General features: G+C 60.6%; 45 protein-coding genes and 2 riboswitches (1 of these 47 running past the window's edge). Of the genes, 5 read left to right on the forward strand and 40 right to left on the reverse strand.

What is annotated here, in order from left to right; genetic code table 11:
* Positions 1-176: 176 nt before the first annotated feature.
* The 12 genes from purD to purE all read right to left on the reverse strand — a co-directional run bounded on the left by purD (position 177) and on the right by purE (position 14,160).
* The gene (purD, locus tag VE009_RS25800) at positions 177-1,445 is read right to left on the reverse strand and encodes a phosphoribosylamine--glycine ligase (RefSeq protein ID WP_325012771.1); all 1,269 of its coding nucleotides are present in this window, start codon (positions 1,443-1,445) and stop codon (positions 177-179) included.
* Positions 1,446-1,474: 29 nt separating this feature from the next.
* Complete coding sequence (gene purH, locus VE009_RS25805) at positions 1,475-3,013, reverse strand: bifunctional phosphoribosylaminoimidazolecarboxamide formyltransferase/IMP cyclohydrolase (protein ID WP_325012772.1); 1,539 nt, start codon at positions 3,011-3,013, stop codon at positions 1,475-1,477.
* A gap of 608 nt (positions 3,014-3,621) precedes the next feature.
* A complete protein-coding gene (purN, locus tag VE009_RS25810; protein WP_325012773.1) occupies positions 3,622-4,248 on the reverse strand; it encodes a phosphoribosylglycinamide formyltransferase in 627 nt (208 codons plus the stop codon).
* Complete coding sequence (gene purM / locus VE009_RS25815; RefSeq protein ID WP_325012774.1) at positions 4,249-5,292, reverse strand: phosphoribosylformylglycinamidine cyclo-ligase; 1,044 nt, start codon at positions 5,290-5,292, stop codon at positions 4,249-4,251.
* Positions 5,293-5,475: 183 nt separating this feature from the next.
* Positions 5,476-6,957 (reverse strand): amidophosphoribosyltransferase, encoded by a 1,482-nt coding sequence (gene purF, locus VE009_RS25820; protein ID WP_325012916.1) that lies wholly within the window; start codon positions 6,955-6,957, stop codon positions 5,476-5,478.
* The gene (gene purL / locus VE009_RS25825; protein ID WP_325012775.1) at positions 6,954-9,206 is read right to left on the reverse strand and encodes a phosphoribosylformylglycinamidine synthase subunit PurL; all 2,253 of its coding nucleotides are present in this window, start codon (positions 9,204-9,206) and stop codon (positions 6,954-6,956) included. The genes purF and purL overlap by 4 nt, the downstream gene beginning before the upstream one ends.
* Complete coding sequence (purQ, locus tag VE009_RS25830) at positions 9,184-9,879, reverse strand: phosphoribosylformylglycinamidine synthase subunit PurQ (RefSeq protein ID WP_325012918.1); 696 nt, start codon at positions 9,877-9,879, stop codon at positions 9,184-9,186. The genes purL and purQ overlap by 23 nt, the downstream gene beginning before the upstream one ends.
* Before the next feature lie 21 nt (positions 9,880-9,900).
* Positions 9,901-10,146 (reverse strand): phosphoribosylformylglycinamidine synthase subunit PurS, encoded by a 246-nt coding sequence (purS, locus tag VE009_RS25835; RefSeq protein ID WP_325012776.1) that lies wholly within the window; start codon positions 10,144-10,146, stop codon positions 9,901-9,903.
* 31 nt (positions 10,147-10,177) lie between these two features.
* Positions 10,178-11,077, reverse strand: coding sequence for a phosphoribosylaminoimidazolesuccinocarboxamide synthase (locus VE009_RS25840; RefSeq protein WP_325012778.1), 900 nt, complete (start codon positions 11,075-11,077; stop codon positions 10,178-10,180).
* 13 nt (positions 11,078-11,090) lie between these two features.
* On the reverse strand, positions 11,091-12,386 hold the full coding sequence (gene purB / locus VE009_RS25845; RefSeq protein ID WP_325012780.1) for an adenylosuccinate lyase: 1,296 nt from the start codon (positions 12,384-12,386) through the stop codon (positions 11,091-11,093).
* Positions 12,387-12,510: 124 nt separating this feature from the next.
* On the reverse strand, positions 12,511-13,662 hold the full coding sequence (gene purK, locus VE009_RS25850; protein ID WP_325012782.1) for a 5-(carboxyamino)imidazole ribonucleotide synthase: 1,152 nt from the start codon (positions 13,660-13,662) through the stop codon (positions 12,511-12,513).
* 33 nt (positions 13,663-13,695) lie between these two features.
* Positions 13,696-14,160 carry a 5-(carboxyamino)imidazole ribonucleotide mutase gene (gene purE / locus VE009_RS25855; protein WP_325012920.1) on the reverse strand — a complete coding sequence of 155 codons (465 nt, stop codon included), beginning with the start codon at positions 14,158-14,160 and terminating at the stop codon, positions 13,696-13,698.
* Positions 14,161-14,507: 347 nt separating this feature from the next.
* Positions 14,508-14,597, forward strand: a riboswitch (cyclic di-GMP riboswitch).
* A gap of 75 nt (positions 14,598-14,672) precedes the next feature.
* Here purE and VE009_RS25860 point away from each other — a divergent pair.
* From VE009_RS25860 to VE009_RS25875, 4 genes are all read left to right on the forward strand, one after another.
* A complete protein-coding gene (locus VE009_RS25860; RefSeq protein WP_325012784.1) occupies positions 14,673-14,951 on the forward strand; it encodes a hypothetical protein in 279 nt (92 codons plus the stop codon).
* Positions 14,952-15,068: 117 nt separating this feature from the next.
* Positions 15,069-15,779 carry an ABC transporter ATP-binding protein gene (locus VE009_RS25865; RefSeq protein ID WP_325012786.1) on the forward strand — a complete coding sequence of 237 codons (711 nt, stop codon included), beginning with the start codon at positions 15,069-15,071 and terminating at the stop codon, positions 15,777-15,779.
* Positions 15,776-16,969, forward strand: coding sequence for an ABC transporter permease (locus VE009_RS25870; RefSeq protein WP_325012787.1), 1,194 nt, complete (start codon positions 15,776-15,778; stop codon positions 16,967-16,969). Before VE009_RS25865 ends, VE009_RS25870 begins: the two co-directional genes overlap by 4 nt.
* A 33-nt stretch (positions 16,970-17,002) precedes the next feature.
* Positions 17,003-17,530: a hypothetical protein gene (locus VE009_RS25875; protein ID WP_325012788.1), complete on the forward strand. Its 528-nt coding sequence runs from the start codon at positions 17,003-17,005 to the stop codon at positions 17,528-17,530.
* Positions 17,531-17,548: 18 nt separating this feature from the next.
* Here the strand turns inward: VE009_RS25875 and VE009_RS25880 are convergent, their stop codons facing one another.
* The 13 genes from VE009_RS25880 to VE009_RS25940 form a co-directional block, all read right to left on the reverse strand.
* Positions 17,549-18,652 carry a HupE/UreJ family protein gene (locus VE009_RS25880; protein WP_325012790.1) on the reverse strand — a complete coding sequence of 368 codons (1,104 nt, stop codon included), beginning with the start codon at positions 18,650-18,652 and terminating at the stop codon, positions 17,549-17,551.
* A gap of 83 nt (positions 18,653-18,735) precedes the next feature.
* Entirely contained in the window at positions 18,736-26,682 is a 7,947-nt protein-coding gene (locus VE009_RS25885; RefSeq protein ID WP_325012792.1) for a CehA/McbA family metallohydrolase, read from the reverse strand.
* A 406-nt stretch (positions 26,683-27,088) separates the two neighbouring features.
* Complete coding sequence (locus VE009_RS25890) at positions 27,089-28,477, reverse strand: NCS2 family permease (RefSeq protein ID WP_325012793.1); 1,389 nt, start codon at positions 28,475-28,477, stop codon at positions 27,089-27,091.
* Between the two features lie 233 nt (positions 28,478-28,710).
* Positions 28,711-30,249, reverse strand: coding sequence for a glutamine-hydrolyzing GMP synthase (gene guaA / locus VE009_RS25895; RefSeq protein ID WP_325012795.1), 1,539 nt, complete (start codon positions 30,247-30,249; stop codon positions 28,711-28,713).
* 67 nt (positions 30,250-30,316) lie between these two features.
* On the reverse strand, positions 30,317-31,051 hold the full coding sequence (locus tag VE009_RS25900) for an alpha/beta fold hydrolase (RefSeq protein WP_325012797.1): 735 nt from the start codon (positions 31,049-31,051) through the stop codon (positions 30,317-30,319).
* A 65-nt stretch (positions 31,052-31,116) separates the two neighbouring features.
* Positions 31,117-33,417: a transglutaminase TgpA family protein gene (locus VE009_RS25905; RefSeq protein WP_325012799.1), complete on the reverse strand. Its 2,301-nt coding sequence runs from the start codon at positions 33,415-33,417 to the stop codon at positions 31,117-31,119.
* Positions 33,389-34,567, reverse strand: coding sequence for a DUF58 domain-containing protein (locus VE009_RS25910; RefSeq protein WP_325012801.1), 1,179 nt, complete (start codon positions 34,565-34,567; stop codon positions 33,389-33,391). The genes VE009_RS25905 and VE009_RS25910 overlap by 29 nt, the downstream gene beginning before the upstream one ends.
* Positions 34,564-35,556, reverse strand: coding sequence for a MoxR family ATPase (locus VE009_RS25915; protein ID WP_325012803.1), 993 nt, complete (start codon positions 35,554-35,556; stop codon positions 34,564-34,566). Before VE009_RS25915 ends, VE009_RS25910 begins: the two co-directional genes overlap by 4 nt.
* A 38-nt stretch (positions 35,557-35,594) precedes the next feature.
* Entirely contained in the window at positions 35,595-36,308 is a 714-nt protein-coding gene (locus VE009_RS25920) for a hypothetical protein (RefSeq protein ID WP_325012804.1), read from the reverse strand.
* Between the two features lie 139 nt (positions 36,309-36,447).
* Positions 36,448-36,774, reverse strand: coding sequence for a helix-turn-helix domain-containing protein (locus VE009_RS25925; protein WP_325012806.1), 327 nt, complete (start codon positions 36,772-36,774; stop codon positions 36,448-36,450).
* On the reverse strand, positions 36,725-37,372 hold the full coding sequence (locus tag VE009_RS25930; protein WP_325012808.1) for a TetR/AcrR family transcriptional regulator: 648 nt from the start codon (positions 37,370-37,372) through the stop codon (positions 36,725-36,727). Before VE009_RS25930 ends, VE009_RS25925 begins: the two co-directional genes overlap by 50 nt.
* Positions 37,373-37,446: 74 nt before the next feature.
* On the reverse strand, positions 37,447-38,103 hold the full coding sequence (locus tag VE009_RS25935) for a YigZ family protein (RefSeq protein ID WP_325012810.1): 657 nt from the start codon (positions 38,101-38,103) through the stop codon (positions 37,447-37,449).
* A 101-nt stretch (positions 38,104-38,204) separates the two neighbouring features.
* Positions 38,205-39,563 (reverse strand): glucose-6-phosphate isomerase, encoded by a 1,359-nt coding sequence (locus VE009_RS25940; RefSeq protein WP_325012812.1) that lies wholly within the window; start codon positions 39,561-39,563, stop codon positions 38,205-38,207.
* Between the two features lie 133 nt (positions 39,564-39,696).
* Here VE009_RS25940 and VE009_RS25945 point away from each other — a divergent pair, with 133 nt between their 5' ends.
* Positions 39,697-41,040: an NAD(P)-binding domain-containing protein gene (locus VE009_RS25945; RefSeq protein ID WP_325012814.1), complete on the forward strand. Its 1,344-nt coding sequence runs from the start codon at positions 39,697-39,699 to the stop codon at positions 41,038-41,040.
* A gap of 73 nt (positions 41,041-41,113) precedes the next feature.
* On the opposite strand, the gene VE009_RS25950 is transcribed toward VE009_RS25945, so the two are convergent.
* The 15 genes from VE009_RS25950 to tkt form a co-directional block, all read right to left on the reverse strand.
* Positions 41,114-43,141: a sensor domain-containing protein gene (locus VE009_RS25950; protein ID WP_325012816.1), complete on the reverse strand. Its 2,028-nt coding sequence runs from the start codon at positions 43,139-43,141 to the stop codon at positions 41,114-41,116.
* A 75-nt stretch (positions 43,142-43,216) separates the two neighbouring features.
* Positions 43,217-43,537, reverse strand: a complete 321-nt coding sequence (locus VE009_RS25955; RefSeq protein ID WP_325012818.1) for an STAS domain-containing protein — start codon at positions 43,535-43,537, stop codon at positions 43,217-43,219.
* Positions 43,538-43,568: 31 nt separating this feature from the next.
* A complete protein-coding gene (locus VE009_RS25960) occupies positions 43,569-45,671 on the reverse strand; it encodes a FapA family protein (protein ID WP_325012820.1) in 2,103 nt (700 codons plus the stop codon).
* A gap of 46 nt (positions 45,672-45,717) precedes the next feature.
* Positions 45,718-46,539: a PP2C family protein-serine/threonine phosphatase gene (locus tag VE009_RS25965; protein WP_325012822.1), complete on the reverse strand. Its 822-nt coding sequence runs from the start codon at positions 46,537-46,539 to the stop codon at positions 45,718-45,720.
* Between the two features lie 6 nt (positions 46,540-46,545).
* On the reverse strand, positions 46,546-46,860 hold the full coding sequence (locus tag VE009_RS25970; RefSeq protein ID WP_325012824.1) for an STAS domain-containing protein: 315 nt from the start codon (positions 46,858-46,860) through the stop codon (positions 46,546-46,548).
* A 2-nt stretch (positions 46,861-46,862) separates the two neighbouring features.
* Positions 46,863-48,500 (reverse strand): HAMP domain-containing protein, encoded by a 1,638-nt coding sequence (locus VE009_RS25975; RefSeq protein ID WP_325012826.1) that lies wholly within the window; start codon positions 48,498-48,500, stop codon positions 46,863-46,865.
* Positions 48,500-50,641, reverse strand: a complete 2,142-nt coding sequence (locus VE009_RS25980) for an HD domain-containing phosphohydrolase (protein ID WP_325012828.1) — start codon at positions 50,639-50,641, stop codon at positions 48,500-48,502. The genes VE009_RS25975 and VE009_RS25980 overlap by 1 nt, the downstream gene beginning before the upstream one ends.
* 212 nt (positions 50,642-50,853) lie before the next feature.
* Complete coding sequence (locus tag VE009_RS25985; RefSeq protein WP_325012830.1) at positions 50,854-51,399, reverse strand: DUF5317 domain-containing protein; 546 nt, start codon at positions 51,397-51,399, stop codon at positions 50,854-50,856.
* Between the two features lie 68 nt (positions 51,400-51,467).
* Positions 51,468-51,551, reverse strand: a riboswitch (cyclic di-GMP riboswitch).
* Positions 51,552-51,791: 240 nt separating this feature from the next.
* Positions 51,792-51,998, reverse strand: a complete 207-nt coding sequence (locus VE009_RS25990; protein WP_325012832.1) for a hypothetical protein — start codon at positions 51,996-51,998, stop codon at positions 51,792-51,794.
* Entirely contained in the window at positions 51,952-52,266 is a 315-nt protein-coding gene (locus tag VE009_RS27315) for an aspartyl-phosphate phosphatase Spo0E family protein (RefSeq protein ID WP_414694933.1), read from the reverse strand. The genes VE009_RS25990 and VE009_RS27315 overlap by 47 nt, the downstream gene beginning before the upstream one ends.
* On the reverse strand, positions 52,185-52,814 hold the full coding sequence (locus VE009_RS25995; RefSeq protein ID WP_325012834.1) for an HD-GYP domain-containing protein: 630 nt from the start codon (positions 52,812-52,814) through the stop codon (positions 52,185-52,187). The genes VE009_RS27315 and VE009_RS25995 overlap by 82 nt, the downstream gene beginning before the upstream one ends.
* A 168-nt stretch (positions 52,815-52,982) precedes the next feature.
* Complete coding sequence (locus tag VE009_RS26000; protein WP_325012836.1) at positions 52,983-55,088, reverse strand: LuxR C-terminal-related transcriptional regulator; 2,106 nt, start codon at positions 55,086-55,088, stop codon at positions 52,983-52,985.
* A complete protein-coding gene (locus VE009_RS26005; protein WP_325012838.1) occupies positions 55,088-55,324 on the reverse strand; it encodes a hypothetical protein in 237 nt (78 codons plus the stop codon). Before VE009_RS26005 ends, VE009_RS26000 begins: the two co-directional genes overlap by 1 nt.
* Before the next feature lie 13 nt (positions 55,325-55,337).
* On the reverse strand, positions 55,338-56,759 hold the full coding sequence (locus tag VE009_RS26010; protein ID WP_325012840.1) for an ATPase domain-containing protein: 1,422 nt from the start codon (positions 56,757-56,759) through the stop codon (positions 55,338-55,340).
* A 138-nt stretch (positions 56,760-56,897) separates the two neighbouring features.
* Positions 56,898-57,671, reverse strand: the 3' end of a protein-coding gene (gene tkt, locus VE009_RS26015) for a transketolase (protein WP_325012843.1). The gene runs 1,245 nt beyond the window's last position; only the last 774 of its 2,019 coding nucleotides appear in the window; its start codon lies beyond the right edge, outside the window; it ends in the stop codon at positions 56,898-56,900.

Below are 57,671 nucleotides of genomic sequence, written 5' to 3' on the forward strand. Positions count from 1 at the left end.
AATGGCTCGTTTCTTTACATCAAAGCTATATGTTTCAAGCTTCTGCCCTTTCTTTACCATGACGAAAAGCACCCCCTATAGTATTCATCGGTTTTAAACACAGGGTGTTTATCCAATGTCCACTATAAGGGGTGCACTTCAATACTGCGGGGATGGCGTTTGATGTAGCTGCAGCGCTAGACCAGCGCTTTTTTGCCGATATCCGTACGATACTGCTTGCCGTCGTAGCGGATGCGGTCGACGTCCGCGTACGCCTTCCGGCGCGCTTCGTCGATCGTCGCGCCGGTGGTGGTGACGCCGAGCAGGCGGCCGCCGTTCGTGACGATGCGGCCTTGCGCGTCCGTCGACGTGCCCGCGTGGAACACGATCGACTCCTGCACCTCGTCGAGCCCTTCGATCGGATCGCCCTTGCGGTAGCTGCCGGGGTAGCCGCCTGCGGCGAGCACGACGCAGACGGCGGAGTCGTCGCTCCACTTCGGCGGCGCGACTTCGGCGAGGCGTCCTTCGACCGTCGCGAGGAACAGCTCCGCGAGGTCGGACTCGAGCCGGGAGAGCACGACCTGCGTCTCCGGATCGCCGAAGCGGCAGTTGAACTCGATCGTCTTCGGCTTGCCTTCCGGCGTAATCATGAGCCCCGCGAACAGCACGCCGCGGAACGGACGACCTTCCTTCACCATCGCCGCGGCCGTCGGCTTGATAATCGTCTCCACCGCTTCATCGTACACCGACTTCGGCATGTGCGGCACCGGCGAGTACGTGCCCATGCCGCCCGTGTTCGGGCCTTTGTCGTTGTCGAAAATCGGCTTGTGGTCCTGCGCTTCCGGCATCGGGCGAACCGTCTCGCCGTCGACGAACGCGAGGATGCTCATCTCTTGACCGAACAAGCATTCTTCGACGACGACTTTGTCGCCCGCCGCGCCGAACGCTTTGTCGAGCATGATCGTGCGAAGCGCCTCTTCGGCTTCCTCGAGCGTTTGGGCGACGGTGACGCCTTTGCCCGCAGCTAAGCCGTCGGCTTTAATGACGATCGGCGCGCCTTGCTTTCTTACGTATTCCAGCGCCGGCTCGAATGCCGTGAACGTTTCGTACGCGGCGGTCGGGATGCTGTATTTTTTCAGCAAATCCTTCGTGAACGACTTGCTGCCTTCGATGATCGCTGCGGCCTTGCTCGGGCCAAACACCTTGATGCCGGCCGCTTCGAACGCGTCGGCGATCCCTTCGAACAGCGGGTCCTCCGGGCCGATGACGGCGAGGTCGACGGCGTTCTCCTTCGCGAAGGCGGTCAGTTTGTCGAATTCCGTTTCGTTGATGGCGACCAGCTCCGCGACGTTCGCGATGCCGGCGTTGCCCGGCGCGCAGTACAGCTTGCTCACCTTCGGGCTTTGGCTCAGCTTCCAGCAAATCGTATGCTCGCGGCCTCCGCGGCCCACGACGAGAATGTTCATGGCGTGTTCGTCCTCCTTCGGTTTCGTTCTTAGTGTTTGAAGTGACGGACGCCGGTGAACACCATCGCGATGCCGTTCGCGTTCGCCGCCGCGATCGACTCTTCGTCCTTGATCGAGCCGCCCGGCTGGATGATCGCTTTAATGCCGTACTTCGCGGCGAGCTCGACCGTGTCGCCCATCGGGAAGAACGCGTCCGACGCGAGCACCGCGCCTTGCGCCTTCTCGCCCGCTTGCTCGAGCGCGATGCGCGCGGAGCCGACGCGGTTCATTTGGCCGGCGCCGATGCCGATCGTCATGTTGCCGCTCGCGAGCGCGATCGCGTTCGACTTCACGTGCTTGACGACCTTCCACGCGAACAGGAGCTGCTTCAGCTCTTCTTCGGTCGGAGCGCGCTCGGTGACGACTTTGAGGTCGGCCGCTTCGATCTGCTTCGTATCCGTCTCTTGGAACAGCATGCCGCCTTCGACGGACGTCACGAAGTACTTGTCCTCCGTCGGCATGAACGGCAGCTTGAGGAGGCGGATGTTTTTCTTCTTCGTCAGCGTCTCGAGCGCTTCCGGCGCGAAGTCCGGCGCGATGACGATTTCGAGGAAAATTTCGTTCAGCTTCGCCGCCGTCTGCGCGTCCACCGGACGGTTGAGCGCGACGATGCCGCCGAAGATCGACGTCGGGTCCGCTTCGTACGCCTTCGTGAACGCTTCGAAGATGTCGCCGCCGATGCCGACGCCGCACGGGTTCATGTGCTTCACGGCGACCGCCGCCGGCTCGTCCGTGAACTCGCGGAGAATCTGGAGCGCCGCGTTCGCGTCGTTAATGTTGTTGTAGCTCAGCTCTTTGCCGTGCAGCTGCTGCGCGTTCGCGAGGCTGCCCGCGCCGGCGAGCGGCTTTTTGTAGAAGGCTGCTTTCTGGTGCGGGTTTTCGCCGTAGCGCAGATCCTGCACCTTCTCGTACGTGACGGTGACGCGTTCCGGCAGCGTAACGCCGAGCTGCGCGCTGAGGTAGTCGCCGATCAGCGCGTCGTAGGCGGCCGTGTGGCGGAACGTTTTCGCGGCGAGCTTCTTGCGCGTCTCGAGCGTCGTGTCGCCGTGCGTCTGGATTTCCTCCAGCACTTGGGCGTAGTCCGCCGCGTCGACGACGACCGTCACGAACGCGTGGTTTTTCGCCGCGGAGCGCAGCATCGACGGGCCGCCGATGTCGATGTTTTCGATCGCGTCCTCGTAGGATACGTTCGGCTTCGAGATCGTTTGCTGGAACGGGTACAGGTTGACCGCCACGAGATCGATGTAGCCGAGATTCAGCTCCTCCATCTGTTTGCGGTGCTCTTCGCTGTCGCGCACGGACAAGAGGCCGCTGTGCACCGCCGGGTGCAGCGTCTTCACGCGTCCGTCGAGAATTTCGGGGAAGCCCGTTACGTCGCTGATGCCCGTCACCGGGATGCCTTTGCTCTCGAACAGCGTCTTCGTGCCGCCCGTGCTGATGATTTCGTAGCCCAGCTTCACGAGCTCGGCCGCGAAGGCGTCGATGCCGGTTTTGTCGGAGACGCTGATGAGCGCTCGTTTGTTCGCCACTTTGGGGTACCTCCTAAAATATTAAGTAAATTGATGTTTTATATGGTAAGGGGGGGGGCTGGTTCGGCGCCGCCGCGGGCGGTGTAACCGCATTTTTGCGGTTATTCCGCCTTTTCGGTGCCGCCGCGGGCGGTGTAGCCGCATTTTTGCGGTTATTTCGCCTTTTCGGTGCCGCCGCTGGCGGTTTAACCGCATTTTTGCGGCTATTTCGCCTTTCCGGTGCCGCCCCTGGCGGTGTAGCCGCATTTTTGCGGTTATCTTCCCGTATCAACACCGCCGCAGGGCCCGCCACCGCCGGGTAAGGAACATTTGTCCCTTACAGACCGCCGCAGGGCCCGCCAACCGTCGGATAAGGAACATTTGACTCTTACAGACCGCCGCAGGACCCGCCGACCGCCGAATAAGGAACATTTGTCCCTTACAGACCGCCGCAAGCCCCGCCAACCGCCGGATAAGGAACATTTGTCCCTTACAGACCGCCGCAGGGCCCGCCGACCGCCGGATAAGGAACATTTGTCGCTTACAGACCGCCATAACGCCCGCCGACCGCCGGATAAGGAACATCTGTCGCTTACGCACCGGCGCCCGGCCTGGGCGGACCGAGAACGCTACAGCCCGAGGCCGCCCTCCACGACGACGCGGCGGCCGTCGAGGCGGACGCGGTCCTCCGCGAAGGCGCGCACGACGGCGGGGTACAGCCGGTGCTCGATGACCTGCACGCGCGGATACAGCGTATCCGCCGTGTCGTCCGGCAGCACCGCCAGCGCCTCCTGCGCGATGATCGCGCCGCTGTCCATGCCGCCGTCGACGAAGTGCACCGTGACGCCGGCGACTTTGGCGCCGTAGGCGAGCGCCTGCTCGACCGCGTGCAGTCCCGGGAACGCCGGGAGCAGCGAAGGATGTATGTTAAGAATGCGGTTTTCGAACGCATCGAGCAGCACGGACGTCACCAAGCGCATATAGCCGGCGAGCACGATGAAATCGATGCCGCGCTCCCGCAGCTCGCGAACGACGTCCGCCTCGTACGCCTCGCGCGACGCGTACGACTTCGGGCGCACCGCGTACACCGGCACGCCGAGCCGCTCCGCGCGCTCGATCGCGCCGGCGCCCGGCTTGTCGCACACGAGCAGCGCCACTTCATAAGGCGAAGCGGCGTCCCGGACGCTTGCCGAGACCACCGCTTCGAAGTTGGAGCCCGAGCCCGAAGCGAAAACGGCGACTCGCTTTTTCGCCATTTACGCCTCGGTCCCTTCGAACGTCACGACGCCTTCGCCTTCGGTGATCACGCCGATGTCGTACGGCGTCTCGCCCGCCGCCGCCAGGGCGCGCATCGCTTCCTCGCGCGCGTCCGCCGGCACGACGATGACGTAGCCGATGCCCATGTTGAACGTGCGGTAGCAGTCGTCGTGCGTCAGCGCGCCTTCGGAGCGGAGCAGCTCGAAGATCGGCGGCATCGGCCACGAGCCGAGGCGAATGTGCGCGTTCACCCCTGCCGGCAGCACGCGCGGGATGTTCTCGATGAAGCCGCCGCCCGTAATATGCGCCATGCCGCGCACCTCGACCGCATCGAGCAGCGCGAGCACCGGCTTCACGTAAATGCGCGTCGGCGCGAGCAGCGCTTCGCCGAGCGTGACGCCGCCGAGGGCGTCGACGCGGTCGTTCACGCCGTACTTGCCGCTGTCGAGCAGAAGCTTGCGCACGAGCGAGAAGCCGTTGCTGTGCACGCCGCTCGACGCGAGGCCGATGATGGCGTCGCCCGGACGGATCGTGCTGCCGTCGATCATTTTCGATTTGTCGACCACGCCGACGGTGAAGCCCGCGATGTCGTATTCGCCGTCTTGGTACATGCTCGGCATTTCGGCCGTTTCGCCGCCGATCAAAGCGCAGCCGGCTTGAACGCAGCCTTCCGCGACGCCGGCGACGATGCGCTCGACCTTCTCCGGCACGAGCGTGCCGATCGCGAGATAGTCGAGGAAGAAGAGCGGCTCCGCGCCCTGCACGACGATGTCGTTCACGCACATGGCGACGCAGTCGATGCCGACCGTGTCGTGCTTATCCGCCGCGAACGCGACCTTTAGCTTCGTGCCGACGCCGTCGGTGCCGGACACGAGAATCGGCTCCTTGTACTTCTCGCGGTCCATGGCGAACAGGCCGCCGAAACCGCCGAGGCCCCCGAGCACTTCCGGGCGCGTCGTGCGGGCGACGTGGCGCTTCATTCGTTCCACCGCTTCATTGCCGGCCGCGATGTTGACGCCGGCTTGCTTATACGCTTCTGACACGAGCCATGTCACCTCACTTAATATCGACTCCGCCGCCGGTCGGACGCCCGAAGCAGACATGCGTCGGCCGCGATTTCGCCGCGAAACCGGCAACATCGCGGGACGCACCGGCGCTGACCGGCGGGAAGAGCGTTTCGCAATCATTGAACAAATCCGTAATCCGTTACAAGGCGGCCCATCCGATCAGCACTTCGCGATGAGCGCCTTCTCCGCTTCCTCCGGCGACAGCGTCGGGTACTTGTTGTCGAAGCACGCCATGCACAGCCCACCCTCGAGCTTAGCGCCCTGCGCGCCGATCGACTCGACCAAGCTTTCCTTGCTCAGGAAGTGCAGCGAGTCGGCGTTGATCAGCTCCCGGATCTCCTCCACCGACTTCGAGGAAGCGATCAGCTCGCCGCGCGTCGGCGTGTCGATCCCGTAGAAGCACGGGTTCGCGAAAGGCGGCGACGTAATGCGCACGTGCACCTCGACGGCGCCCGCCTCGCGCAGCAAATTGACGATGCGGCGAGACGTCGTGCCGCGCACGATCGAGTCGTCGATCATGACGACGCGCTTGCCTTCGACGACCTTGCGCACCGCGGACAGCTTCATTTTCACGCCTTGCTCGCGCAGCTCCTGCGACGGCTGGATGAACGTCCGGCCCGTATAGCGGTTCTTGATCAGCCCGAGCTCGTACGGGATGCCGGTCTGCTCCGCGAAGCCGATCGCCGCGGAAATCGACGAATCCGGCACGCCGGTGACGACGTCCGCGTCGACGAACGAATCCATCGCGAGACGCTTGCCCATCCGCTTGCGCGCGGTATGGATGTTCACCTCGTCGATGTCGCTGTCGGGGCGCGCGAAGTAAATATACTCCATCGAACACACCGATTTGCGCGGCGCCGGATCGGCGAACCGATCCTCATGCATGCCGTTCTCGTCGAACACGAGAAGCTCGCCCGGCGCGACGTCGCGCACGTACTCGGCGCCGACGGCGTCGAACGCGCACGTCTCCGACGAGAACAGCCACGCGTCGCCGAGGCGGCCCAACACGAACGGCCGCAGCGCGTGCTGGTCGCGCGCCGCGACCATCTTGTCGTTCGTGATGAACACGAACGCGAACGCGCCGTTCAGCCGCCGGAGCGATTCCTTCACCGCTTCCTCGATCGACGGCGCCTTCGACCGGGCGATCAGATGCGCCACGACCTCCGTGTCGCTCGTCGTCTGGAAGATCGAGCCGGCTTCCTCGAGCTCGCGCCGAATGTCCGGCGCGTTCACGATGTTGCCGTTCGTCGCGATGGCGAGATCGCCGTCGCGCCATTTGAACACGAGCGGCTGCGCGTTCGCGAGCTTGCTCTCGCCCGACGTCGAATACCGGACGTGGCCGATGCCGACCTTGCCGGGCAGCTCCGCGAGCCGGGTCTGGTCGAAGATCTCCTTGACCAGCCCCATGCCGCGGTGGTAATTGAACTCGCGTCGGTTCACCGTGCAGATGCCGCCGCTCTCCTGGCCGCGATGCTGCAGCGCGTGCAGCCCGTAATAGCAGAGCGACGCCGCCTCGGGGTGATTCCACACCCCGAAGACGCCGCACTCCTCGCGCAATTTATCGAAAATATCCCGATCGTTCGTACCTTCGTTGAAATAATCACCCGTCCAAAGCGGCTGCACCGGCAAAGACGAACTCATTTCATCAGACACGGGATCGCGTCCTTCCACGTAGTTTCGAGAACGTCGACGGCGACGTCGATCACAGTGGACCCGTTCACCGTCACGTTCAGCTTCGATCCGCACACCGTCCCGATGCGCGCCATCGGCACGCCTTCCTCGACCAAATGCAGCTGCAGCGCGTCCGCTTGCTCCGGACGGCACGTCAGCAGCACGCGCGACTGCGACTCGCTGAACAGCGCGACGTCGTTGCGCAGGCCCGGCGCGTTCCAAGAGATGTTCGCGCCGATGCCGCCGCTGATGCAGCTCTCCGCCAGCGCGACGGCCAAACCGCCCTCGGACAAGTCGTGCGCCGAAGCGACCAAACCGCCCTGAATCGCGGACAGGACAGCCTTCTGCAGACGCTTCTCGACGTCCAGATCGATCTTCGGCGGACGGCCTTCCGTCACGCCGTGGACGACCAATTGGAACTCGCTGCCGCCGAGCTCGGCGAACGTTTCGCCCAGCAGGAACACGACGTCGCCTTCGTTCTTGAACGCCTGCGTCGTGACGTGGTTCACGTCGTGCACGAGGCCGACCATGCCGATGACCGGCGTCGGGTAAATCGCGCCGCGCGCGTTCTCGTTGTACAGCGAGACGTTGCCGCCGATGACCGGCGTATCGAGGACGCGGCACGCTTCCGACATGCCGTCGGTCGCCTTCTCGAGCTGCCAGAAAATTTCCGGCTTATCCGGGGAGCCGAAGTTCAGGTTGTCGGTCAGCGCCAGCGGCTCGCCGCCGGAGCAGACGACGTTGCGCGCCGCTTCCGCGACCGCGATCCGTCCGCCGACTTCCGGATCCAAGTAGACGTAACGACCGTTGCAGTCCGTCGACATCGCAAGTCCCTTGCGCGTGCCGTCGACGCGAACGACCGCCGCGTCGGAGCCCGGGCGCACGACCGTCGCCGTGCGGACCATGTGGTCGTATTGACCGTAGACCCATTCCTTCGACGCGACCGTCGGGGAGGCGAGCACCTTCAGCAGCGCGCCTTCGACGTCCGTCACCTCAGGGTACCGCAGCGTGTCGATCGAACCGTTGCGGACATAATACTCCGGTACGACGGACGGCTTGTGGTACATCGGGCAATCGTCGACCAAAGCCGTCACCGGCATGTCGCCGACGACTTCGCCGTGATGGACCAAAGTCAACCGGCCCGTATCCGTCACCTTGCCGACGACTTCGCAGAAGAGGCCCCACTTGTGGAAGACCGCCTTCACTTCTTCTTCCTTGTCCGGCGTCGTGACGAACAGCATGCGCTCCTGCGATTCGGAGAGCATCATTTCGTACGCCGTCATGCCCGGCTCGCGCTGCGGCACTTTGTCGAGCCACAGCTCCATGCCGTTGCCAGCCTTCGACGCCATCTCCGCGGAGGAGCACGTGAGGCCCGCCGCGCCCATGTCCTGGATGCCGAGGACGAGCCCTTTGTCGATCACTTCCAAACAAGCCTCCATGACGAGCTTCTCCATGAACGGGTCGCCGACCTGCACGGCCGGACGCTTCGCTTCGGACTCTTCCGTCAGCTCCTCGGACGCGAACGTCGCGCCGTGGATGCCGTCGCGGCCCGTCGCCGGTCCGACGTAGAACACCGGGTTGCCGACGCCGCGCGCGATGCCGCGCTGAATGCGGTCATGATCAATCAAACCGACGCACATCGCGTTAACCAAAGGATTCCCTTCATACGACTCGTCGAACATGACCTCGCCGCCGACCGTCGGGATGCCGATGCAGTTGCCGTAGCCGGCGATGCCGCTGACGACATGCTCGAACAAATATTTCACGCGGTCGTTCTCAAGGCGCCCGAAGCGCAGCGAGTTCATGAGCGCCACCGGACGCGCGCCCATCGAGAATATATCCCGAATGATGCCGCCGACGCCCGTCGCCGCGCCTTGGTACGGCTCGATCGCCGACGGGTGGTTGTGCGACTCGATTTTGAACACGACCGCTTGGTTGTCGCCGATGTCGACGATGCCCGCGCCTTCGCCCGGACCCATGAGGACGCGCGGCCCGGAGATCGGGAACTTTTTCAGCACGACCTTCGAGTTTTTGTAGGAGCAGTGCTCCGACCACATGACGCTGAATACGCCGATTTCCGTGTAGTTCGGGAGACGTCCGCCGAGATGGCCGATGACCTTCTGGTACTCGTCGTCCGTCATGCCCATTTGCTTATATAACTGCTGATCGCGGATTTGCTCCGGCGTCGGTTCCAAGTTAGCGAGCTGCTGCTGTGCCATGCGCGGTTCCCCTCCAAGCATTCAAAACTGACGTAAACATGCGCTTGCCGTCTTCCGAGCCGAGCAGCGCATCGACCGCGCGCTCCGGGTGCGGCATCATGCCGAGCACGTTGCCGCGCTCGTTCGTGATGCCGGCGATGTCGGCGACCGAGCCGTTCGGGTTCTCGCCGCTGTAGCGGAATGCGATTTGACCGTTCGCTTCAAGCCGCGCGAGCGTCTCTTCGTCGCAATAATAGTTGCCTTCGCCGTGCGCGATCGGAATCGAAATCTTCTCGCCCGCTTTGTAATCCCGCGTGAACGGCGTGTCGTTGTTCGCCACTTCCAGCGTCGCCGGCGCGCAGCGGAATTTCAGCGAGTTGTTGCGGCGCATCGCGCCCGGAAGCAGTCCGGACTCGAGCAAAATTTGGAACCCGTTGCAAATGCCGAGAACGTATTTGCCGGCGTCCGCCGCCTTGCGCACTTCCTCCATGACCGGCGAAAAGCGCGCGATCGCGCCCGACCGCAGGTAGTCGCCGTACGAGAAGCCGCCCGGCACCAAAATGAGATCGAATTTCGAAAGATCCGTCGCCTGGTGCCATACGTACTCGACCGGCTGCTGGATCGTGTGCTCGACCGCTTTGTAGCAGTCGATGTCGCAGTTCGAACCCGGGAATACGAGCACCGCCACATTCATTGCCGAAGGTGTCGACATCGCTTATTCCCCTTTCAGTTCGAAGCGATAGTCCTCGATGACCGTATTGGCGAGCAGCTTTTCGCACATCTCGCGCACGCGCTCTTCGGCGACCTTCGCGTCGTTCGTGTCCAGGTTCAGTTCCATGTACTTGCCGATGCGCACCTCGCCGACTTCGTCGAAGCCCATCGAATGCAGCGCGCCTTGCACCGCCTTGCCTTGGGGGTCGAGCACGTTTTCCTTCACCGTTACGAATACCGTCGCTTTCATGGCTCTCGTCCAGCCTCCTAATTGGTAAAATTTATCCTCGGGTTACGCCCGTAATGCGGCGATAAATTTCGCGATAACGCTTCGTCGTTTCCTCGACGACTTCAAGCGGCAGCGGGTCCGGCTCGCTGTTCTGATCCCAATCGGAATTCGCGAGGTACGTGCGGACCGGCTCCTTGTCCATCGAGTCGATCTCGATGTCGAGCGCGTAGTTCTCTTCCGCCCAAAACCGCGACGAATCCGGCGTGAACAGCTCGTCGATTAAGATGAGCTCGCCGTCCAGCAGCCCGAACTCGAACTTGCAATCGGCGAGAATGATGCCTCTTGCGCGCAGCCGTTCGTGCGCATAGCGGTACAGCTCGATGCTGACGTCGCGCAGCTTCTCGGACAGCTCGTCGCCGACCTGGCGCTTCATTTCGTCGAACGAAATGTCCACGTCATGGCCGACGTCGTTCTTCGCCGCCGGCGTGAAGATCGGCTCCGGCAGCTGCGCGTTCTTGCGCGTGCCCGGCGCGAGCTCGATGCCGTTGACGGCGCCCGTCTTCTGGAACTGCCGCCAGCCGCCGCCGGTGAGATAGCCGCGCACGACGCATTCGATGTCGATGCGGCGCGCCTTCTTCGTCACCATGACGCGGTCGCGCAGCTTTTCTTTATCCGTCACGTAGCCGCCGAGTTTATCGACGTCCGCGTGGACGAGATGGTTCGCGACGATGCCTTTCGTTTCCTCGAACCAATGCACGCTCAGCCGGTTCAGGACGTTGCCTTTGTCCGGCACGGCCGGTTTTAAGATATAGTCGAAAGCGGAAATGCGGTCGGTGACAACGATGAGGAAATGCTCCCCGAGGTCGTACAGCTCGCGCACTTTGCCTTTGTAAACGAGCGGGGCTCCGACGTACGGAGCGGCGGTGGAGATCGCTTCGGGCAGGCTGCTCACGGTCGCGCCCCCCTTAGATCAGCTCGAGCCGACGGAAAATCGTGTCGACGTGCTTAAGATGCCAGCTCGGGTTGAACGCGTCGTCGATCTCTTCCGGCGACAGCACGGACGTAATTTCCGGCGTTTCGGCGATAATGTCGCGGAAGTGGCGCTGCGTCTCCCACGCCTGCATCGCGCGCGGCTGCACCGTGTCGTACGCCTGCTCGCGGCTCCAGCCTTTGTCGATCAGCTTCGTCATGATGCGGCCGGAGAACGGCACGCCGTACGTGCGCTCCATGTTGCGCTTCATGTTCTCCGGGAACACCGTGAGGTTCTTGATGATGTTGCCGAGGCGGTTCAGCATGTAGTCGAGCAGCGTCGTCGCGTCCGGCAGGATGATGCGCTCGACCGACGAATGGCTGATGTCGCGCTCGTGCCACAGCGGCACGTTCTCGTATGCGGAAATCATGTGGCCGCGGATGACGCGGGCGAGGCCCGAAATGTTCTCGCAGCCGATCGGGTTGCGCTTGTGCGGCATCGCCGACGAGCCCTTCTGGCCCTTCGCGAACGGCTCTTCCACTTCGCGGAACTCGGATTTCTGCAGCGCGCGGATTTCCGTCGCGAATTTGTCGAGCGAAGTCGCGATGAGCGCCAGCGTCGCCATATATTCGGCGTGGCGGTCGCGCTGCAGCGTCTGCGTCGAAATCGGCGCCGGCGTAATGCCGAGCTTCTGGCAGACGGACGCTTCGACGTGCGGGTCGATGTTCGCGTACGTGCCGACGGCGCCGGAAATTTTGCCGAACTGCACGCCGTTCGCCGCATGGCGGAACCGCTCGAGGTTGCGCTTCATCTCTTCGTACCAGAGCGCGAGCTTGAGGCCGAACGTCGTCGGCTCCGCGTGCACGCCGTGCGTGCGGCCCATCATCGCGGTGTCTTTGTACCGAACGGCTTGCTCTTTGAGAATGTCGATAAACCGAATGATGTCCGCTTCGAGAATGCCGTTCGCCTGCTTCAGCAAGTAGCCGAGCGCCGTATCGACGACGTCGGTCGACGTGAGGCCGTAGTGCACCCATTTCCGCTCCGGTCCGACCGTCTCGGATACCGCGCGCGTGAACGCGATGACGTCATGGCGCGTCTCCTGCTCGATCTCGTAGATGCGATCGATGTTGAAGCTCGCGTTGGCGCGCAGCGCTTCGACGTCTTCCTTCGGGATGACGCCGAGCTCGCTCCACGCCTCGCACGCCGCCAGCTCCACCTCGAGCCAAGCTTGAAACTTGTTCTGCTCCGTCCAGATCGCGGCCATTTCCGGCCGGCTGTAACGTTCCAACATGTTCGGTTCCTCCGCCACTTTTTGAGTTTTATATGATGAAAACGGTCCGCCGCCGCCGAGACTGATTCGGTCCCCGAACGGCGGAGCCGCGCTTACGCTATCTTTCGACCGCTCGCTCGCGAAACTACGTCCAAATGCCGCATGTTTCGATCCACTGCAGCGCCTTCGCCGGGTCGTCCGTCAGCAAATTGATGTGGCCCATCTTCCGGCCGCGCTTCGCCTCCGCCTTGCCGTACAAATGCACCTTCGCGGTCACGCCTTCCGGCAGGCTCCGCTCGCCTTCGCCCTCGAGCCACCGCAGCGTCGGTTCGATATGCTCGCCGAGCAAGTTAACCATCACGACCGGCGTCAGGAGGCGCGGCTCCGGTAGCGGCAAGCCGCATACCGCCCGCAGATGCAGCTCGAACTGCGACACGCTGCAGGCGTCCATCGTGTAGTGGCCCGAATTGTGCGGCCGCGGCGCGAGCTCGTTCACGAACAACGTGCCGTCCGCCTTCAGGAACATCTCGACGGCAATCAGCCCGACGACGTTCAGCGAATTCGCGATATCCGCCGCCATCCGGCGGGCGCGCCCCGCGACGTCGTCCGGGATGAGCCCGTCCGCCGCCGTCGACGTGTGCAGAATGCTGTTCACGTGCACGTTCCAAGCCGGCGGGAACGTCCGCACCTCGCCGTCCAACCCGCGCGCGGCGATGACGGACAGCTCCCGTTCGAAATCGACGAACTGCTCGAGCACGAGCTCGACCGCGCCGCCGCCGAGCGCCGTGAACGCCTCCGCGGCCTGCTCGGCGCGCCTGATGACGAATTGGCCCTTCCCGTCATAGCCGCCTGTCGCGGTTTTCAGCACGCACGGCAGGCCAAATTCCTGGATCGCCTCGCGCAAATCCGCGGTCGACTCGATGGCGCGGTACGGCGCCACCCGGACGCCCGCCGCTTCAATGGCGCGCTTCTCGCGCAGCCGATGCTGCGTCGTCCGCAGCAGCTCGCTGCCCTGCGGCACGTACGACTCCCGCTCCAGCACCGCCGCCACGCCCGCGTTCACGTTCTCGAACTCGTACGTGATCACGTCGGCGAGCGACGCGAGCTCCCGCGCCGCGCGCTCGTCCGCGTACGCGGCCGTCACCTGGCGGTCCGATACTTGTCCGCAAGGCGAATCCGGCGTCGGATCGAGCGTGACGAACCGATATCCCATTTCGCGCCCTTTCAGCGCCAACATGCGGCCGAGCTGGCCGCCCCCGAGCACGCCGATCGTCGCGCCGGGCAACACTCTCTTCATGTCAATGGTTTCCATGTCGGTAGTATCTCCAATTTACGGTAGGTTATCGCCGATTGCTTCTACTTCCGCGCGCGTGTTCGCGCGGCGTTCCTTCAGCCTTGCCGCCACCTCGGGGTCGAAGGCGCCTACGATCTGCGCCGCGAGCAGCCCCGCGTTCGTCGCGCCCGCCGCGCCGATCGCGACCGTCGCCACCGGAACGCCGGCCGGCATCTGCACGATCGACAGCAGCGAATCCAGTCCGTTCAGCGCCGCGGACTTCACCGGCACGCCGATGACCGGCAGCTCCGTCTTCGCCGCGATCATGCCGGGCAAATGAGCGGCGCCGCCCGCACCCGCGATAATGACCTTGATGCCCCGCTCCCGGGCCTGCTCCGCGTATTCGAACATGAGATCGGGCGTCCGATGCGCCGAAACGACCCGTTTCTCGTACGGCACGCCGAGCGCTTCGAGCGTCTCGCAAGCCAGCTTCATCGTTTCCCAATCCGATTTGCTGCCCATAACGACGCCGACAATCGGTGTAGACACGTCATCCATCTCCTTATCCTTAATTAATTAGAGTATCTTAACCTGAATTTCCGCCCTCGTACAAAACAAAAGTCCGGGCGCAGCTCCGCGCATCGCGCAGTCCCAGGACGAAAAAAGCGTTTGTCGTAAATTCCTTTATTCATCTTTAGTGTACCAATGCTTACACGGCTATGTCAACGCAAAAAGCGAACATTCTCTCAACCGTTTTCAATATAGTTCGTATTTTCGCAAACATCCGCCTTTCCAAAAAAATAGTGACTCAAGTTCCAAGTTATGGTATTATGATGGTAATTTAGTAGGATGAAAATACTGACTTCGATACAGGCAAACGGCAAACTTTACCGAAAGGGAAGGACGCAAAGCTATGGGTCTACCGCTTCGCAAGAAGCCACGATCGCCAAGCTGCCCTAGGGAAAGACACACCTACGGGCGTGTCTTTTTTTAGCGTTATTGCGCTTTGCCCGCGGAAGTGGGGAGTGAATGAAATGCTCGAACGCGAAGAAGAAACGGTCGGAAAAATCATATACTCCGCCGAAGTCGACCACGAAGCCCTTCTCCATGAAGACATCCGGGACATCCAATTATTGATTCTCCGCATGACGGTCGCCCTGGTAGGGTCCTGCCGCTACTGCCACATGATCTCGCCGGACTTCGAAGACCCCTCCCCTATCTACTGCTCGAAAGCGAGCGACAACTGCTACCCGCAGAAATGCAGCGTAGAACATTGTTTTTCCTGCGGCGAGTACAAATCAAAGATTCTTTAAAAATGTAACCGCTTTACCCTCGCGCCTTAGCAAACCTTTAACGGTTTATAGGAATCTTAATGTGCTATACTTCTTTTCATAGATTCTTACAAAACCGATAAAGGTGTCGATTCCCCGATGAAGCCATACGTCATCCAGTGCCGCGGCGCGGTCGTGCGCCCGGCGCGCTCCGTCAACGAAACCATCCTCCGCGTCGACGATTTCCGCGTTTCCGCAGGGGAGCAAGTGGCCGTCATGGGACCCAGCGGCTCCGGCAAGTCGACGCTGCTGAACGTCGTCGCCGGGATGACCCGCCCCGCCGAGGGGCAGGTCACCGTCCTCGGCGTAGACCTGTACGCCCTCCCGGAAAGTTCGCGCGACCGGTTTCGCGGCGAGCGCATCGGCTACGTCTTTCAGAACTTCCACCTCTTCCCCTACATGAGCGCGATGGACAACGTGCTGGTGCAGCACGCCGTGCACCCCCGATGGAGCGAATCCGAGGCCAAAGCGCGCGCCGCGGAGCTGCTTCGGCGCGTCGGCCTCGGCCATCGAGCGGCGCTCAAGAGCTCGCTTCTGTCGCGAGGCGAGCAGCAGCGCGTCGCGATCGCGCGGGCGCTGCTCCACGAGCCCAGCCTCGTGCTGGCGGACGAGCCCACAGGCAATCTGGATGTCGCGACCGCCGGCGCCGTCATGGACATGCTGTGCGGATTATGCCGCGAACGCGGCGCGGCGCTCGTCGCCGTCACCCACGACGAGCTCGTCGCCGCCCGCTTCGAACGGAAGGAGCGGATGTCCGAGCTGAATCAAATTTACAAAGAAGCTCTGTCTCCGAAGGAGGCTTCCGCATGAGCGCGCTGCGCCTCCTTCTCCTGCAGCTGCGGGGACGAAAATACTCCTTCTTGTTCATGTGTCTCGTCGTCAGCGTCGCCGCGGCGCTCGTATTTACGGTCTCTTCCGTATCCGCCAGCTTGCGCGAAGGTTTGCTGCAACAAGCCGGAACCTACGAAATCGTCGTCGGCGCGGAGGGCAGCGCCACGCAGCTCGTGCTCAGCAGCGTGATGCGGGCCGACGTCCCTAACGGCAACATCGATCGCAGCATATACGAACGATTGACGGACGACCCTCGGGTGCTGAAAGCCGTTCCGCTCGCTTTGGGCGACTCCTACATGGGGCTCTCCATCGTCGGCACGACGCGGGACTATTTCACGCCGCACCGCGAAGGTCTTCCCGAACGGTTCGCGCTGCGCGGCGGCGAGTGGTTCGCCAAGTCGGGCGACGTCGTGCTGGGCGCCGAAGCCGCCGAGCGGACCGGCCTCTCCGTCGGCGACGAATTCCACGGCAACCATGGCGTCGGCGGCGCCCACGGCGAGGCGCACGAAGACGAATACCGCGTTGTAGGCGTCTTGCGCCCTGTCGGTTCGGCGGACGATCTCGGGCTGTTCACCCCGCTGGAGAGCGTATGGGACGCGCACGGCGAAGAGGCGGAGCACGGCGACATCACCGCCGTGCTGCTGAAGCCGGAACAGCTCGGCTTCGCGCCCGCCCTTCGCGAAGAGCTGAACGAGCTGCCCGGCGTCCAAGCGGAATATCCGGTTCGCGTTTTCCGCGAGCTGCTCTCCATGTTCCGCCTCGGCGAGAGAGCGGCCCAGCTGATCGGCGGCGTCAGCGTCCTGCTGTGCGCGCTCGCGGTGGCGTTCGCCGTGCTCAGCACGAACGTCCAGCGCCGCTCCGAAATGGCGCTGCTGAGGGCGCTCGGTATGAACAGAACGATCGTTCTAGGTAACCTGCTGCTCGAGACCGCGCTGCTGGCCGGCTGCGGCTCGGCCGCCGGTTTCGGCTTGTCGGCCGCCGTCTTCGCCTTCGCGCGCCGCTACGCCCTGTCGGCTTGGGGCGTAGCGCTGCCGCCCGTCGCCCCGGACGCCGTTACGGCCATTGCCTTCGTGGGCGGGCTGTGGCTGTTGATCGCGCTGTGCGTCAGCCCGCTGATCGGCCTCTATCGCAAAGACGCCCAACACGGATTGCAGCATATCCATTCTTGAGAAATCACAAGTGATCAAAGGAGAGACGCCGTTATGCACCGACTGCGGATCCAACGCCTCATAGCCATCATAGGGACGGTTCTCGCGGCCGCCCTGCTTACCTCCTGCGGACAGACTGCGCAGCCGGTCGGAGCGGCAGGCCAAGCCGACGCCGCGCATGGAGCCGATGCCGACGGGGCGATGACGACGATCGCGTTCGATCAATTTTTCACGCCCTCGAACGACGGCACCGGACAAGTCACCGAGTTCATGCAAAGCCTGAACGGCAAGAAAGTCGGAATCGTCGGCTACATGACCGAACTCACCCCGATCGACAATCGCTTCGTCTATTTGGTGCCGACCGCCGGCGCGATTTGTCCGTTCTGTTCCGCGGACAACCCGCTGTATATGGAGGCGATCGCCGTGTACTTGCCGGAGCATCAGAAAGACCTCCAGTACACCCAGGAAGCCCTATGGGCTTACGGGACGCTGGAGGTCGGGGAACAGGTCGACGAAGCGACCGGTTTGATCAGTATGTTTCGTCTCAATGCGGACTCCGTTGAAGTGTATCAGGCGAGGTAATCCCCTCGCCTGATTTTTTTATGCGCCGAGAAACCGTTCGATCGCCCAATAGCCGCCGACGAGAATGAGCAGCGAAGAGGCGAGCTGCACGGCCGGCTTGTACAGCTTCGTGTTTTGCACGTATTTCAGCGCCGGCAGCGCGGCGAGCACCAGGAGCAGCTGCATCGCTTCGATGCCAAGATTGAAGCTCAGCAGCGACACCGCCAAATGCTGCGGCGGAATCGTCATGTCGATCAAGAGGTTTGCGAAGCCGAGACCGTGGATCAAGCCGAACGCGAAAGTGAGCATCCAGCGTCGTTTCGCTTCTTTCCGAAATAAGTTTTCGGCCGCGACATAGACGATGCTGAGCGCGATCGCGATCTCGATCCACTGCGCGGGGAGCCGAACGATGCCGAACATCGCGAGCGAGATCGTGATGCTGTGCGCGACGGTGAACGACGTGACGATGGCCGCGTACGTCTTGAAATTCGTGCGCAGGAGCAGAAGGGCGAGCAAAAACAGCAAATGGTCGTAGCCCGTTAAAATGTGTTCCATGCCGAAGACGAAAAACTGCATCCACCCTTCCGGCGCGTCCGACGCGACGGAGCCTTCAGCGACGACCGCTTTCCACAAGCGATTGTCCCCTTTGATCAAATGCTCTTCCGTCGTTTCTCCGTGCGTAAAGGTTAACAGGTTGACGTAGCTCGTATTTCCGTCGTTCCGATACAGCCCATCCTCGATGCTTACCGTTTGTCCGGCATCCACGGCGGGGTACGCGTACGACAAAGCGACGAACATTTTATCGCCCCTTTGCCCGTAGGAAACTTCCCTCAGCTCTCCCCGCTGCGCGATGCCGTCGACCTGCAGCACGACGTGACGGCCGATCCATCCGTCCAATTCGGCTCTCGCCGACTGCACTTCCGCTTCCGTCAACGCCCCGTTCCCGTCCGCGTCCGCCGACGTCGATTCGATGACGGACAATTCGTCGATCGAGAACTTGAATTCTGTTGCGTCCGGTTGAAGCTTTAATTCCGAAAAGCTCGCGCTTAACGGGTGCGCCTGCGCGGCGTAAGGAACGGAAACTATCGCGGCGGCGATCGATACGGTCAACAATGCGCGTGATGCGATTTTCCTAAAAATCATGAATATACTTCCTCCTGCCGTGAACATAGAAAATGTGGGTTTTGCCTCATAAGAGGCAAAACCCACGGAATCGCTATCGATGATTACTCCGAGATGAATTCAACCGCCAGCATGAACCGCTTCACCATCGCCGCCACTTCGGCCCGCGTCGCATGGCTTCCTGCAGCGATCATCCCTTCCGGCGTACCGTTCATGATCGCGAGCTGCACCATTTCCGCCAGCGCAGCCGCATCCCATACGCTTTGCTCGCTGTCCGCGAACTTCGAGCGAAGCGTCGCTTCCGCGTCGGCCGCCTCCGTCGGCATCCCTGCGAAGTCGAGCGCTCTGGACAGAAGCACGGCCGCTTCTTGGCGCGTGATCCGCTGCTCGGGCTTGAAGGTGCCGTCCTCGTAGCCTGTGATCAAGCCGGAATCGAACGCCGCTCCTACGACGCCTGCGAACCAATCGTTCGCTTCGACATCCGCGAACTTGCCGACGGCCGCCGACGCGTTCTCTTCCACGCCCAGCGCTCTCATCAGGATCGCCGCAAACTCGGCGCGCGTGATGTTCGCTTCCGGGCGGAACAAGGTTTCGGTTTGACCGTTCACGATAAACTTCGACGCCAGCAATTCGATCTCGTCCTGCGCCCAGAAATTCTGGATGTCGTCGAACGACTTATAGCTTTCGACGACCGTGTAGATCGAAGAGCCTTTCCGTTTGAGCACCGCGATCGTATTGCCGTCCTCCGTAACGACTTGCGTCGGTACGTGCATAAACTCGCCGGTTTCCGGGTTGTAGTAAACGCCCGTCAAGTACCCGTTTCCGGTCAGGTTGTCGTCGCTCACTGCGACCGAGCGGCTCAAGTATTCGCCTGTTCTGCTGAGGACGACCGTTTGATCGCCTACTTGAATTTCGATCGCGAAGTCGACCGGAGCGGATACCATCGCAGCGCCGTCGCCTTCCAGCGCAGATTCCAACTCGCCCGCCGTTTCGCCTTCCACCGCTGCAATCTTGATCGAGAATGAGACGTTCTCGTCCGCCGCGTTCGCGATACCCGCTTGCGCCAGCGCCGAGCCGATCGACTCCATGCTCAATACGGCCGCAGGCACCTGGAACGAACCAATCGGACTTTGCACCTCAAGATAATTCTGAGTCGAACCGGCCAAGATTTCCTGGATCAAATCGTTCGAAACCGGCACGGTGACTTCCGACACTTCGGAGCCGTCCTCCGGGATCGCTCTGATCGCGAACACTTGCGGCTTGGTTCTGTCGGCGGTTTCCATAGACCTTCTGATGTCTTCCAAAGAAACCGTCACTGCGACTTTGGCTTTGCCGTTGGCATCCTTCGTCACGTTCAACACCGCCGGCACCTGCGTCAATACCGCGCCGGCCGGCGCGCTTACGGCAGGCGTGTTCCCGCTGTTGCCCGGGGTGCCGTTGTTGCCGTTGTTGCCGTTGTTGCCGTTGTTGCCGTTGTTGCCGTTGTTGCCGCCATTACCGCCGCTGCTTCCGTTTTCGCCCGGAAGCGGCTGCCCTTTCAGGTCGACGATTCGGCCTTCCGTACCGATCGTTACAGCCCCGACGCGGTTCAAATGCTCGATGAACACTTCATAGTCCGGCATGAACAGCTGGTACTGACGCCCCGCGTTCTTCGCCTGCTTCAGCGAGTAATAGAAGTCCCCGCCGTCCGCCATGAACGAGTTCGTTCCGAGCATGTAGTACGCGTTCCGGTCGATCGCGATGTACTCGCCGTCGGCGTTCCTAATCAGCACCTGACGAATGCGCTCGCCGTTCGACGTAATCGTTCCCGCCGTTTGGTCGATTGTTTGCGCCGCCTTCGTCGAATCGTAGTAGAACTTCATTCCCGAGACGTGCGGGAAGCCGCCGTACTCCGCCGTTCCTGCGACATTCGCTCGAGACACGCCGTTCTCCAGCGCGAGAATGAGCTCCGCGCCCGTCACCTTCACGGCCACGAGACTGTTATCGTACGGCATCACGGTTTTGACTTGCCCCATCGTAATGTCGCCCGCCGGAATGCCCGTGCGGATGCCTCCGCCGTTCTGAATCGCGACATACCCTTTGATCTCCGCCAACTCTGCCGGCGGCAGAAGCGCGTTGATCTTCTGTCTCATCGCCGCGACGATGCCGTCGGCGATCAGGTTGCCGAGGTTCGTTTCTTCCTTGCGCACCAGACGCGTCTTCGAACCGTCCGCATTCGTCCGCTCGTATACGAGCTCGACGTTCGTTCTGCCGACGACTTTCTGCATCATCGCGTCCACCTGAGCTTTGTACGCCGCCAGCTTCTCCTTCGCGGCCGGATCTTCCGCTTTGTCCGCTACCGACACCAATTGCCCTTGCCATGTCTTCAGCACGCCTTTGTCGTCGAACGTCGCGTCGAGCAAGCCGATGTTCGCGCCGTACTCGCCCGTCTGCACGATGACCGTAGGCTCTTCGCCCGCGTTGTTCACGACCGGTTGCGTCAACGTCGTGTGGCTGTGTCCGCCGACGATGATGTCGATGCCTTCGACCTCGTCCGCAAGCCGCTGATCGAACTCGTAGCCGATATGCGTGAGCGCCACGATTTTGTTCACGTCCTTCGCCTTCAACGCGGCTACGGCCGATTTCGCCTTATCGATGTAATTCTGGAATTGAATCGTTTCGCCAGGCGACGAGATGCCTCTCGTCTCTTCCGTCGTCAAGCCGAACACGCCGACCCTCTCGCCGTATACGTCGAGCACGACGGACGGATAAATATGGCCGTCCGCGATCGCGCTGCCGCTGCCGCCGATTTCGTTCTTGTACATCGCGGACAAGCCGGCGTTCGCGCTGTAATCGATATTCGCGCTCACGATCGGGAACTTCGCCGCTTTAATGAACCGCTCCAGCGCGGCCGGACCTTTGTCGAACTCATGGTTGCCCGGCACCATCGCGTCGTAGCCGGCCATGTTCATGAATTCTAGATCCGCCATGCCCTCGAACTCCGTGAAATACAGCGTTCCGGAGAACACGTCCCCTGCGTCGAGCAGGATCGAGTTGTTCGTGCGCAGCTCGTTGATCGCCGTAATCCGCTTCGGCACATTATCGAGCCGCGCATGCGTATCGTTCGTATGGAGAACGCGCAGCTCGAAGTCGCCGGACTTCGCAATCAATTGCAAATCTTCCGCGTAACGGACGCGGATTCGATTGCCTTCGCTGTAAACGGTCTGGATACCCGCCGCGGAGATCGTATCCCCGACTCGGAATCGTCCCGTATCCAGCGGCAAATAGCCGTCCACGAAAATTCTTGCGGTATGGGCGCCGTCGCTCAGCAGGAAGTAACTTCCCGATTCGTTGATTTCGACGATCTTGCCGACCGTTTTCACCAATTGCCCTACATACGTTCCATCGTTCGCTTCTTTGACCGTAACGGATCTCGGAGCTAACGGTTGTCCCGGACCGATATACAGGATTTCCATGTCCGAGCTTTGATAAGCCAATTCCAGTTCGCCTTCGAAATCCTTCACGCCGCCCGTCGCGATGACGCGCGCGCCTTCCGGCAGTTCGCGTCCTTGCGTGCCGAAAAGCGAAATGCCGCCGGTCGCGTCTTGGACATACACCGTATCGAAGAACATGTTCGTCGGCGCGGTGACGACGCCTTCTACCGTATAAATATCGCCTTCCTTGGCGTTCGCGCGAATTTCCGCTACGGTTTTGATCCGGTCGTAATCCGCCAGCCAATCGATGAGCCGAAGCGTGAAAGCCGTATTGCTCACGTCGTTCGGAATTTCGTAATCGGAGTAGAAGTGGCGTCCGGAAACGATGATTTTCCCGCTGCCGACTTTCTCTTTCGCGATCAGAGGAATTTGGTCGCCGTTCGGACCCGAAGTTTGGTCCTCATCGTTTTCGCCGCCGATGGCCGCGTTATACGTGTAGAACCCTTCCTTCACGTTGAAGTTGTAAGATTCTTTGTTGCCTGCCACAAGAATCTCCAACTCGGAAGACGGGTCGTTCGTCAACGCCTTATACGTCTTCGAATCCCCGTTCTTCTCCCAGCCGACCAAAGAGCTGCCGCTGAAATAACGAATCGCTTCGACGCCGCTGTTTAATCCGCTCGGCGCGGCAGGGATCGTTCTCGCATAGACGGACCATTTCATGCCGCCGCTGAAATTGCTCGACGTGTTCGGCTCGTACACGTTGTCGTTGTTGACATGAATTTTGGAGCCGAGCTTCTCGAGAAGCGGATTGACATAAGCCGTATTATCGAAGCCGAAGTTCGATTTCGAGGAAAGCATCAGCGAGCCGCCCGCTTTGACCCAGGCGCTGATCGCTTCCATTTCCGCATCGGTCAAGTACTTCCCGCCGTCCGGCGAATTGATGACAAGTATGTCGTATCCGGCCAATTTTTCGCTCGTAAAGGCGGATTCGTTGAATTCGGCCTTATAGCCGTAACGACGCATCAATTCCATGAAGTCCAGCATCGTGCCGGGGACGTCCGCATTGTTATGGAACTTGTCGACCAACACCTTTTTGCCGTTGGAAGCGACCACATTCACCGTGCGGTTCATTTCCGTAACGGTCGTGATGCCCGGCTTCTCGGTCAATTTCGCGATGATCGACGTTTGGCCCGAAGCCGCAGGCGTCCAATCCACCGTCACTTTTCCGGTTTTATTCGGAGCGACATAGCTCAAAGTTCCGGTACCGATCAAATGCTCCGGCGCAACCTTACCTTGGTAGAAGTTCACTTCCAGATCGGTGACCGGGCGCACGCCCATGTTCGAGATCGATGCCGTGACTTTGCTGACCGAACCCGGCAGCGCAGGAGACGGATTGATTTCCAGGTTCGTCAATTTGACGTCCATTTCCCCGCCCGCTACGAAAATCGGGCTCGCCGTCGTCCACTTGTTGTCCTTGTGAACGATTTTCACCACATACCAGCTTGCGCCCGTGCCCGTCGTGACCTTCGGCGACCAGGCCGCCTCCGTCTGACCGCCCACCTGCTGCGTTTGAAGCAGTACGCCGCCGTTCGTGTACAACTCGATCTTATCGATCGGGTTGTCGGCGTCTTTCGCCCAAATATCGAAAGAAAGTTCCGTACCCGGAGCTACGTCAAGGACGCTGCCCATCCAGTAGCCGTTCGCTTTCACGCGAAGCTGCGTGTCCCTCGCTTCCGTCGAATAAATTCTGCGGTTTTTAATGGCTTCCATGAAAGCTTCTTGCGTCAAATCTTCCGCGATGACGGCCGTCAAGTTATCCGGCTCGCCCCAGTTCGCGGAATGGTTGTCCTGCGCGTTGTTCGCGCCGACATGCCATCCGTTGTCCAGCGCTTTAAAATAATGCTCTTCCGAGCGCGCATAGCTGTATGGCGGCGCGCCGTTGCCGACTTCGATCATCGTCATGACGTGGTCGATTTCCGGCACGTACGACAAATCGTTGAAGGAATCGTTCGGCCAGTTCGGATGGTTGAAGGCGGCGAATACGCCCTCTTGCTTCGTCAACCAGTTATAAAACTCATCCAAAGCCGCGACCGTCGTTCTTTCCACGTAATTGTTCGTATTGAACACGTTGGCGTGGCCGATGTTGCTGAAGGTCATTTCGAAGCCGCGCATCGCGAGGAAGTCGTCGTGCTGCGCATTGAACGCCTCGATCTGTTCCTTCGTTTGGTACCATTCCGAACCGACTTTTTCTTGGAACTCTTTCTTGTCCGTAATATATTCGTCGCCGTTCAGCTGGTTCGAGTGATCCGTTACCATCAAGAAATCCAAGCCTTGCGCGTACGCATGCTGGAACGCTTCCGCCGGAGTGCCTTTGCCGTCGGAGTACGACGTATGCGCATGAGGAACGCCGAAATAGAAGTTGTAACCCTCGTCTCCGAGATCCTTTTGAATATAGAAGTAATGCGACAGCGTGTTCTTGCTGCCGGTTACGTCGGCGATTTCGATGGTCAATTTGTGTTCGCCGTAAGCCAGGTCAGCCGCCGGCGTATAGGAGAAGCTGCCGTTCTCGTCCGGCGTGACGCCGGCGATCTCCGCGCCGTCGATCGACAGCTTGAAGGTGGCAAGATCCAAGTCTTGCGCCGTCTTCTCTACTTTACCCGAGATAACGGGCTTCGTATTTTTCGTGGAAGACATCTTCGCAGGGTGAACTTGATAGATCAGCGGAACTTGCTCTTCGGGAATTTCCGGCTCTTCCACGATATCTTCCGCCGATCTCGGGAACAGCTGATAGCCGGCCGTATACGGACTGCTATTATCGTATTGGCCGAGAATCCCCGTCAACGTATACGTCGATCCGACGTTGAGCGTCGTCATATCGATATTGGTTCCCGTCATGACGCGGTACGTAAGAGACCTGCTGGCGTCGTCAACCACGACGACGTTATAGCCGCCGCCGGCCGGCGTCGCCGGTACCGAGCTGACTTTCGCCTTCACGGTTACTAATGTGCCCTCGATCGGCTCCGCCGTCGCCGGCGTCGTCAACTCTTCGACGGTCTTCTGCACCGGCGTCGGCAGCGAGCCGCCGGCGATTTTTTCGACCTTCGTAGGAATAATCTCCGTGAGGCCGTTGAACACGAGAATCCTGCCTGATACTCGTACTTTATCGCCCTTCAGGATGGTTAGCCCATGAGCGACCCCGTTGTAAACGTTAATGCCGCCCGTCTCGTCCTGCATGAAGAAATTGCTGCTGGTGCCTCCGATCACGTTGTTGTCGATCGTCACCGTGCCCTCGATCGTGTAGATGCGATTCGGGTCGGCGACCGTGCCCGCTTCATTGTTTACGTCCGCTCGTACGGAAGCGATCGTAGACAGGGCGGGACCGTCGGATTTCGCTACGGGAACGGCGCCGCTAGGGAGGTTGCGTCCGTTTTGCGACCACGTCGTTTGAACGATATACACATGAGTCAAGCTTGCTGCGTTATCGATTTGGAATGTGAAGGAACCGTTCGTTTGCGCCAACACGAAATCTTTGCCGTCCACGGCGTTCGTCAGCTTCGCGCCTCCGCTGGACGGGTCGTTGTTATATACGGAGACGATCGTTTGGTTGACGCTGGCGATCGCCGCATCCGCTAAACCGTATACCGTCCCTTTCCCTTCCGAATCGACGGTGAACGTAATTTTCGTCGCATCCGGGAATGCCGTCGTTTGCGCGGCATGCAAGGTGATCGGCGCGCTAGGCGTTTTGCCGTACGTTTGGGCCGTCACCGTGATCGGTTCATCCGTAGGGATGCTTGCGACGACGAATCCGCCCAAGGCGTCGGCGGTCGTCGTGACGGCGCCCTCGCCGTAAGTAACCGTGACGACGGAGTTAGCTTCTACCGCGTTCGATTCCCCGATGACGGAATCGTTATCCGCGCGGAACGTGATGTTCATCGGTGTCGGGTTGGAGGTTGCCGGAGTTTCTGGAGGAACATAGCCGTCCATTGTGTGGGAGCCGAGGTGTGTAAACGTGTCTTGCGGATGAGAGTCCCACTCCGCCGCAGGGTCGAAATCGTCGTTCGGATTGGCGTCGCCGGCCGTGACCGAGCTTTTGCGAACGAGCGTCCGATCGGCCGTGACGTATTCGCCCGTGCCCCAAGCCGCACCCGGGTCTTGTCCGATTTTACCGAACGCGTCGATGATCGTGCCTTGCCGCGTGTCGGGATTGAAGTTCTTAAATAATACGACGGAATCATCCCCGTTGAATCCATAGAAAAAACTATTTCCGGTGAGATCCGCTTGATCGCGAATGGCCTGGTTGGCCGAGGAATTCGCAACGACAAACACATCGCCGCTGCTTAACGTGCCCGTTAAGTGAACGTAGCTGAAATTTTTGCCGTCGTTCGGGTCCTGGCTTGCGCCATTGGTAAAATTAACGAGCGTATAGCCGTCCAGTACGACATCCTCGCCAGTGCCGTTGTAGATTTCAATCGCTTTGTTGCTGCTGCTGCCTTCAATGTATTCTGAAATGAATAGATCGCTTGAAGCAGCTTCCGCCCTTGGCACGTTATTCAGCGGCGGGAGCACGCCGAGTAACATAAGCAGAGCAAGGCAAAGACTTGTCCACTTCTTCAACTTCGTCCAATGCGCTGGATTCATTGCCCTTCGTTCCTCCTTTAAAATAATAAGCACCTGTATAATTCTACCTACCCTATGTAAAATCTGAGGGCGCAAAATATTAAGTTATATTAAAGTTCAAAAGAGCGTGGCTTCACTAGATTCCGGTCCCCCTACATGCGGATTTTTCGGCGCACCCTCCCCATTTTCCTAGAATGAATCGCAGATTTCCTACCATTTACCAAACGGAAGCTGAGCTTTATTATAAGAGAGAGTTAACCTTTGGTAAATTTGTTTCCTTATTAATGTCAGATATTTCGTTAATTTTCGTTATCATGCACAGTTTTTGTTGAAATACTTGAATTTTGGGTCGACCATTGTTATGTTTCATAACACAAAAACCCCAAGTCCGAGGACTTGAGGCTTTGGCTTACGTAAAATTGTTGAGTTATTCCCCGCCGAAGAAAATGTAGCGCGCCGCGACGAGCGCCGCCAGCACCCACATCATCCAGTGAATCGGCACGCGGCGCAGCGAGAAGATGTTGTACACGCCGCCGACGATGACGTACGACAGGATGCCCGCCGCGATCCCGTTCGCGATGCTGTTCGTGAACGGCATGAACACGATCGTCAGGAACGCCGGCAGCGCCTGCGTGAAATCGTCCCACGGGATTTCCTTCACCGCACCCATCATGAGCACGCCGACGATGATGAGCGCCGGAGCCGTCGCCGCAGCCGGTACGATGCCCGCCAGCGGCAAAATGAGCAAGGACAAGAGGAACAGCGCGCCGGTCGTTACCGACGTCAAGCCCGTTCGGCCGCCCTCCGAAATGCCCGCGGCGCTCTCGATGTAGGCCGTGATCGTGCTCGTGCCGAGCACCGCGCCCGTGCTGACGCCCGCCGCGTCGACCATCATCGCTTTGCCGATCGTCTTTTTGCCCTCTGCATGGTTCACGTCGATGCCCGCTTTCTTCGCGGTGCCGACGAGCGTGCCGAACGTGTCGAACAGCTCCACGAACGTAAACACGAAAATGATCTCGAGCAAGCCGACGCCGAGCGCCGCGCCGATGTCGAGCTGGCCGACGGCCAAGTTGTCGAAGCTCGGAATCCAGTTCGCCTGCCCGAGCTGGCTGAAGTCGACGACGTTCAGCCCGAGGAACGGCAAGCCCCCGATGATCGTCGTCGCGACGATGCCGATGAGCAGCGCGCCGCGCACTTTCAGCGCCATCAAGATGCCGATGATGAGCAAGCCGAGCAGCGCCAGGAACGTGTCCGGGTGCGTCGCCGGGTTGAACGAGCCCAGCATCAAGTTGAAGGCGGAGCCCGGAACCGGCAGCGTCGCGTCTACGCCCGGGTTGACCGAGATCGCCACGATGTTGCTGAGCTTAAAGCCGATCAGCGCGATGAACAAGCCGATGCCGACCGTGATGCCGACCTTGATGCTTTGCGGCACGGCCGTCACGAGCATTTGTCTCACTTTCGTGACGGTGAGTATGATGAACACGATGCCGGAAATGAACACGGCGCCGAGCGCCGTTTGCCACGTAATCGCTCCGTTGGAGCTCAGCACCACGCTCATGAAATACGCGTTCAGCCCCATGCCCGGCGCGAGCGCGACCGGGATGTTGACGAACAATCCCATCGCGATCGTCACGAGACCGGCGCCGACCGCGGTCGCGAAGAACACCGCCTCATACGGAATGCCGGCTCCGTTCGGCCCGAGGAAAATTTGGTTGACGAACAAAATGTACGCCATCGTCATGAACGTCGTCAGCCCCGCGATCAGCTCCGTCCTGACGCTCGTCCCTCGCTCCTTCAAGCGGAATAAACGATCCATCGATCAATCCTGCCCCCTCACAGAAATACAGTTTGTATGAAGTTTTCGTCCGATTGCCAAATTTTATTTATCGCTGGTCGAACGATAGCCACGATTCATTGTAATCGCGTACATTTTTCCATGTCAATCGTTGTCGAATATTTTCCTCAAAAATTGTGCCGTTCGTTCGGTTTTGGGCCGGCCCGCGGCGAAAAAGAAAGCCGCCGAGCAGCGCTCGACGGCTTGTCCTTCCCTTATTCCCACTCGATCGTCGCCGGCGGCTTCGACGTAATGTCGTAGACGACGCGGTTGACGTTGTCGACTTCATTGACGATTCTTGTCGAAATCGTCTCGAGCACATCCCACGGGATGCGCGCCCAATCGGCGGTCATGCCGTCGATGGACGTCACGGCGCGGATGCCGACCGTGTACGAGTACGTCCGGGCGTCGCCCATGACGCCGACGCTCTTCATGTTCGGCAGCGCGGTGAAGTACTGCCAAATCTCGCGATCCAGCCCCGCCTTCGCGATTTCCTCGCGCAGGATGGCGTCGGATTCGCGCACGATGGTCAGCTTCTCCTCCGTCACTTCGCCGAGCACGCGAATCGCGAGACCCGGGCCCGGGAACGGCTGGCGCCACACGATTTCCGCCGGCAGGCCGCATTCCTCGCCGACTTTGCGCACTTCGTCCTTGAACAGCGCCTTCAGCGGCTCGACGAGCTTGAACTTGATGTCCTTCGGCAGGCCGCCGACGTTGTGGTGCGACTTGATCGTCTGCGCCGTCGCCGTACCGCTCTCGACGATGTCGGTGTACAGCGTGCCTTGGGCGAGAAATTCGAAGTCGTCGAACTTCGCGGACTCTTCTTGGAACACGTAAATAAACTCGTTCCCGATGATTTTGCGCTTTTGCTCCGGATCGTCGACGCCGGCGAGCTTGCCGAGGAACCGTTCGCGCGCGTCGATTTTGACGACCTTCATGTCGAACTTGCCGACGAACGTTTCCATGACGCTTTCGGCTTCGCCTTTGCGCAGGAGGCCGTGGTCGATGAACATGCACGTCAGCCGGTCGCCAATCGCCTTATGGATCAGGATGGCGACGACGGACGAATCGACGCCGCCGGACAAGGCGCACAGCACCTTCTTGTCGCCGACCTGCTCGCGAATGTCGCGGATCGCGTCTTCGATGAACGTCGTCATGCTCCACTCGCCTTCGCAGCCGCACACGTCGAACAGGAAGTTTTTGATCATGTCGTTGCCGTACGTCGTGTGGCGCACTTCCGGGTGGAATTGCACCGCGTACAGCCGGCGCTCTTTGTGGCTCATCGCCGCGATCGGCGCATGCTCGGTGCTCGCGTCGACCGAGAAGCCGGTCGGCGGCTCGGTCACGAGGTCGCTGTGGCTCATCCACACCTGCTGCTCCGGCTCGAGGCCGCGCGTCAGATGGCAGTCCGCGTTGAAGCGGACCATCGCTTTGCCGTATTCGCGCTTGCCTGCGCGCTCGACTTTGCCCTCGAGCTGATGGCTCATCATTTGCATGCCGTAGCAGATGCCGAGAATCGGCACGCCGAGTTCATATACGCCCGGGTCGACGAGCGGCGAGTTTTCGCCGTATACGCTGGCCGGGCCGCCCGAGAAGACGATGCCCTTCGGCGCGAGCTCGCGGATTTTGTCCGCGCTGGTGTTGTAAGGCAGCAGTTCGCTGTACACGCCGAGATCCCGGATGCGGCGCGCGATGAGCTGGTTGTACTGCCCGCCGAAGTCGAGGACGACGACGATTTCGTTCGGTTTATTCATGCGTAAGTACAAGCCCCCTAATAATAATAGAAACTATTCTACAAGATCGATCGCCGTAGTGGCAACGTTAAATGTTCGAAAGCCACGCGGAGAGCGTCTCGTTGAACGCTTCGGGGCGCTCCACATTGGGCAAATGTCCCGCCTCGGGAACGATCCGGAGCTCGGCGCGGGGAATCGCGGACGCCATGCGGCGGGCGAGGTCGGGCGGCGTGATCGCGTCATCCTCGCCGACGACGACGAGCGTCGGCACGCGGATGTCGGCCAGCATCGGCGTCCGGTCCGGCCGCTCCGCCATGCCGAGCGCCGCGGCGGCGATCGCCGCCGGCTTCGCCGTCAGCATGATGCGCTCCGCCTCCCGCGCCGCCTCCGGCCGCAGCTCCAGCGTCGTCTTCGACACCAGCTTGCCGAGCATCGCGTCGACGGCGACGCGCGCGCCCTCCGCCAGCACGTTCTCCGCGAGCTTCCGCCGGCCGGCCTTCCCTTCCTCGGTGTCGGCCTCGGCCTTCGTGTCGACGAGCGCGAGCGCCGCGACCCGCTCCGGATAGCGCTCCAGCAGCGTGAACGCGACGTAGCCGCCCATCGAGAGGCCCACGACGACGGCTTTCGCCGCGCCGGCTTCATCGAGCGCCGCAACTGCGACGTCGGCCATCGCTTCCATCGTCGCGGGAGAGTCGTCTAGACGCAAATCGGGAATAACCGTCCGGTATCCGAGCGCTTCGAACGCTTCTTTCTGCGGCGCCCACATCTCCGGGCTTAACGGGAATCCGTGCAGGAACAATAACGTCGTCTCGTTGGGTCGCATGGCATCCTTCTCCTCCGTATCCGATCCTAATATTCCCTATATTATAGCTTAGCGCGCATTCCGCGTCATTTCGCGATTTTGCGCCAGACGTCTTCGAGCCAGCGGCTCGGCACGCGGGCGCCGCCGCCCCCGTAGCGGACCGCTTCGTCGAGGCGCACGAGCGCGAGCAGCGCCTCTCGCGCCTCGGGCGAATCCGCCGGCAGGCGCGCGGCGTAGTCGCGCAGCGTTTCGTGCGGGCGGCGCGGGCCGTATCGGCGGTAGATGCGCTGCCACAGCCGGTCGAGCCGCCGCCTCGAAGGCGACGCGCGGCGCGAAGGAGCGTCGCCGGCCGGCGGCGCCGCGGACGCGCGGACGCGACGCAGCAGCCGCGCGAGGCCATAGGCGGCGTAAGCCGCCAGCGCCGCCGCGGCGCCGCCGATGACCGCGTGCGCGAGCAGCGGCGTCCATTCGTGCGGCAGGCGCGATTTCGCCGCGTCCAACGCCGCCTCGGCCTGCGCCGCCGCGCCGCGGAGGCCCGATTGGACCGAGGCGAGCAGCGCGGCCGCCGGCGACGCCGGGTGTTCGGCGGCGGCTTCCGGCGTCGCGGACGCCGCCGCGGCGAGGGCGGCCGCGGGCCGGCCGGTCAGCTTCGCGCCCTCCGGCAGCAGCATGTTCGCCGGCATCGCGTCGAGACCGCCGAAACCGGCTTCGACGCCTTCGGCTGCGGCCGCCGGCGTCGCCTCGAACGGCACCCAGCCCGCCTTCGCGAACCGCACCTCCACCCACGCATGCGCGTCCGCTTGGCGCACCACGTACGTATTCGGCGAGGACGGGTCGGGCGTGCCGGGCGCGAAGCCTTTCACCCAGCGCGCTTCGACGCCGACCGCGCGCAGCAGCACGACCATCGCCGTCGAGAAGTGATTGCAGTACCCCGCCTTTTGTTCGAACAGAAAGTCGTCGACGAAGTCGGCGCCGTCCGGCGGGCGCGCCGTGTCGAGCGTGTAGCGGTAATGCTCCCACAAATACGCTTGAATCGCCTGCGCCTTCGCGTACGGATGGTCGGGCGCGTCCGCCACAATGTCCCGGGCGAGCTCGCGCACCCGCGCGGGGAGCGTTGCCGGCAGCTGCAAATAGCGCTCGGACGGATCACGCTCCGCCGGCGCCGCGTCTTCGAGCAGCGCCGCCGAATCGAAGGCGGGCAGCGCCGTCGTCATCCGGTACGAAGCGAGCCGCACCGAGCTCGTGCCGACGAAATACGAATCGTCTTCGGGATCGTATCGGATATGAATATCCGACACGCGCTCCCCGGACGGACCTGTCAGCTCCGGCAGGCGCAGCACCCGGCCGCCGGCGAACAGCGTCCGCTCGAGCGCGGGCGAGCGCACGTCGATCCGCTGCTCGATCGCCTGCTCGCCGGCCGCGGCGCTTCCCGCGCGGAACGTCGCGGCCGTCGGGTCTAGCGCGCTGCTCCGCCACCCCTGACCGGTGTAGACGTCCCGGCTGCCGCCGCGCCAATACGTCGGCCGCTCGCTGTACGCGATGAACGCGACCTCGTCGTTCGGCGTCACCGCCTGGCCGAGCCGGCTGTCGTCGGCGCCGTAGCCGACGGCGGCGGTCGTCGCCGCCGCTTCGACGAGGCCGCCGCGCTCCGCCGCCGCCCGCGCCCACGCCGCCCACCGCTCGAGCGGCACGGGGCTCGGCTCAGACGGCTTCCCGGCGGACAGCCCGTACCCGGCGGCGAGCACGGCCCCGGCGCACAGCGCGCCGACGGCGATGCGCGCGAGCGCCGCCGCGCGCCCTTCCGCGAAGCGGCTGCCGAGCAGCCGCTCCCATTTCGTGCCTTGCTGCACGGTGAGCAGCAACAGCCCCATCGCCGACGCGCGCAAGACGCCCGCCCCGGTGTCGAGCCCGGGCCACAGCTGCAGCAGCACGAGGAAGCCGAGCGTCGCGCCGACGAACCAGAGCGCCTGCCCGCGGTCCGCCACGATGCGGTACACGGCGTACACGAGCGCCGCCCAGCCGCAGAGGAACACGAACGTACGCGTTTCCGGACTGACGAGCAGCTGCCCCGCGCCGAGCGCGCGCACATCTTCCAAGAAGAGCTCGGGGAACGCGAACCACCACGATCCGTCGGCGAACGCGTCGGGCCGGAACCAGTAGCCGATCCACCCGATCGTGAACGCCAGCTTGAGCGGCCACGCGGCGGCGCCCCGCATTCCCCATGCGTCGATAATCATATAGAACGCGACGGCCCCGAGGAACGGGACCAGGCGGTGCACGTCCGTCATGTCGGCCATCTCGACGAGCGGACGCAGCCATTCGGCGAACAAGCCGTACAACAGCGCCGCTACGAGCATATTACGAAGAAACGGCAGTCCGGCTTTCATCGTTCGCTCGCCCCCCTTCCGTCGCGATGCTGACGCCGAACCGGGCGAGCTGGGCGGCAAGCTCCGAGCCGCTTGCTGCGACAGAGCTCGCCCCACCGCCCGCCTCGCCGCCGCCGACGAGCAGCACCGCCGCCTCGCGGCCCGATGCGCGCGCGCCGCGGCACAGCGCCGCCGCCTGCGGGCGCAGCGCCGCGCAAACGCAGACGACGCCGCCCGCCGGGTTCGCCGGCGGCAGCGGCGCATCCGGCGCCGCGGGCGACAGCTCCGCGAGGGCGCGGCGCCAGCCGGGCGCGGAGGCGGAGGCGCGGGCGGCAGCGCCGCCGATCGCGAGCAGCCGGAACGGCCGCCGCAGCGCGGCCAGCGCCGCGACGACGCCAGCCGCCGTCTCCGCGCAAGCGTCGACCGCTTCCGCGTCGGCGCCGGCGGCGTCGACGAGCACGAGCGTCTCTTCCATCCGCCGTTTCGCCTCCGGCACGCGCACGAGCCACTCGTCGGACCGCGCCGCCAGCTTCCACAGCACCCGCGACAGCGGGTCGCCGTCCCGGTACGCGCGCAGCTCCGTGCGCTCGTCGCCCTCGCGGCGCGCCGCTCCGTTCCCCGCGGCCGCGAGACGGCGCAGCGCCTCCTCCGCCTCGGGGCCGAGCAAGCGCGCCTTCGGGGCGACGACGACGTCGCCGCCCGCGCCGGCGGCCGTCGTCCGCAGCGGCACGACGCCGAACGGATCGCCGGTCCACAGCGCCGCCGGTTCAAAACGATACACACCGCGTTCCGGCAGCGGCAGCAAATACGAGAACGTCGTGCGCGACGTCAGCCACGGCCCGTGGAGCAGGTCGTATTCGAACTCGCCGATGCGCTCCCGCACGACGAGCCACGGCAGCGGCAGCGCGAACGAGCGGCGAATCGTCGCGACGACGACCGCCTCTTCCCCCGCGTCGAACGCCCCTTCCGGCGGCGTCGATCCGTCCGCGGCGCGGACGACGCGTTCCACCCGAACGCCGCGCAGGCCGATCCAGCGGATCAGCCAGCCGTACCCGACGATGCAGGTGTATGTATAGAACAGAAAGTGAAGCGTAAAACCGCCGCGCGCGGCCATGCCCCAGCCCAGCAGCGCCCATAGCGCCAAGGCGGCGAAACGGTGCATCCGCATCATGACCGCGCACCCCCCAGCTTCGAGCCGGCGGGGGCCGACGGCACAGGCACCGCGTCGAGGAGCAGGCGCACGACGCCTTCGGCCGTATGGCCGGCGAAGCTCGCCTCCGGGCGCAGCGCCAGCCGATGCGCCAGCACCGGCACGGCCAGCTCGCGGCAGTCGTCCGGCACGACGTACGTGCGTCCTCGCAGCAACGCGAGCGCCTGGGACGCCCGGAGCAGGCCGAGCGATGCGCGCGGGCTCGCGCCGAGGCTCAGCTCCGGGCGGTCCCGCGTCGCCTGCGTCAGCGCCACGATATAATGCTTCACCGGCTCGTCCACGTGAACGGCCGCCGCCTGGCGCTGCAGCTCGCGCAGCTCTTCAAGCAGCAGCAACGGCCCCGGGTCCGCGGCCGCCTCCGGCGCGCGGGACAGCAGCGCGGCTTCTTCCTCCCGCGTCGGGTACCCGAGGCTCAGCTTCAGCAAAAACCGGTCGAGCTGCGCCTCCGGCAGCGGGTACGCCCCTTCGAAGCCGGACGGGTTTTGCGTCGCGATCACCATGAACGGCTGCGGCAGCGGATGCGTTTCCCCGTCCACCGTCACGTGGCGCTCCTCCATCGCTTCCAGCAGCGCGGACTGCGTCTTCGGCGACGTCCGGTTCAGCTCGTCCGCCAGCACGATGTTCGCCATGATCGGCCCCGGCCGATATTCGAACGTTTCCGTCGACCTTCGATACATCGCGACGCCCGTTATATCGGAGGGCATCAAATCCGGCGTGCACTGGATGCGTTGAAAGCTGCACCCCAGCGTGCGGGCGGTCGTTTTCGCGAGCAGCGTTTTGCCGACGCCCGGCACGTCCTCCAGCAGCGCATGCCCCCCGCACAACAAAGCTACTAATAATTGCTCTATCGTATGCCGTTTCCCGATGACGATTCTCTCAATGCGCCGCATGACGTTCGCGAGAAGCGCCTGCGGACGATCCCACAACAATCCGTTTCCGGATGGCCGCATGTCCGTATCCTCCTTGACATTCAAACTCTCGTATATGGTCAAGTGTGTCCGGTTTGCGACTCTTTTAGACAGCATAGCAAGAAAGAATAGAGAGAATCGAAGATTGCGAGTAGAGGGGGCGGGTATTGCGGAAGGAGCAAATGTTCCTTAAACGGCGGTTGGCGGGCAAAATGGCAGGCAGTAAGAGACAAATGCTCCTTAGACGGCGGTTGGCGGGCATTTCGGCGGGCGGTAAGAAACAAATGTTCCTTAAATGGCGGCTGGCAGGCAAAACGGCAGGCGATAAGAAACAAATGTTCCTTAGACGGCAGTTGGCAGGCAAAACGGCGGGCGGTAAGAGGCAAATGTTCCTTAAACGGCGGCTGGCAGGCAAAACGGCAGGCGGTAAGAGGCAAATGTTCCTTAAACGGCGGCTGGCAGGCAAAACGGCGGGCGGTAAGAAGCAAATGTTCCTTAAACGGCGGTTGGCGGGCAAAATGGCAGGCAGTAAGAGACAAATGCTCCTTAGACGGCGGTTGGCGGGCAAAATGGCAGGCGGGAAGAGACAAATGTTCCTTAAACGGCGGCTGGCAGGGAAAACGGCGGGCGGTAAGAGACAAATGTTCCTTAAACGGCGGCTGGCTGGCAAAACGGCGGGCGGTAAGAGGCAAATGTTTCTTAAACGGCAGTTGGCAGGCAAAACGGCAGGCGATAAGAAACAAATGTTCCTTAGACGGCAGTTGGCAGGCAAAACGGCGGGCGGTAAGAGGCAAATGTTCCTTAAACGGCGGCTAACAGGCAAAACGGCAGGTGGCAAGAAACAATTGCTCCTTAGCGGCGGAAAGCGGACCGTTCGGCGGCGCCCCGAACCCGCCCAACGGGCAAAAAGCCCGCAAGCGCGCGCGGAGAGCGTTACACGCTCACGCCGCCGTGCCGACGGGCCCATTCCTCGATTTCGCGAATGACAGGCTGCAGCGCGTTGCCGCGCTCGGTCAAACGGTATTCGATGCGCACGGGCGTCTCCGGATACACGATCCGTCGGACGATGCCCGCTTCTTCCAGCTCCTTCAATCGCTCGGACAGCATCCGGTCGCTGACGCCGGGCACGAGGTCGGCGACCTCCTTAAACCGGCGCGGCCCATGGAGGAGCGCATGAATGATCAACCCCGTCCACCGTTTGCCCAGCAGCTCAAACGCTGACTCTACGCTTGGGGACAAAACGCAGTCCCGGTTTAGCATAGGGCAGTCCTCCCGCTTCGAATGCGTGGCAAAGCAGATCGACGTGCTGCATCGCGAGCGGCAGCACTTCTTCGTACGTTTGCTCGAATTGGATCGCGTACGTAATCAACCCGTGCAACCCCATAAACAAATTCCAAGGCAGCGTGAACTGCAGCTTCTCCCGTTCCGGATGCCCGTTCAAGCATTCTTGAACGATCGATGCGAACAAGTTCATGTTCTCCGCCTGTTCCGTGCGGGAATAACGCTTCAGCTCCGGATCGCGGATCATGAACATGATTTCGTAATGATGCGGGTTTTCCAGCCCGAACCGGATGAATTCCAGCATAAGCTGCTTCAGCGCACTGACGTCCCGCTCCTTCAGTCGAAACAGCAGGTTCGTCTGCCTTATGATCAAAGCGTTAAAATCTTCCACGACGAGAGCGTAAAACAGCTCCGCCTTGTCTTGGAAGTAATAGTAAATAGACCCGTGGCTGTACCCCAATTTCGCCGCAATTTTGCGCATCGATACGGCCCGGTACCCTTCGCTGACAAACAGCTCTCTGGCCGCATCCAAAATGCGGTCCCGGCTCAATTCTTGATCCACGACACGTCGTGCCACCGTTATCCCTCCCCTTTGTCGTATAATTATACGCAAGGTTGAATAACGCTTCAACACTTTTTTGCGTAAAAGCACTAAAGAAAGTTCGATGGCAATTGATCGTGTTCCAAGTATTCCGAGTCATCCACTCGAATTTCTGTTTGACCAGCTGTCAAATCCGTAATCCATTCGATAAAACGCGCACTTTCGGATTCGTTCGGCAAGCATCGAACTGTTACTTTATCGGTGTATTCCATCGACCCGATCAAAATGCCGCGCCCGCGGAGCTCGTATTCGAGCATGCCGAGCAGCGGGTAATCGAAGGTCAGCGTTACAGGCGTATGCAAAACTTTATACACTGTACCCGCGGCTTCAAGCCCGGCGACCGCCCCGTCCGTGTACGCGCGCACGAGCCCGCCCGCCCCGAGCAGGATGCCGCCGAAGTACCGGGTGACGACGACGGCCACGTTTTTCAGCTTCTGATTTTTGATGACCTCGAGGATCGGCTTGCCGGCGGTGCCGCTCGGCTCCCCGTCGTCGGACGCTTTCTGATGCTGATCCCGTTCCCCTACGATGTAGGCGGAGCAGTTGTGCGTCGCCTGTTTGTGCCGCTGCTTGATTTCTTCGATGAAGGCGACCGCTTCCTCTTCGGACTCGACCGGCTTCGCGTGTCCGATGAACTGCGACCGCTTGATGACGATTTCGGCCTCGCCTTGGCGGCGAACCGTTCGGTAATACGGCAGCTTCCACATGTGATCCGTTCCCCCCAAGAAAATCAGCCCACCCGGACGCGCCGGGTGAGCCGATCGGCGGCCGCCGCAGCGCGCATGTCCGCGCGGGGCGACCTTAGAAATTACATGCCGCGAAGTCTCGCTTCGAGCTCCGCCTTTTTCGCTTCGAAGCCCGGCTTGCCGAGCAGCGCGAACATATTCACCTTATAAGCTTCTACGCCCGGCTGATCGAACGGGTTGACGCCGAGCATGTAGCCGCTGACGCCGCAAGCCTTCTCGAAGAAGTAGACCAAATGGCCGAACGTATACGGCGTTTGGTCGGCCAGCGTCAGCACCGTGTTCGGCACCCCGCCGTCCGTATGAGCGAGCAGCGTGCCCTGGAACGCTTTCTTGTTGACGAAGTCAATCGTCTGGCCGGACAAGAAGTTGAGGCCGTCGACGTTCTCCGGATCGTTCGGCACCGTCAGCTCGATCGTCGGTTTCTCCACTTGGAGCACCGTCTCGAACAAGTTCCGCGTGCCCTCCTGGATGAATTGGCCCATCGAGTGCAGATCCGTGCTGAAGTCGACCGACGCCGGGTAGATGCCCTTGCCGTCCTTGCCTTCGCTCTCGCCGTACAGCTGCTTCCACCATTCGGAGAAGAAGTGGAGGCTCGGCTCGTAGTTGACGAGAATTTCGATCGCTTTGCCCTTCTTATAGAGCGCGTTGCGCACAGCCGCGTACTGGTAGCTTTGGTTTTCTTCCAAGCTCGGGTTCGCGTACAGCGTCTGCGCGTCCTGCGCGCCCGCCATGATCGCGTCGATGTCGACGCCGGCCACCGCGATCGGCAAGAGGCCGACCGCCGTCAGCACCGAGTAGCGGCCGCCGACGTCGTCCGGAATGACGAACGACTCGTAGCCTTCCGCGTCGGCGAGCTTCTTCAGCGCGCCTTTCGCCGCGTCCGTCGTCGCGTAGATGCGCTTCCGCGCCGCTTCCTTGCCGTACTTGCGCTCGAGCGCCTCTTTGAAGATGCGGAACGCGACCGCCGGCTCCGTCGTCGTGCCGGACTTGGAGATGACGTTGACGGAGAAATCTTTCCCTTCGAGCGCCTGCAGCAGCTGCGCCATGTACGTGGACGAGATGTTGTTGCCCGCGTAGAAAATTTGCGGCGCCGTGCGCTTGTCCTTCGGCAAATGCGCCTCGAACGGATTCGTCAGCAGCTCGATCGCCGCGCGGGCGCCGAGGTAGGAGCCGCCGATGCCGATGACGACGAGCGCCTCGGAATCGCCGCGGATGCGCTCGGCCGCCTGCTTGATGCGGGCGAATTCGTCGCGGTCGTAGCGGCTCGGCAGATCGACCCAGCCGAGGAAGTCGGAGCCCGCGCCGGTTTTCGCGTGCAGCGCTTCGTGGGCGGCGCGCACCGCCGCCGCGCTGTAATCGAGCTCATGCTGCCCTACGAACGGAAGGGCGGGTTTGTAATCGTAAATAACGGGAGATTTCATGAGTCATCCTCCTTTGGCATTTCGCTACCAAACTCTTCACCTAGAATACTTGAACGATTCGTGCCAATGCAAGCGAACGCCCGGAGGAGCCGGCGGGCCCTCCCCTGTTCAATGGAAGGGGGGAAATGATAAGATGGTACCAATATCGAACCCTACGCAGCTGACGGAGGTGCGCCCCATGCAAATTATCGGTTTTATCGGTCTCGGCACGATGGGTTATGCCATGGCCGCCAATTTGGTGAACAAAGGTTTCGATGTCGTCGTGTACAACCGGACGCGCAGCCGCGCCGAAGCGTTCGCCGCGGAACGGCGCGGAGCGACGGTCGCCTCGACGCCGAAGGAAGTCGCGCGCGAAGCGGACATCGTCTTCACGATGCTCGGCGACGACGCGTCGGTCGAGTCGACGTATTACGGCGCGAACGGCATCTTCAGCGGACTGCGAGCAGGCATGACGCTCGTCGACTGCAGCACCGTCTCGCCGGAGCTGAGCCGGAGGCTCGCCGCCGACGTGGAAGGCCACCTGGCGGACTTCCTCGACGCGCCTGTGACGGGCAGCAAGCCCGCTGCGGAAAGCGGCACGCTGCTGTTCATGGTCGGCGGCCGCGAGGAAGCGATCGCGACCGTCCGCGAGCCGCTGCTCGCGATGGGCCGCGACATCATCCATATGGGCCCTTCGGGGGCGGGCTCCATGACGAAGCTCGCGCACAACCTCATCGTCGGCGTCAACGCCGCCGCCCTCTCGGAAGGGCTCGCGCTCGCCGCGAAAGCCGGCGTCGACCCGGCTAAATTTCTGGACGTCGCCGCCAGCGGCGGCGCCGCGAGCAAATATTTGGAGCTGAAACGGGACAAGCTGCTCCACCGCGATTATAGCAATCAGTTCTCGCTCAAATTCATGCTGAAGGATTTGCGCCTCGCCTCCGCCTTCGCGGGCGAACTCGGCGTCCCGACGCCGGCGCTTTCGAGCGTGAAAGACTTGTTCCAGATGGGCGAGTCGCTCGGCCTCGGCGATCTGGACTTGTCCTCGGTTATCCGCTGCTACGAGGAGTGGACGGGCGTATCGATCGGGGACACCTCGGGAGAATACGCGCCGGCGAAGCGGGAGGCGCAAGATGCGGAGCGCAAATCCGACGACCGCCGCCGCTCCCCGCGGGTCAACCTGAACATCCCTCTGCACATATCCGTGTACCAATGGGAGCAGGAAGGTTCGTTCTCCGGGCAGCAAATCGAAGCGACGCTGTACGATTTGTCCGAGGGCGGACTGCAGGTCGTCTCGTCGTTCCCGCTCGCCGTCGACATGTTCGTCGTCATCCACTTCCCGCAGGATGCCGATTTGCCGCCGATCACGGGCAAAATCATCCGCGTCGTGCCGGACAACGGCGCGTTCCGGTACGGCTGCATGCTCTCCGGCCTGCCGCCGTTCGTCCGCGTGCAGCTGGAGGAGTACCTCCGCGGTCAAGAAGGACGCCAGCCGTCTTAAGGCAGGCGAACAAGGCGCCCCGAACCCGGCAACGTATGCCGCGGTCCGAGGCGCCTTCTTTACTTCCCGCCGATCAAACGCGCTGGAGAGATAACCAACGCTCTAACGCTTCCGCCGTAACGGGTCGTTGGAACAAATATCCCTGCGCTTCGTCGCAGGCGAGGCCTTGAAGAAACGACAGCTGGTCCGCCGTTTCCACCCCCTCGGCCACCACCGTAAGACGCATATGGTGCGCCAGCGAAATGATCGACTTGACGATGGTCGCGTCATGATCGTCCCGCGTGCAGTCCCGTACGAATGCCTGGTCGATTTTCAGCGTGTGAAGCGGAAACCGTTTTAGATAATTGAGCGAGCTGTAGCCTTTCCCGAAATCGTCCATGCTGATGCGGACGCCGAGCGCCTTGAGCTCCATCAGCGTGACGATCGCGTTGTCGACGTCCATCATCATGCTCTCCGTAATTTCGAGCTCGAGATACTGCGGGGGCAGTTCCGAACTCTCCAACGCTTTCTTGACGGTGCGCACCAAATGCTTCTGTTCGAATTGGCGCGGCGACAAATTGACGGAGACGACGAACGGTCCGTGCCCCGCTCGAATCCATGCGGCGTTCTGGGCGCAGGCGGTCCGCAGCACCCATTCGCCGATCGAGACGATCAGGCTCGACTGCTCCGCAATTGGAATGAATTCGCCGGGCGGGATGAGCCCGAGCTCCGGATGGTTCCACCGAAGCAGCGCTTCGACGCCCACCGCGCGGCCCGTGCGCAGCTCCACCTTCGGCTGGTAGCAGAGATGCAGCTCATTGTTGTCGATCGCCTGCCGCAGCGCCATCTCCAGCTTCGCCGTTGGGCCGGCGCTCATGCTTTCGTCGTACGCCTGGAAGTCGTTCCCGCCCCGCTGTTTCGCGCAGCGCATCGCGCGGTCCGCGAACTCGAGCAGCGCGGGCCCCGTCTCGCTGTCCTCCGGATAGACGGCCAATCCGATGCTCGGCGATATAAAGATATATTGGTCATCCAGCCGAAGGGGGCGCTGGAACGCCCGCAGGATGCGCCTTGCGATGCGCAACGCCCGGGATCGGTCCGCGCGCGGCAGCAGGACGCCGAAATTGTCCCCGTCGAGGCGCGCCGCCGTGGCGTGTACTCCTACGGTTTCCAGCAACCGTTCGGCCGAGGCGACGATCAACCGGTTGCCTTGCTCGAATCCGACGTATTCGTTCACCGCTCGAAACCGGTCCAAATTCATCGTCATGACGGCGGCCGGCGCGCCGTCCTTGGATTGCGCGATTGCCTCGGCTACACGCTCCAGGAACAGCTTCTTGTTCGGCAGACCGGTCATCGGCTCGAAATACGTCAACTGGGATACCTGCTGCTCGGCCAGTTTTTTGTCGGTGTTGTCTTGAACGTACACGGTGATGCCGTCCAGCGACGGGTGAGCGTGACAAGTGTACCATTTTCCGGTCTCCTGGTTATGTGCCGCGTACACCGTTTTCACGTTCTCCTCCATCGCTTGATGCAGCATGAGATAAGCATGAGTTCCGACCCACTCCGGATAGACGTCCCACAAACGTTTGCCGATGACATGCTCCCGTTTCCGCCCGCTGCACTGCTCCATCGTACGATTCCAATACTGAACTTCCCAACCGGAATTCAACGCGATGAACCCGTCGGACATGTTCTCCAAAATGTTGGAAACCGTCGTGTAGGTGCGAAGAAGCGATTCCTCCGCTTGTTTCTGCGTCGTAATGTCTTTCGCGATGCCGTATACGCCGACGACATTGTAGTCTACCGTAATCGGAACGAAGCTGACGTTGATGTGGACCGCTTCGCCGTTCTTTTTCAGCATGACCGATTCGAAGCTCTGCGCCTTGCCTCGCCGAGCGGTTACGAACCGTTCCAATGCGAATGTAAGCGCACTTTCGGGAAACAGCACGCCGAACGAACGCTGCGTCAGCTCTTCCCTCTTGTAGCCGGACAGCTCCTCGGTCAGGGTGTTGACGCTCAGGAGATTTCCTTCCGCATCCATCCACCACACCATGTCCGGGCTGCTCTCAAACAAAGCAGGCGCCCCTCGATCCGTATGCTGTTGTCTCGTTTTCTCGAGTTCCATTCGTTACAACCTCCTGAGGCCCGTTCCCGCGGTCCGATGTGTGCGGCCGGCGCGCAAGATGCGGTACGCCATTCGTTACTCCAGCTCGGGAAATACGTCTTTCCCGACGATTTCGGGCAATTGCAGCATCTCGAACACGGTCTTTACGTCTTCGCGCAGCCGCGCGACCGCAATCGAATGACCTCTGCCCTGAACTTGTTTAACGAGTGCGATCAGCAGTCCGATGCCGGAGGAGTCCACGAACGTTACGTTCGAGAAATCGATATGCACGCGCTCGCATGCCGCTAGCTGCGGAGCCAGCTCTTCGCCGATGAGCTCCGTCGCGTCGATATCCAAATCGCCGGTAAACGCGACCGCCGCCGAAGTGCCTTGCCGGTCCAATGTAAAAGTAAGCATCGTTTCATCCCCTTAAATTTGGTTTCCTTGTTTACCAAAGCAGCAATCGTCCGTCGTCCGCAAGACGCGCCCGGACCCCGCTCGCCTCCTCCGTGAAGGAATGCGCGCGGTGGCCGACTTGTATGAACGTATCGGCCCTTACGCGGCCGATCGTAATCGTCTGATCCTTCGGCACGCGAATTTTCGTCGGAATGCCGCCGAACGTCCCCGCTTCTTGAACGACGACGCCCTCCTCCGCGAACACCTCGCCGCCTCGAATATATCCTGCGATTTGCACGGCACCCTTCGCATGCAGCTTGGAATTGTACACGCCTTCCCCGATCACTTGGATCGCGCCCGCCGAAAACACTTTGCAATTTTGAAGATAGCTCGCCTTCACGAAGCAGTTCCGATCCGCCTCCGCCAAAGCCGCCGCCCGGAGCAGCCCTCCGACCTGGCTCATCAGCTCGCGAAAGCCTGCGATCGTGCGCAGGTCCGCCTGATGCGGCGTGACGAAGTTTCGAAACAGCTTGTCGCCGAGCAGCTTCCAATCGTCTTCCAGCTGCTCCGCTCCGAGCTTCGCCTTGTTCATGAACGCAACGACGAGCGGCGGCACCGATTTAAACTTGCCGTCGCACAATATTTTCAGGAACGGACCGAGCCCCGTCCGCTCCACGTTCGCCGATTTGAAGGCGGCGAGATTCATGATTTGCTGCATCGCTTGCGCCATTCGTTCGAGATGCTCATGCAGTTCGCCCAGCATATGGTGCAGCTCTTGAACCAGCATGCTGCTCTTCCCCGCCGTCAGCTCGCTCGTAATCGCGTTGTTCCGGATCGAGATCGAGCTGCCGGACGCGATGTTCGCCATATTCGCGTTTCCTTGGATCCAAACCGCCCCGAGCGCCTCGACCTCCATGCCGTCCTGCACGGCGCCCAATATTTCCACCGCTCCTGCATACCGAACGTTCCCGCTTTTCAAATTGACGTCATGGGGCACCGTCAGCTTCGGCACGATGCTGATTTTCGCGAAGCGCCCGTTGATTTTGACATTCGGCTGGCCTGTTTCGGTAGCGACCACCTTCGTGTCGTCCACGATCGCGATGCCCTTGCCTTCCGCGATGACGAGCGGTTGAGGCGGCTCCGGCAGCACGGGTTCCCCCGTAACCGCGACGCCCGCTTCTCCGCTTTGCGGCGGATGGATAATGCCGATCACTTGGCCGCGCTCGACGGCCGGGAATTCCTGCAGCTCTCGGAAGTCCACGCTGCCGTCGGCACGCTCCCGAAATCCCTTTTTCACTTCGGTCTCTTTGATCGATTCAAGATACCCGTTCGCGCTCGGCTTCGGACGAATGCCCCTCGCGACGACGAACGTTCCCGACGACCCGCTGCCGCACGCCCTCGCCAGCTCGGAATAATCGATGCCTACGGCGATGCCGAGCTCTTTCATTTCCTTCAAAACCGCTTCGCTGTCGATCGGAATCGGGAGCCTCTGTTCGACGACGTCCAGTTCGATGAAATTGCTCGGCTCGCGATCCTTCAGCGTTCGGCGCAGCCGATATCCCGGGGTGACGTGCAACACCGCTTCAAGCCGATCCTCGCCGATCGAAAGCTCCCAGCGCGGCTCGCAAATTTCGTCGCTCACGGAAACATGCAATTGATCGGTTTCGTTGACGACGACCGTCTTCTCGATGAATTCGTCGTTCTTGTAAAACTTCACGCCCGCTTTCGGCACGACGATCGGGTATTTGTCCGGCGCGTTCTTGCAATAAATATGGCCGTCCTTCACCCACACCTTGCCCGCGAGCTCGGCCGCGGAGGCGAATTCGCCGCCGCCCGCGAGCGGCGCATCCGTCCCGGCGGCCGGCAGCCGTTCGGCGTCGAGATCCATAGCGCCCGCCTGTTCCGCCGCCGCCTGCACCAACGCTTCCAGCGTATCCTGCGCTGGGCGCGGCGCCGCCTGACGCTGCTCCTCCGTCTGCGCGTCCTTCACCGTCAGCCGCACGAGCGCCGCTTTGGAGCCGAACCCGAGAAACCCTTTCGTCTCCGTCTCCAAAATTTCGATATCCACGTCAGAGCCCGGCGTTCCCAGCAGGTCCAGCCCCGTTCGGACCGCTTCCTTCACGGTTTTCCCTTTGGAGGTCACACTTTTGCCCATTTCGCTCCCCACCTTGAATGTCAATATGCGGATGAAGCCCGAACCGCTATTCCGCGACCGTCGCCCAAGCGCGGCCGACCTTCAACGTGACCATCGTAATATCGTCCCTTTGGGGCTCCCCCTCCGAGAACGACTCGACGGCGGCGATCACGCGCTTCTCGATCTCTTGCGCGGGCAGATGCCCGCTTTGCTTCAGCTCGGCGACGAGCCTGTCCAGCTTGAACATGTCCCCGGCGGCGTTATGCGCTTCCACGATGCCGTCCGTGTAAAAAAACGCGATATCGTCTTCGCGCAGCAAGGCGCGCGCCTCTCCGTACGTTTGATTCGGGAGACCGCCGAGCATGACCCCCTTCGCCTCCGGGATCGGCGCGACCTCTCCCGATCGGAGGACGATCGGCAGCGTATGACCGGCGTTCGAATACGTTAAGCTCATATCGGCGGGATTCCAGTCCGCGCAAAGGACGGTGACGAACGAGCCCAGCTTCCTGAGGTCGGGGAACAACGCGTTGTTCATCGCCGTCAACGTTTCGCCCGGAGACGCCGTGCTGACCGCCGCGCTGCGGAATGCGCCGCGCGTGAGAATCATCAGCATGGCCGCCGGAATGCCTTTGCCCATCACGTCGCCGATGATCATCCGCATGCGCCCGCCGGACAAAGGATAAAAATCGAAGTAATCGCCGCCGATCAAGCGGGCCGGCACCGACACGCCGGAGATGTCTCCGGAATCGATCCGCGGCTTGGCGCCGTTCAACAGCGTGGATTGGATATTCCGCGCGATCTGAATTTCCCGTTTCAGCGTTCGATCCAAATCCGACCCCCCGCCTCCGGCGTCCCCGTGCGGCAAACATGTCATGTTCGTGGAAACCATCGGCGGTTATCCCCCCTTCTGAAGGGTCTGCAATATATGGAACACTCCCACGGTTTGGAAAATATCATGGATCGGTTCGCTGATGCCGACAAAGCGGATGGAGGCGCCCCGTTCGGAGGCTGCGTAAATCGCGCCGATGACGGCGCCGATGCCGGTCGAATCCGTAAATTCCAAGCCCGAGAAATCGATGGTAACTGCTTCGACGTCCGGCGGCCAAGCCATGGCGCGCTCGTTGAATACGCCGATGGTCGCAAAATCCAAAATTCCCCGAAGCTCCAGCAACAACGCTCTTCCCTCGAGTAGAGAGAATACTTCAAGCATAGCTATTCACTCCTTTCGGTTCCTGCCTTGCCGTTAGTTTCATTTTCGAATTCGCGCGCGAACCGCTCCATCTCATCGTCCGCACTCGTTTCGTCGATATAAAAACGTTCCAGCTTCCGGTTCAAATTCCCAGACAGATCGTCGATACGCCGAATGGCCGCCGTCAATTCCTCCAACGTATCGCGAAGCATCAAGTGAATCGCTGTGACTTGACTCGCGTGTTCCTCCCACAAGCGGCTGATCGGCTCGACATGCTCGTCCGCAACGCCCCGGCCCGCGTCCTCCAGCGTCGTTTGCAGCTGCTCGAGCCGAGCATTCAGCTCCACCAAGAACGCTTTGGATTCGTGCGTCATGGAAGCCGACACGTTGTTCATTGTATCCAGCGAAGCTTGCACCCGCTTGGTCAATACGCGAGACAATACGTACAGGTCTTCCGCGTCGTGCTTGACGCCGTAGATCAGTCGGCCGATACCCCGCGTGACGTCGTTAATTTGGTTTGAAATCGCGCCCCACTCGTTGGCGTCCTTCACTTTCAGCGTATGGGACAAGTTGCCGGAGGCGATGCTTCCGATATGCTCGGCGATTTCCGCCAACGGTTGAAGCTGCCTCCCGGCGACCGCCCGGATCAGAAAGAACAGCACCAGAAACATAACGACGAACGCTCCCGACAAGCTCGAGACGACGAGCTTTTTGAACTGCTCTTGCCGTTCCGTATTGACGACGACGGTCATGACACGCTGTTCCGAGAGCGGGAAATACAATTTCTTGAAGGCGTTGTTCCCGGCATAATGCGTTTTCGCGGCCGGCTCGCCCGTTTCCATCGCTTGCTTCACCATTGCGGCGTCATCCTCGTCCGCATACCGATTCGACCCGTACAGAAGAGGTTGATCGTACCGCGGTTCGATAACGACGTTCTTGTCGCCCTTGAGCCATGCGGGGGCGTTGATGACGGCGATCTCCTCGATGTCCGAATCCTCGGTGACAATTTTCCCGATCATCTGCGCCGTTCCGGAGTGGAACATTTGATAATAAATGCGTTCGTCTAATATGTAAGGATTTATAAGAAAGGATGTCTTGCCGTCATAGTAATACCCGTATTTGTAATACTTGTCCTCCCAGTCGGACTTGGAGATCGGGCCCGCCCAATAGTGCTCCTCCGCTTCCCCGCGCCCGACCGTGACGAGTTCTCCGCGCATCAATTGATCGAACGCGGTGTACCAATATCCCCACTTTCGGGAACCGAGTCCGATTTCGCCGTCGTCGGTCGACTGGGCGATGACAATGTCGTCGTTTTGCCGGACGAAGAGGGAGATGCCCGAAAGCTCGAACTGCCGCATGAATCGCTGCAGTTCCTCCTGCGTGACGGTTTCGATCGAACGGCCCTCCAGCGCCTTAGCGATTTCCCGGCCGGCGAATTTGAGCCGCTGGCTGAATTCGTGCTCGATCGCTTCTGCGGATCGGGTTGAAGAGTCCACGCCGATGCTGACCATCTTGGCCGTCTGCGAGATTTCTTTCAACTGGTATCTTTGCAATTCGGAATTGACTAGAAAATTAGCCAAAGTAATCGTAGTAATGCCGCAAACGAGCAACGAAAACCCGATTTTCGCGATCAATTGCCGGAACACGGCGTTCTTGTTCATCAGAGCACCAGCCTCCCCTGCAGAGGCGAGTTCGCCTCTGTCGCTTCGCCCTTCCTAGTTACCGCGGAAAGCCCGATTTCTAGAACGACCGTCGTTCCTTTCGGCCCCGTATTTAGAACGATCCGGTCGTTCAACTTCAGCAGCAAGCTGAATCCGTGACCCATAGACAGCTTCGTCGAATATCCGGCCATCAGCGTCGTCTTGGGCAGCTCCGACAAATCTATGCCGCTTCCGCCGTCCTTGACGATGATTCGCAGCATATGCTTGTCAATGTATACGGACAGCTGTCCCTCGGTCGCATGCTTCAGCACGTTGGTAGCCGTCTCGGAGGTGCTGAGCAAAATGTCGTACTTTGTCTTCTGCGGAACCTCGTAAGGGAGCTCGTCCAAGATCGATTGCACCAGGGCGCGGCACTTCGCGATATCCGATTTGCTCCGGATTGGCGCTTCTCCGAGCAGCTTGACCCCGTAGTACGATTCCAGCTCGGCTTCCTCCGCAAGCAGCAGTTTGCCATGCGTTACCGAGAAAATGACGTCTTGATAAAGTTTTTTTATGCGTTCCTCCTGGACTTTTTCGTATTCCAATATGTTGCTGACGTCGAACACCATCAGGTGAACCTGCTCGCCCGCCGGAACGCAGTAAATGTCGTACACCTTGCCCGAAACGGGATCTTCGACGTATTCCCTGATTCTGATTTGCTGCTCCGACGCGCGCCGGACGAGGAGATCGACTTGCGACTGGCAAGGCATCGAGGCGATCGTTCCCTGCCCGTCGCGGTATGTGCCGTCGTATGTCGCGATCACGGCGGCTCCGAACTTTTCCAGCAACGCGGATTCGTAAAACTTTGTTCTCGCCTGCGTCATCATGACATTCTCGAGCAGCCGCTTCTCCTGAATTGCCGATTCCAAGTATTCCGACTCCGGCGCAGGCAAGAAATCCGCGATCGTTCTCACGATGTCGACCAACTTCGGATCTAGAACGTTTGAGGACAGTGCTTGGTAAAGGACTGCCGGATCCCCGCCTTTTTTCCCGTACACAATATGGTCATACTCGTTCGCAGCCGCGATAATGCGGGCGCCGAGCGGGATGTCTTCGTTTTTTTTGCCTTCGGGGAACCCGCCGCCGTCCCATCGTTCGTGATGGTAACGGATATATTCGGCCGCTTTAGCCAGACCGGAAATGTCTTTGATCATCTCCGCTCCGAACTCCGGGTGCTTGCGGTATTCCTTTTCCTCCTCCAGCGTCATTGGGCCTTTCTTCTGGAAGATTTTACTGTTGATCTGCCCTTTGCCGATGTCATGCAGCAGGGCCGCGTAATGAATCGCGTCAACTTCTTCTTGCGGCAGCTTCAACCTCTCGGCGATTTGCCGAGCCAGCCTGCCCGTCCGTGTCGCATGCCCCGCTCCGGTGGAAAGCTTGTCTTCGTTCAGGTGCATAAGCGATTCCAGCGAGCGCAGGTACGTCTTGCGCAGACGGATGAACATACCGAAAGCGTGGCGGAGCGCAAAGAAGAAAACGAATAAAAATATAGTTTCGACCCAAAATTGAGTTTGGTTCGATTGATCATAGATCATAGCAAGTCGGAAACTAAAGATGATCGTTACGGTGTAGCTAATTAAAATGTCTTTAAAGGAATCGCGCCAAACGGCGAAATAATTTTTCTTCTTCAACGTTGCAAGGATTATGAAGAGCAACCCTAAGCTAACGACAAAGTAAGTTGAAATGACCGCCAGACCAACCGGTATTTCATGCCAACCGAACTCCCCTTCTACACCTTCCAATCTTACTAACACAAGACTGGCAGCAGCGAGCGAAATGGTATATTGTCCGACGTTGAACAATACATGTTTCAACTCCACTTTATGGACCAATATGGAGATTACCAAGGCGGTTATTACTTCAACCGCTAACGCTTCCGGCACGCCGTAGCTGAAAAGCACGCCGAAGGTGATGATGCTGCCGCCCCCGAAAACAGTACCGTTCGGCAACTCTACCATATAAATTTCAAGCAACCCGGCCAACGCCGCCAGCGCGGCAATCTCTAGCAAATGCCGTTGTTCGATACCGGGAATAATTAGTACTAACCCAGTCATGCCGAGTGCAAAAACCGTATATATGTACACTTGCAACAGTTTTGGCATGACGCGTTCACTACCTTTACATAAAAATTAGGGCGCAGGTATTATACAGAATAAGTTATTTTTAGGAATGATTACTTAACCCAAGGGAAACCCGCAACAGCGGAAAGCACCAAAGCAGCCGTCGTCAACCAGAACAACCAGTTCTTTTTCATGGAGGCGTCACCTCCCTTCCTTGCATATCCTACGCCCTAAACCGGTAAACGAATTGAACCTTACGATGACTCAACCATTCGTCTATATAAAAATCGGGAAATCCCGAGAGTCATGAGAAGATCGCCTACGCTGACAATGCGGCTGCTTAACGCGTATGGCGGCTTCAGAGGAATAACGTCCGACAGGAGCGGCAAGTAGGAAGCTTGCGTCAGAGGCTGGTGCTTCGTGACGCCTTCCTGCAAGGGAGCGATATATTCATCCAGCCCCGCCCATTCCAGCGCCGCGAGGGATACCGGCATTCTGCCGTCGTTCAAAGCAATGACGGCAAAGTTCAGCAGCAGCCCCGCACCGAATGCGAGGAAGCCGGGCAGATGCCGGTTTTGCCAGCAGCAATATGCGAGAACGAGATAGGAAAGCGAGATCCAGATCGGAAACGTGTCATGCACGAAAGGAATGCGGTCGTAGAGCAGCATGGCGGCCGTTTGGACCAAAAAGCAGGCGATGATCGGCAACGGGTGGCGGAACTCCGTCCGCTGCAGTCGCCGCAGCGATCCCCCGCGCAGAAAAGCGAGTGCGACGGCGATCAGCGCAATTTCATATACCATACTCCCCCACCCTTATCTGTGAAAGTAAAAAATCCGCCCCGAAAAAGGGCGGATTTCCGCTTCCTTTCTTCGGCAACCCGGCTGCCATAGCAATCGCTTTAGGCCCGTGGCTTTGCGTCCCCGCTTTTCAGTCGGGTTAGCCATTATCGAAAAAGATCGAAATTCGAATTTGTGTAATTTTGCTTGACGGATCTTCCCAGTAAGAAGCCTCTAAGGCTTTTATCTTAAATTAATATACAAATTTCGTCAATATTCTTCAAAATTTTACATATTTCTTTCGTTTTTTATATTCTCTACACAAATAACTATGCATGATTTGGATGAAAGTTGGTATCACCCAACGTTCCTATTCCCGAGACAGGCACTTATTTCCTAGTTCCTAGGTTGGCTTCCTACTCGACATTCCTGCAATATAGAGACTCGGTTCCTATGCCGATCCGGCGGAGCCTGCCCGCTTCGGCAAGCCGGCGAAGCGCCGTGGACAGCTCGTCGTGCCCTACCCCCAACACCAGCACAAGGTGCTCCGCCGTGACGTAAGCATATGGGTTCAGCTCAAAAAATCGCTCGCAATCTTGAAGCGTGTTCGTCGATGCGTTCACGGCCATTCTCCTTGCTTCCTAGACGATCCTCTTCTCGTTGCGTTCGCCCGTTTCGACTTCGATAGTAGTCGACGACGACTTCGTCCAACTGTTGACTAATCGCCACGACGGCCGGATGCGACAGCTTGCCGCATGTTTCGTACGCTTCCTTCAATCGGACGAGCAGGTTCCGAACGTCGCCCTCCGTCATCGATCGACTCCGTTCCCGAACGCCACGAAGCGGTGGAACGCTTGGACGACGTTCTCGTCGTAGCAGACGCCGCTCCATCGGTACAGTTCTTCCAACGCTGCCTCGCTCGACTTCGGCACATTGTACCCTCTATGCCCGACCATAGCGTCGTAGCTGTCCACGATCCGTACGATTCGGACATATAAATCCAATTCCTTGTCGGTCTTGGCGTACGGATATCCGCTGCCGTCCAAATTTTCATGATGAAACAAAATGATTTGCGAAAGCACATATCCTTCCTCGATTAAGCTCCTCAGCAGCTCGACCCCGCCATGGCAGTGCTCGCGAATCGCCGCCCATTCCCCCGCGTCGAGCGCGCCTCGTTTGTTTAAGACGGCGGCATCCACGTCCAGCTTCCCAATATCGTGCAGCAGCACCGAGCGAAAAAACGCGTCCCTCTCCCGTCCTGCAAGACCGAACGCTTCGGCGAGGGACAAGCTGTACAGCGCGACGCGAACGGAATGCTGAAACGTAGGGAGATGGTGGGTCGACAGCTTTTTCATGAAAAACGAACAGACGTCGCGCTTCATAAATTCGACGGCGTCGCGGTACACGTACGACGGGGCGAGCAAGGAAATCGTGGCCATGATCATTCTTCCTTCCGAACTTGGGATTCTATTAGCCATTGTGCACGAAGGCAACGCGCGCGCCTATCGCCTGATGTTCTCATTTCCCTCGTCCGGTCCAAGGCAGGAACGGTTTCCTACGCAAACAGCCGCCAGGCCCGATAACGGTCCTGACGGCTGCTGGAATTCCTACTTTTGGTACCCAAGCTGATAAATTTTGGCGATCGCTTGCGCGCGGTCGCTCACTTCGAGCTTATGGAAGATGTTCGTAATATGGTTCTTCACGGTATGCTCGCTAATATAAAGCGCTTCCCCGATTTCGCGGTTGCTGTGCCCCTTGACCATTAGCTCCAGCACGTCCAACTCCCGCGCCGACAGCTTGACGGTCTGCTTCAACGCTTCGAATCCGATTGGTTCCAGGGCGGCGTCCTTGCGCGAGATCGCGGGCAGCTCGAAGTCGACCGTCAGCCGGCGCGTCAAGAAGGCGGCGAACCGGCGTTTCAATTCCTCCTCCGCCTCGACCGGAGCGACGTCTTCGATCCGCTCGCCGCTTTCGACGTACGCGATGACGAGCGCCAAAATTTGTCCCGCCGTCGAACGGCCTCGGGCTTCGCCGGCCGCATCGGTCGAACGGCAGACGATGCCGAGCAACGGGTCGTTCCGCAGCTGATCGCGCAGGAAATCCTCCGGATACACGCTTAGAATGCAAGCGACGCTCAGATCTTCCTTCTCCGCCGGCGACAGACGCATCTCGTCGGCGAAGTCCGCAGCGAGCTCCTTCGTTCGTTCGGCTTTCTCGTACGCCTCCGGACTCCAGACCTTCGTCGCTTCGTGAAGCATCCGCGCTTGGCCGCGAATGCCTTCTTTCCGCTCGGCGCTGACGATACGCTCGAGCGTAATGCCGAACAAAAACACGAATGTGGAGAAAATGTCCTTGATCGGCTCGTACCTTTCGACGCTCGGCAGCTTTACGCTAAGAATGCCGTAGAGCTCCGACTGCACGACGATCGGGCACACGAGCAGACATTCTCCGCCGACTTCCGTTTGGATGCGAATCTCCTCCAAGGCGGTTCGTCCGTCCGACGGGAAATAACGCTCCATCGCGCTTTTGCTGTACCGATGCACCTCTTCCGGTCTCATGCCGCGCGAGACGATTTGCGCTTTGTCCGCCCCCGGCAGTTGAATGATCAAGTGGGAATAGATGGCGGGAGCCAGCAAGATCAAGCTGATGTCGACCATGACATAAAGCGCTTTCTTTAAATCCCCCGCCATACTCATGATTTTGGAAATCTCCACGATGGCGGCGAGCTGCGTCGCGTAGTGCTGCTCTTTGTTTTTTAGCTTCTCGTATTCGATCTTTTTGCCCAGCAAATACGACAACGCCTGGATATACCGCTCGAGCGGTTCTCCGAGTTCCTGCTTGGCGGTCGAACCGCAGAAGAGCATGCCGAGCGGCCCGGCGTCGGACATCATCGGATATACGGCGAGGCAGCTCGGCGCGATCCCTTTCTCTCGGAAGTACGAGACGCGAGGATCGCCCTCGATAGATTTCCAGCTGCGCGGCTGCTCCAGCATGCTGGCTTGCCCGAGGAAGCCTTCTCCGTTCACGAAGACGGCGCGCAGCCAGCGGTCCTTGCAGGGACCGCTGTATTCCACGATGCGGTACACATCGCCTTCCGGCACGGCCAGTCCCGCGAAATCGACGGCGTCGAACAGACGGACGAGTCCCTCGACCGCATCGCCCTCATGCAGCTCATTAGTGACCGCAGCGTTCGCAAGCAGTTCGCCCAAATGTTTGTACGTTATTACAGATTCGCCGGCCTCCGTCAGCCGCGCGAACGTCTGCTCGAGCCAACTCATTCCTTGCAGCAGCTCGTCCGCCTTCTCCCGCGTCCAAACCTCGGCGCCGTCCAGCGCCGACAGCCAGCGCTCCGCGTCTTCGGCGCCTTCCCCCGACACATACGCGCGGGCGGCCGAGAGCGACGGCTCGTCCGCGATGACGCCGCAAAGAATCGCATACACGTCTTGGTTCGGAGCCGGCACGGCGACGGCGGCGTACCGCAGCCCCGGCACGGGACCGTCGATCAGCGCCGGGCGCCGGTCGGACAGACGCAGCGCATGACTCCATTCCGCGCCGCCGAGCGTCGCCTCGAACACGAGCTTCGACAGCTCGTCCCGATAGACGGGGGGCGTTCGATGGCGCCCCTGCTTGTCCGCGAGGACGACCGACGCGGCGAACGTGGTCGACAACCGCTGCTGGAAGCTGTGGAGCAAGTCCGGAACGACCCTGAACATTAGAAGCTCATCCCGTCGTTGAAGTACGGCTCGGCGTATCGATAAATCGCCTGGTCTCCCTCGCCCAACCTTTCCAGAATGGAGGAATTCACCAGGTCGTTCAGCACCGGCTTCAGATGCTCGACCTTCCTCCCCGTGCGAAGCGCCAAGCCCTCCTCGGTTTCCAGCGCATAGGGATTCCCTTGAAAGAACAGCGTGCACTCGATGCGCAGCGTCAACAAATCGTTTTCTTTCATCGTCATCATCCCCTTACACCAAATTCACGTAAGGCAATCGCTCGGAGCTCTCGACGATCAGCGGCTCGGACACGACTCCGTTCGGCGATTTCGTAACCTGCATAAACTGATAGTTGCCGTCCACCCACGTGCGGATGACGCCCGAGCTGGAACGTTCCAAATACGAAGAAACCTCCGGTTCCATCTCCGCGAAATTGCAGAGCGCGAGCACCGTGATGCCCAACGCTTTGGCGCGCGCCACTTCCTCGGCGAAAAATCGAGTGACGAACTGAGCGCCGCGCTGCGAGAATATCGTATTTAAATCGTAGTACGCGTACCACCGTTCGCCTTTGCCCATGCTCTCCGTAATGACCGGCAGCAAATTCTGGCGTAAATACTGCTTATATTCGTCGTTATTCAAATCGCTGACGTCAAGAACGGCGTCCTTGTACTGCGACGGGTAGGAACGTTTGTAGTGCTCGATGACGAAAAACTTGTTGTTTTTCAGCAGCTCGTCGATCGAAACATCGAACAACGACAAGAAGTTTACCGTATCGGTTACGCTGGTTAAGCTGGAGTTCAAAGAGATGACGTTTTTGCCCGCCTTGATTTGCTCTGCGAAAATGCTCGCGATGAAATATTTGTGATTCGCTTTGCTGTTCGTATCGAGCAGGAACGTCGAGCCTTCCGGGACGCCGCCTTGCAGGATCTTATCCAACCTCGCGATGCCCGTCGGCGTAAACTGCGTCGGGAGCAGCTTGTCCTCGACCATGGAAAGCGCGGGCACGACGTGTATGCCGTGATCTACGAACTTATACTGATGCTCGCCCTCGACGATGCGCGTGCCTCTCATTTTCAGCACTTCGATCGTCCGCTTTCGGTACTTTTGCAGATGCTCCTTCATCGCCAGCCGAATGACTCCGTCCGCTACGTAATTTTCGAACGGAATTTCGCCGGACTGCTCGCCGTTGCGCTCCTGCAGCAGCAGAGACGTCTGCGCGAATTTGCGGAGGACGTTCCGGACTAAGTACACGCTCTTTCGCTGATCCTTCTCGCTCGCATCCGACAGTTTAAACAGACTGATGCTGTCGATTACCATCCGCTTGCTGCCGATTTGGCGGATCATTTGCTCGATGATGCCGTTCGGCTCCGTCAGCTGATGCAGGAACGTTTCCGGAGAAAGGCAGACGACGCGCAGTTTGTTTTCTTTTTCTAATGCGCGAAGGTCCCAGCCGTACCCGTTTTTCATTTCTGCGTAAATTTGATCCGGCAGCTCCTCGAACGTGACGTAAATGCCGGGTTCGTTATGCGCGGTCGCCCCGGCGTACAAAAATTGCACGCCGAGCGTCGTTTTGCCCGTGCCCGGAGCCCCCTCCAACACGACGGCGCTGCCCGTCGGAATGCCCCCTTGCAAAATGCTATCTAAACCAGCGATTCCTGTTGATGTGTGCGTCATGCTTGTCCTCCCTCGCCGATAAGTCTGCAATCATTATAGCGCAAGAACTTCGATCCGTGGGAGGAATTTGTTCCCGATCCGCGAACGGACGAAAGGCGCAGCATCCGATTCGGACGCTGCGCCTTTCGTTGCGAGCCGTTATTTCAAGAGCGCCTTCACTTTGGAGACGACGTTCGCCACCGTGAAGCCGTACTCCTCGATCACCTTCGGACCCGGCGCGGAGGCGCCGTACGTCGTGATGCCGAGGATGTCGCCTTCGTCGCCGGCGTACTTATGCCAGCCGAACGGCGACGCCATCTCGACGACGAGGCGCGCCTTCACGTCCGGCAGCAGCACCGAATCGCGGTACTCCTTCGGCTGCGCGTCGAAGCGGTCCGTGCTCGGCATCGAGATGACGCGCACGTGCACGCCTTCGGCGGCGAGCGCCTTCTGCGCTTCGACGGCGAGCTGCACCTCGGAGCCGGTCGCGATGATTTGCGCGGCCGGTTTCGTGCCGGCCGGCGCGTCCGCGACGACGTACGCCCCGCGGGCGATGCCCTCGCGCGCGCCTTCCGCCGTGCCGTCGAGCACCGGCAAGTTTTGGCGCGTCAGAATGAGCGCCGTCGGGCGGTCCTTCTGCGACAGCGCGAAGCGCCACGCTTCGGCCGTTTCGTTCGCGTCGGCCGGGCGGATGACCGTGATGTCGATCATCGAGCGCATCGCGGCGAGCTGTTCGACCGGCTCGTGCGTCGGGCCGTCTTCGCCGACCGCGATCGAGTCGTGCGTGAACACGTACACGACCGGCAGCTTCTGGATCGCGGCGAGGCGGATCGCCGGACGCAGGTAGTCGGAGAACACGAAGAACGTGCCGCCGAACGCCTTCACGCCGCCGTGCAGCGCCATGCCGTTCATCGCGGCGCCCATCGCGAATTC

This window comes from Paenibacillus sp. (genome assembly GCF_035645195.1).
Lineage (GTDB): Bacteria > Bacillota > Bacilli > Paenibacillales > YIM-B00363 > Paenibacillus_AE.

Coding starts and splice junctions, on each gene's coding strand:
- purD (WP_325012771.1), bottom strand. CDS start 1,445: ATGAACATTCTCGTCGTGGGCCGCGGAGGCCGCGAGCATACGATTTGC.
- purN (WP_325012773.1), bottom strand. CDS start 4,248: ATGGCGAAAAAGCGAGTCGCCGTTTTCGCTTCGGGCTCGGGCTCCAAC.
- purF (WP_325012916.1), bottom strand. CDS start 6,957: ATGAGTTCGTCTTTGCCGGTGCAGCCGCTTTGGACGGGTGATTATTTC.
- purL (WP_325012775.1), bottom strand. CDS start 9,206: ATGGCACAGCAGCAGCTCGCTAACTTGGAACCGACGCCGGAGCAAATC.
- purQ (WP_325012918.1), bottom strand. CDS start 9,879: ATGAATGTGGCGGTGCTCGTATTCCCGGGTTCGAACTGCGACATCGAC.
- purS (WP_325012776.1), bottom strand. CDS start 10,146: ATGAAAGCGACGGTATTCGTAACGGTGAAGGAAAACGTGCTCGACCCC.
- purB (WP_325012780.1), bottom strand. CDS start 12,386: ATGTTGGAACGTTACAGCCGGCCGGAAATGGCCGCGATCTGGACGGAG.
- purK (WP_325012782.1), bottom strand. CDS start 13,662: ATGAAGAGAGTGTTGCCCGGCGCGACGATCGGCGTGCTCGGGGGCGGC.
- purE (WP_325012920.1), bottom strand. CDS start 14,160: ATGGGCAGCAAATCGGATTGGGAAACGATGAAGCTGGCTTGCGAGACG.
- VE009_RS25860 (WP_325012784.1), top strand. CDS start 14,673: ATGCTCGAACGCGAAGAAGAAACGGTCGGAAAAATCATATACTCCGCC.
- VE009_RS25865 (WP_325012786.1), top strand. CDS start 15,069: ATGAAGCCATACGTCATCCAGTGCCGCGGCGCGGTCGTGCGCCCGGCG.
- VE009_RS25870 (WP_325012787.1), top strand. CDS start 15,776: ATGAGCGCGCTGCGCCTCCTTCTCCTGCAGCTGCGGGGACGAAAATAC.
- VE009_RS25875 (WP_325012788.1), top strand. CDS start 17,003: ATGCACCGACTGCGGATCCAACGCCTCATAGCCATCATAGGGACGGTT.
- VE009_RS25880 (WP_325012790.1), bottom strand. CDS start 18,652: ATGATTTTTAGGAAAATCGCATCACGCGCATTGTTGACCGTATCGATC.
- VE009_RS25885 (WP_325012792.1), bottom strand. CDS start 26,682: ATGAATCCAGCGCATTGGACGAAGTTGAAGAAGTGGACAAGTCTTTGC.
- VE009_RS25890 (WP_325012793.1), bottom strand. CDS start 28,477: ATGGATCGTTTATTCCGCTTGAAGGAGCGAGGGACGAGCGTCAGGACG.
- guaA (WP_325012795.1), bottom strand. CDS start 30,249: ATGAATAAACCGAACGAAATCGTCGTCGTCCTCGACTTCGGCGGGCAG.
- VE009_RS25900 (WP_325012797.1), bottom strand. CDS start 31,051: ATGCGACCCAACGAGACGACGTTATTGTTCCTGCACGGATTCCCGTTA.
- VE009_RS25905 (WP_325012799.1), bottom strand. CDS start 33,417: ATGAAAGCCGGACTGCCGTTTCTTCGTAATATGCTCGTAGCGGCGCTG.
- VE009_RS25910 (WP_325012801.1), bottom strand. CDS start 34,567: ATGATGCGGATGCACCGTTTCGCCGCCTTGGCGCTATGGGCGCTGCTG.
- VE009_RS25915 (WP_325012803.1), bottom strand. CDS start 35,556: ATGCGGCCATCCGGAAACGGATTGTTGTGGGATCGTCCGCAGGCGCTT.
- VE009_RS25925 (WP_325012806.1), bottom strand. CDS start 36,774: ATGCTAAACCGGGACTGCGTTTTGTCCCCAAGCGTAGAGTCAGCGTTT.
- VE009_RS25935 (WP_325012810.1), bottom strand. CDS start 38,103: ATGTGGAAGCTGCCGTATTACCGAACGGTTCGCCGCCAAGGCGAGGCC.
- VE009_RS25940 (WP_325012812.1), bottom strand. CDS start 39,563: ATGAAATCTCCCGTTATTTACGATTACAAACCCGCCCTTCCGTTCGTA.
- VE009_RS25945 (WP_325012814.1), top strand. CDS start 39,697: ATGGTACCAATATCGAACCCTACGCAGCTGACGGAGGTGCGCCCCATG.
- VE009_RS25950 (WP_325012816.1), bottom strand. CDS start 43,141: ATGGAACTCGAGAAAACGAGACAACAGCATACGGATCGAGGGGCGCCT.
- VE009_RS25955 (WP_325012818.1), bottom strand. CDS start 43,537: ATGCTTACTTTTACATTGGACCGGCAAGGCACTTCGGCGGCGGTCGCG.
- VE009_RS25960 (WP_325012820.1), bottom strand. CDS start 45,671: ATGGGCAAAAGTGTGACCTCCAAAGGGAAAACCGTGAAGGAAGCGGTC.
- VE009_RS25965 (WP_325012822.1), bottom strand. CDS start 46,539: ATGGTTTCCACGAACATGACATGTTTGCCGCACGGGGACGCCGGAGGC.
- VE009_RS25970 (WP_325012824.1), bottom strand. CDS start 46,860: ATGCTTGAAGTATTCTCTCTACTCGAGGGAAGAGCGTTGTTGCTGGAG.
- VE009_RS25975 (WP_325012826.1), bottom strand. CDS start 48,500: ATGAACAAGAACGCCGTGTTCCGGCAATTGATCGCGAAAATCGGGTTT.
- VE009_RS25980 (WP_325012828.1), bottom strand. CDS start 50,641: ATGCCAAAACTGTTGCAAGTGTACATATATACGGTTTTTGCACTCGGC.
- VE009_RS25985 (WP_325012830.1), bottom strand. CDS start 51,399: ATGGTATATGAAATTGCGCTGATCGCCGTCGCACTCGCTTTTCTGCGC.
- VE009_RS27315 (WP_414694933.1), bottom strand. CDS start 52,266: ATGGAGCGGCGTCTGCTACGACGAGAACGTCGTCCAAGCGTTCCACCG.
- VE009_RS25995 (WP_325012834.1), bottom strand. CDS start 52,814: ATGGCCACGATTTCCTTGCTCGCCCCGTCGTACGTGTACCGCGACGCC.
- VE009_RS26000 (WP_325012836.1), bottom strand. CDS start 55,088: ATGTTCAGGGTCGTTCCGGACTTGCTCCACAGCTTCCAGCAGCGGTTG.
- VE009_RS26005 (WP_325012838.1), bottom strand. CDS start 55,324: ATGAAAGAAAACGATTTGTTGACGCTGCGCATCGAGTGCACGCTGTTC.
- VE009_RS26010 (WP_325012840.1), bottom strand. CDS start 56,759: ATGACGCACACATCAACAGGAATCGCTGGTTTAGATAGCATTTTGCAA.